At 69.3% G+C, this 54164-nt stretch carries 56 protein-coding genes and 2 pseudogenes (1 of these 58 running past the window's edge); 24 read left to right on the top strand and 34 right to left on the bottom strand.

The features are described from left to right. Positions 1-115: pseudogene (locus ACK4JY_RS11395) on the top strand (IS5/IS1182 family transposase); the annotation flags it as partial. Here the strand turns inward: ACK4JY_RS11395 and ACK4JY_RS11400 are convergent. Beyond that, positions 112-1119: a sensor histidine kinase gene (locus ACK4JY_RS11400; RefSeq protein ID WP_409605917.1), complete on the bottom strand. Its 1008-nt coding sequence runs from the start codon at positions 1117-1119 to the stop codon at positions 112-114. The pseudogene ACK4JY_RS11395 and the gene ACK4JY_RS11400 sit on opposite strands and share 4 nt — an antisense overlap. Positions 1120-1189: 70 nt before the next feature. Between ACK4JY_RS11400 and ACK4JY_RS11405 the strand changes: the two genes are divergently transcribed. Then, positions 1190-2275: a YeiH family protein gene (locus ACK4JY_RS11405; RefSeq protein ID WP_409605764.1), complete on the top strand. Its 1086-nt coding sequence runs from the start codon at positions 1190-1192 to the stop codon at positions 2273-2275. A 301-nt stretch (positions 2276-2576) separates the two neighbouring features. Here the strand turns inward: ACK4JY_RS11405 and ACK4JY_RS11410 are convergent, their stop codons facing one another. After that, positions 2577-4076 (bottom strand): phosphomannomutase/phosphoglucomutase, encoded by a 1500-nt coding sequence (locus tag ACK4JY_RS11410; RefSeq protein ID WP_409605766.1) that lies wholly within the window; start codon positions 4074-4076, stop codon positions 2577-2579. A gap of 159 nt (positions 4077-4235) precedes the next feature. Here ACK4JY_RS11410 and gpmA point away from each other — a divergent pair, with 159 nt between their 5' ends. The 3 genes from gpmA to ACK4JY_RS11425 are packed head-to-tail and all read left to right on the top strand — an operon-like array spanning position 4236 to position 6917. After that, positions 4236-4955: a 2,3-diphosphoglycerate-dependent phosphoglycerate mutase gene (gene gpmA / locus ACK4JY_RS11415; RefSeq protein ID WP_409605768.1), complete on the top strand. Its 720-nt coding sequence runs from the start codon at positions 4236-4238 to the stop codon at positions 4953-4955. Between the two features lie 3 nt (positions 4956-4958). After that, positions 4959-5597 (top strand): bifunctional diaminohydroxyphosphoribosylaminopyrimidine deaminase/5-amino-6-(5-phosphoribosylamino)uracil reductase RibD, encoded by a 639-nt coding sequence (gene ribD / locus ACK4JY_RS11420; protein WP_409605770.1) that lies wholly within the window; start codon positions 4959-4961, stop codon positions 5595-5597. Between the two features lie 51 nt (positions 5598-5648). Next, positions 5649-6917: a pentapeptide repeat-containing protein gene (locus ACK4JY_RS11425; RefSeq protein WP_409605772.1), complete on the top strand. Its 1269-nt coding sequence runs from the start codon at positions 5649-5651 to the stop codon at positions 6915-6917. A gap of 59 nt (positions 6918-6976) precedes the next feature. Here the strand turns inward: ACK4JY_RS11425 and ACK4JY_RS11430 are convergent, their stop codons facing one another. Next, on the bottom strand, positions 6977-7441 hold the full coding sequence (locus ACK4JY_RS11430) for an Hsp20 family protein (RefSeq protein WP_409605774.1): 465 nt from the start codon (positions 7439-7441) through the stop codon (positions 6977-6979). Positions 7442-7746: 305 nt separating this feature from the next. Here ACK4JY_RS11430 and ACK4JY_RS11435 point away from each other — a divergent pair, with 305 nt between their 5' ends. From ACK4JY_RS11435 to ACK4JY_RS11445, 3 genes are all read left to right on the top strand, one after another. Further along, complete coding sequence (locus ACK4JY_RS11435; protein ID WP_409605919.1) at positions 7747-8553, top strand: class I SAM-dependent methyltransferase; 807 nt, start codon at positions 7747-7749, stop codon at positions 8551-8553. Between the two features lie 104 nt (positions 8554-8657). Next, entirely contained in the window at positions 8658-9560 is a 903-nt protein-coding gene (locus ACK4JY_RS11440; protein WP_409605776.1) for a class I SAM-dependent methyltransferase, read from the top strand. Next, complete coding sequence (locus ACK4JY_RS11445) at positions 9557-10594, top strand: alpha/beta fold hydrolase (protein ID WP_409605778.1); 1038 nt, start codon at positions 9557-9559, stop codon at positions 10592-10594. The genes ACK4JY_RS11440 and ACK4JY_RS11445 overlap by 4 nt, the downstream gene beginning before the upstream one ends. Here the strand turns inward: ACK4JY_RS11445 and hisN are convergent. Next, positions 10591-11376: a histidinol-phosphatase gene (hisN, locus tag ACK4JY_RS11450; RefSeq protein WP_409605780.1), complete on the bottom strand. Its 786-nt coding sequence runs from the start codon at positions 11374-11376 to the stop codon at positions 10591-10593. The two genes, ACK4JY_RS11445 and hisN, sit on opposite strands and share 4 nt — an antisense overlap. A gap of 55 nt (positions 11377-11431) precedes the next feature. Continuing rightward, entirely contained in the window at positions 11432-11809 is a 378-nt protein-coding gene (locus ACK4JY_RS11455; protein WP_409605782.1) for a helix-turn-helix domain-containing protein, read from the bottom strand. 185 nt (positions 11810-11994) lie between these two features. Between ACK4JY_RS11455 and ACK4JY_RS11460 the strand changes: the two genes are divergently transcribed. Then, positions 11995-12243, top strand: a complete 249-nt coding sequence (locus tag ACK4JY_RS11460; RefSeq protein ID WP_409605784.1) for a GlsB/YeaQ/YmgE family stress response membrane protein — start codon at positions 11995-11997, stop codon at positions 12241-12243. Between the two features lie 64 nt (positions 12244-12307). Here ACK4JY_RS11460 and ACK4JY_RS11465 read toward each other — a convergent pair whose 3' ends face one another. From ACK4JY_RS11465 to ACK4JY_RS11475, 3 genes are all read right to left on the bottom strand, one after another. Next, positions 12308-12892: a hypothetical protein gene (locus ACK4JY_RS11465; RefSeq protein ID WP_409605786.1), complete on the bottom strand. Its 585-nt coding sequence runs from the start codon at positions 12890-12892 to the stop codon at positions 12308-12310. A 137-nt stretch (positions 12893-13029) separates the two neighbouring features. Continuing rightward, positions 13030-14859: a translational GTPase TypA gene (gene typA, locus ACK4JY_RS11470; protein ID WP_409605788.1), complete on the bottom strand. Its 1830-nt coding sequence runs from the start codon at positions 14857-14859 to the stop codon at positions 13030-13032. A 181-nt stretch (positions 14860-15040) separates the two neighbouring features. Further along, positions 15041-17098, bottom strand: coding sequence for an OPT family oligopeptide transporter (locus tag ACK4JY_RS11475; protein WP_409605790.1), 2058 nt, complete (start codon positions 17096-17098; stop codon positions 15041-15043). A gap of 100 nt (positions 17099-17198) precedes the next feature. Between ACK4JY_RS11475 and mutM the strand changes: the two genes are divergently transcribed. The 4 genes from mutM to ACK4JY_RS11495 are packed head-to-tail and all read left to right on the top strand — an operon-like array spanning position 17199 to position 19908. Further along, positions 17199-18062 carry a bifunctional DNA-formamidopyrimidine glycosylase/DNA-(apurinic or apyrimidinic site) lyase gene (gene mutM / locus ACK4JY_RS11480; protein ID WP_409605792.1) on the top strand — a complete coding sequence of 288 codons (864 nt, stop codon included), beginning with the start codon at positions 17199-17201 and terminating at the stop codon, positions 18060-18062. Positions 18063-18066: 4 nt separating this feature from the next. Further along, positions 18067-18606, top strand: coding sequence for a DUF1697 domain-containing protein (locus ACK4JY_RS11485; RefSeq protein WP_409605794.1), 540 nt, complete (start codon positions 18067-18069; stop codon positions 18604-18606). A 10-nt stretch (positions 18607-18616) separates the two neighbouring features. Beyond that, positions 18617-19066, top strand: a complete 450-nt coding sequence (locus ACK4JY_RS11490) for a hypothetical protein (protein ID WP_409605796.1) — start codon at positions 18617-18619, stop codon at positions 19064-19066. 53 nt (positions 19067-19119) lie between these two features. Beyond that, complete coding sequence (locus tag ACK4JY_RS11495) at positions 19120-19908, top strand: enoyl-CoA hydratase-related protein (RefSeq protein WP_409605798.1); 789 nt, start codon at positions 19120-19122, stop codon at positions 19906-19908. Positions 19909-19913: 5 nt separating this feature from the next. Here the strand turns inward: ACK4JY_RS11495 and ACK4JY_RS11500 are convergent, their stop codons facing one another. Genes ACK4JY_RS11500 through ACK4JY_RS11510 form a run of 3 tightly spaced genes read right to left on the bottom strand, consistent with a single transcriptional unit; the run spans position 19914 to position 21926 of the window. After that, positions 19914-20126: a hypothetical protein gene (locus ACK4JY_RS11500; protein ID WP_409605800.1), complete on the bottom strand. Its 213-nt coding sequence runs from the start codon at positions 20124-20126 to the stop codon at positions 19914-19916. Positions 20127-20162: 36 nt separating this feature from the next. Beyond that, positions 20163-21332 (bottom strand): zinc-dependent alcohol dehydrogenase, encoded by a 1170-nt coding sequence (locus ACK4JY_RS11505; RefSeq protein WP_409605802.1) that lies wholly within the window; start codon positions 21330-21332, stop codon positions 20163-20165. 27 nt (positions 21333-21359) lie between these two features. Then, the gene (locus ACK4JY_RS11510; protein ID WP_409605804.1) at positions 21360-21926 is read right to left on the bottom strand and encodes an SRPBCC family protein; all 567 of its coding nucleotides are present in this window, start codon (positions 21924-21926) and stop codon (positions 21360-21362) included. Between the two features lie 173 nt (positions 21927-22099). On the opposite strand from ACK4JY_RS11510, the gene rpsT reads away from it, so the two are divergent. From rpsT to dnaN, 3 genes are all read left to right on the top strand, one after another. Further along, positions 22100-22369 carry a 30S ribosomal protein S20 gene (gene rpsT, locus ACK4JY_RS11515; protein ID WP_168045790.1) on the top strand — a complete coding sequence of 90 codons (270 nt, stop codon included), beginning with the start codon at positions 22100-22102 and terminating at the stop codon, positions 22367-22369. A 437-nt stretch (positions 22370-22806) separates the two neighbouring features. Next, a complete protein-coding gene (gene dnaA, locus ACK4JY_RS11520) occupies positions 22807-24249 on the top strand; it encodes a chromosomal replication initiator protein DnaA (RefSeq protein WP_409605921.1) in 1443 nt (480 codons plus the stop codon). 195 nt (positions 24250-24444) lie between these two features. Then, complete coding sequence (gene dnaN, locus ACK4JY_RS11525; RefSeq protein WP_409605806.1) at positions 24445-25563, top strand: DNA polymerase III subunit beta; 1119 nt, start codon at positions 24445-24447, stop codon at positions 25561-25563. 9 nt (positions 25564-25572) lie between these two features. Here dnaN and ACK4JY_RS11530 read toward each other — a convergent pair whose 3' ends face one another. Then, positions 25573-26019 (bottom strand): hypothetical protein, encoded by a 447-nt coding sequence (locus ACK4JY_RS11530; protein ID WP_409605808.1) that lies wholly within the window; start codon positions 26017-26019, stop codon positions 25573-25575. 71 nt (positions 26020-26090) lie between these two features. Between ACK4JY_RS11530 and recF the strand changes: the two genes are divergently transcribed. Further along, positions 26091-27224: a DNA replication/repair protein RecF gene (gene recF / locus ACK4JY_RS11535; protein ID WP_409605810.1), complete on the top strand. Its 1134-nt coding sequence runs from the start codon at positions 26091-26093 to the stop codon at positions 27222-27224. 4 nt (positions 27225-27228) lie between these two features. Here the strand turns inward: recF and prfA are convergent, their stop codons facing one another. Further along, entirely contained in the window at positions 27229-28296 is a 1068-nt protein-coding gene (gene prfA / locus ACK4JY_RS11540) for a peptide chain release factor 1 (RefSeq protein ID WP_409605812.1), read from the bottom strand. Between the two features lie 136 nt (positions 28297-28432). On the opposite strand from prfA, the gene ACK4JY_RS11545 reads away from it, so the two are divergent. Then, positions 28433-29209 (top strand): sulfite exporter TauE/SafE family protein, encoded by a 777-nt coding sequence (locus ACK4JY_RS11545; RefSeq protein ID WP_409605814.1) that lies wholly within the window; start codon positions 28433-28435, stop codon positions 29207-29209. Here the strand turns inward: ACK4JY_RS11545 and ACK4JY_RS11550 are convergent. The 6 genes from ACK4JY_RS11550 to ACK4JY_RS11575 form a co-directional block, all read right to left on the bottom strand. Beyond that, on the bottom strand, positions 29206-29802 hold the full coding sequence (locus ACK4JY_RS11550) for a glutathione S-transferase family protein (RefSeq protein WP_409605816.1): 597 nt from the start codon (positions 29800-29802) through the stop codon (positions 29206-29208). The genes ACK4JY_RS11545 and ACK4JY_RS11550 overlap by 4 nt on opposite strands. Positions 29803-29804: 2 nt before the next feature. Next, a complete protein-coding gene (locus ACK4JY_RS11555; RefSeq protein ID WP_409605818.1) occupies positions 29805-30677 on the bottom strand; it encodes an alpha/beta hydrolase family protein in 873 nt (290 codons plus the stop codon). A gap of 67 nt (positions 30678-30744) precedes the next feature. After that, a complete protein-coding gene (gene ispG / locus ACK4JY_RS11560) occupies positions 30745-31884 on the bottom strand; it encodes a flavodoxin-dependent (E)-4-hydroxy-3-methylbut-2-enyl-diphosphate synthase (protein WP_409605820.1) in 1140 nt (379 codons plus the stop codon). 56 nt (positions 31885-31940) lie between these two features. Beyond that, a complete protein-coding gene (locus tag ACK4JY_RS11565) occupies positions 31941-32987 on the bottom strand; it encodes a helix-turn-helix domain-containing protein (RefSeq protein WP_409605822.1) in 1047 nt (348 codons plus the stop codon). Positions 32988-33238: 251 nt separating this feature from the next. Continuing rightward, complete coding sequence (ptsP, locus tag ACK4JY_RS11570; RefSeq protein WP_409605824.1) at positions 33239-35443, bottom strand: phosphoenolpyruvate--protein phosphotransferase; 2205 nt, start codon at positions 35441-35443, stop codon at positions 33239-33241. Positions 35444-35556: 113 nt separating this feature from the next. Further along, positions 35557-36831: an aspartate kinase gene (locus ACK4JY_RS11575; RefSeq protein ID WP_409605826.1), complete on the bottom strand. Its 1275-nt coding sequence runs from the start codon at positions 36829-36831 to the stop codon at positions 35557-35559. Between the two features lie 55 nt (positions 36832-36886). Between ACK4JY_RS11575 and ubiG the strand changes: the two genes are divergently transcribed. Beyond that, a complete protein-coding gene (ubiG, locus tag ACK4JY_RS11580) occupies positions 36887-37705 on the top strand; it encodes a bifunctional 2-polyprenyl-6-hydroxyphenol methylase/3-demethylubiquinol 3-O-methyltransferase UbiG (RefSeq protein ID WP_409605828.1) in 819 nt (272 codons plus the stop codon). Positions 37706-37723: 18 nt separating this feature from the next. On the opposite strand, the gene ACK4JY_RS11585 is transcribed toward ubiG, so the two are convergent. From ACK4JY_RS11585 to ACK4JY_RS11615, 7 genes are read right to left on the bottom strand one after another with little or no spacing between them, the layout of a single operon-like run. Then, positions 37724-38584, bottom strand: coding sequence for a GNAT family N-acetyltransferase (locus tag ACK4JY_RS11585; protein ID WP_409605830.1), 861 nt, complete (start codon positions 38582-38584; stop codon positions 37724-37726). Next, positions 38539-38997, bottom strand: coding sequence for a DUF6265 family protein (locus ACK4JY_RS11590; protein WP_409605831.1), 459 nt, complete (start codon positions 38995-38997; stop codon positions 38539-38541). The genes ACK4JY_RS11585 and ACK4JY_RS11590 overlap by 46 nt, the downstream gene beginning before the upstream one ends. 32 nt (positions 38998-39029) lie before the next feature. Next, a complete protein-coding gene (locus tag ACK4JY_RS11595) occupies positions 39030-39848 on the bottom strand; it encodes a DUF6597 domain-containing transcriptional factor (protein WP_409605833.1) in 819 nt (272 codons plus the stop codon). 6 nt (positions 39849-39854) lie between these two features. Then, positions 39855-40286: a DUF1178 family protein gene (locus ACK4JY_RS11600; RefSeq protein ID WP_409605835.1), complete on the bottom strand. Its 432-nt coding sequence runs from the start codon at positions 40284-40286 to the stop codon at positions 39855-39857. After that, entirely contained in the window at positions 40283-41122 is an 840-nt protein-coding gene (locus ACK4JY_RS11605) for a carbon-nitrogen hydrolase family protein (protein WP_409605837.1), read from the bottom strand. The genes ACK4JY_RS11600 and ACK4JY_RS11605 overlap by 4 nt, the downstream gene beginning before the upstream one ends. Beyond that, complete coding sequence (gene grxC / locus ACK4JY_RS11610) at positions 41119-41376, bottom strand: glutaredoxin 3 (RefSeq protein ID WP_409605839.1); 258 nt, start codon at positions 41374-41376, stop codon at positions 41119-41121. The genes ACK4JY_RS11605 and grxC overlap by 4 nt, the downstream gene beginning before the upstream one ends. Positions 41377-41400: 24 nt before the next feature. Next, positions 41401-42207 carry a phosphoribosyltransferase family protein gene (locus ACK4JY_RS11615; protein WP_409605841.1) on the bottom strand — a complete coding sequence of 269 codons (807 nt, stop codon included), beginning with the start codon at positions 42205-42207 and terminating at the stop codon, positions 41401-41403. On the opposite strand from ACK4JY_RS11615, the gene ACK4JY_RS11620 reads away from it, so the two are divergent. Continuing rightward, positions 42206-43084: a methyltransferase domain-containing protein gene (locus ACK4JY_RS11620; protein ID WP_409605843.1), complete on the top strand. Its 879-nt coding sequence runs from the start codon at positions 42206-42208 to the stop codon at positions 43082-43084. The genes ACK4JY_RS11615 and ACK4JY_RS11620 overlap by 2 nt on opposite strands. A gap of 6 nt (positions 43085-43090) precedes the next feature. Here ACK4JY_RS11620 and ACK4JY_RS11625 read toward each other — a convergent pair whose 3' ends face one another. From ACK4JY_RS11625 to ACK4JY_RS11650, 6 genes are read right to left on the bottom strand one after another with little or no spacing between them, the layout of a single operon-like run. Further along, positions 43091-43273, bottom strand: coding sequence for a Flp family type IVb pilin (locus tag ACK4JY_RS11625; protein ID WP_409605845.1), 183 nt, complete (start codon positions 43271-43273; stop codon positions 43091-43093). Between the two features lie 18 nt (positions 43274-43291). After that, the gene (locus tag ACK4JY_RS11630) at positions 43292-43696 is read right to left on the bottom strand and encodes a (deoxy)nucleoside triphosphate pyrophosphohydrolase (RefSeq protein ID WP_409605847.1); all 405 of its coding nucleotides are present in this window, start codon (positions 43694-43696) and stop codon (positions 43292-43294) included. Continuing rightward, complete coding sequence (locus ACK4JY_RS11635) at positions 43693-44010, bottom strand: type II toxin-antitoxin system RelE/ParE family toxin (RefSeq protein WP_409605849.1); 318 nt, start codon at positions 44008-44010, stop codon at positions 43693-43695. Before ACK4JY_RS11635 ends, ACK4JY_RS11630 begins: the two co-directional genes overlap by 4 nt. Continuing rightward, positions 43991-44197 carry a hypothetical protein gene (locus ACK4JY_RS11640; protein ID WP_409605851.1) on the bottom strand — a complete coding sequence of 69 codons (207 nt, stop codon included), beginning with the start codon at positions 44195-44197 and terminating at the stop codon, positions 43991-43993. The genes ACK4JY_RS11635 and ACK4JY_RS11640 overlap by 20 nt, the downstream gene beginning before the upstream one ends. 18 nt (positions 44198-44215) lie before the next feature. Further along, entirely contained in the window at positions 44216-45601 is a 1386-nt protein-coding gene (argJ, locus tag ACK4JY_RS11645; protein ID WP_409605853.1) for a bifunctional glutamate N-acetyltransferase/amino-acid acetyltransferase ArgJ, read from the bottom strand. Continuing rightward, positions 45598-46557, bottom strand: a complete 960-nt coding sequence (locus ACK4JY_RS11650; RefSeq protein ID WP_409605854.1) for a peptidyl-prolyl cis-trans isomerase — start codon at positions 46555-46557, stop codon at positions 45598-45600. The genes argJ and ACK4JY_RS11650 overlap by 4 nt, the downstream gene beginning before the upstream one ends. Positions 46558-46798: 241 nt before the next feature. Here ACK4JY_RS11650 and secA point away from each other — a divergent pair, with 241 nt between their 5' ends. From secA to ACK4JY_RS11670, 4 genes and pseudogenes are all read left to right on the top strand, one after another. Beyond that, complete coding sequence (gene secA / locus ACK4JY_RS11655; RefSeq protein WP_409605856.1) at positions 46799-49693, top strand: preprotein translocase subunit SecA; 2895 nt, start codon at positions 46799-46801, stop codon at positions 49691-49693. A 40-nt stretch (positions 49694-49733) separates the two neighbouring features. After that, positions 49734-49964 (top strand): hypothetical protein, encoded by a 231-nt coding sequence (locus ACK4JY_RS11660; RefSeq protein WP_409605858.1) that lies wholly within the window; start codon positions 49734-49736, stop codon positions 49962-49964. Between the two features lie 12 nt (positions 49965-49976). After that, a pseudogene (locus tag ACK4JY_RS11665) lies at positions 49977-50579 on the top strand (class I SAM-dependent methyltransferase); the annotation flags it as partial. Between the two features lie 41 nt (positions 50580-50620). Further along, a complete protein-coding gene (locus ACK4JY_RS11670; protein ID WP_409605860.1) occupies positions 50621-51784 on the top strand; it encodes a class V aminotransferase in 1164 nt (387 codons plus the stop codon). A gap of 15 nt (positions 51785-51799) precedes the next feature. On the opposite strand, the gene ACK4JY_RS11675 is transcribed toward ACK4JY_RS11670, so the two are convergent. Continuing rightward, the gene (locus tag ACK4JY_RS11675) at positions 51800-52693 is read right to left on the bottom strand and encodes a hypothetical protein (RefSeq protein ID WP_409605862.1); all 894 of its coding nucleotides are present in this window, start codon (positions 52691-52693) and stop codon (positions 51800-51802) included. 84 nt (positions 52694-52777) lie between these two features. Continuing rightward, positions 52778-54164: the 3' portion of a CoA-acylating methylmalonate-semialdehyde dehydrogenase gene (locus ACK4JY_RS11680; protein WP_409605864.1), read on the bottom strand. It continues 116 nt past the right edge of the window; only the last 1387 of its 1503 coding nucleotides appear in the window; the start codon falls outside the window, past its right edge; the stop codon is at positions 52778-52780.

Raw genomic sequence — 54164 nt, forward strand, 5'->3', positions numbered from 1 at the left:
CAAGCACTTCCGCCGCATCGCCACCCGCTTCGACAAGCTGGCCCGCAACTTCCTCGCCGCCGTCCTGCTCGCCTCAACACGCCTCTGGCTCAGGGCTTATGAGTCCAGAACCTAGAGCGCCGGCCCCTCCCCCACAGCCATCGGGATGGCGGGCGTCTCGTCGAGCAGGCGGAGGGAGAAGACGGCTCTCACGCCGTCCGGTTCGAAATGGACCACAGCCTTGCCGCTCTGCTGGCTGAAGGCGCTGGCCAGCAGGCGCGTCCCGAAGCCCTTTCGCGTGGGCGGGGTCACTGCAGGGCCTCCACGCTCCTGCCACAGCAGGGTGAGGAAGCGGACCCCCGCCGAGTCGTGGGCCAGGTTCCAGTCGATGTCGACGCGCCCGTCCATGACCGACAGGGCGCCATACTTGACCGCGTTCGTCACCAGTTCGTGCAGCACAAGCGACAGGGTGACGGCTTGCGAAGGATGCAGTTGGACCCTGGCTCCCTCAAGGTGGAACCGGGGCGACGGCCTCTCGTGGGCGCGGATCACGTCGCGGATGATGACTTCAAGGTCGGCGCCGGCCCAGTTCTGGTCCACCAGCACATTGTGCGCCCTCGACAGCGCCAGGATGCGGTTGACCAGTTCGTTGCGCACCGAGGCGTCGACGCCCGCGGACCGCAGGGTCTGCTCGACCACCGACTGCACCGTGGCCAGCGAATTCTTGACGCGGTGGTTCAGCTCATTGAGCAGCAGGATGCGCTGATCGTCCGCCTCCTTCAGCGGGGTCTCGTCGCGGAAGACCTTCATGACCGCCGCCTCGCCATCCAGGAGGGGCAGGGTCAGGCCGTTGGCCCAGAAGCGGCTGCCGTCCTTGCGCAGATGCCAACGCGAGTCCTCGTACCGTCCGGTCTCCAGCGCCTGCCGGATTTCAACGAGATGCGCTCCTGCAGCCCGATCCGCCTCGGTAAACAGGGCCGCAATATTCATGCCCTCGGCCTCCCGACGGCTGAAACCCGTGATGGTCTCTGCGTCCGCCAGCCAGGTGGTGACGACCCCATCTTCCGTCAGCGAGGCGATGGCGTAGCCGCGCATGTGCTCGATGATGCTGGCGGCGAAGGCAGGCGGGATACGGGACATCGTCAAACAACGCGAACAGGCCGTTTCCGTGCCACACCGACGACAGGCCCATGGCCGCTGAAATTGGGGCATGGAACCCGGCGCCGGTCCGGCGCAGTCTGACCCGATGATTCTCGCCCGACCGTCCGGCGTCCTGTCCCTGATCCCCGGCCTTCTCGCCTGCGTCGCCGTCGCCGTGGCGGCCGTCGCCGTGCAGGCGCTTGAGCTGCGGCTGTTGGGGCGCGGCTGGGTCGACGCCGTCGTGCTGGCCATATTAATCGGCGCCGTGGTCCGTTCGCTTTGGACGCCCCCGGCCGCTCTCCGCCCGGGGATCGAGTTCAGCGCCCGCACCCTGCTGGAGGTCGCCGTCGTCCTGCTCGGCGCCTCGGTCAGCGCCGCCACCGTAATCGCCATCGGGCCGGGACTGCTGCTGGGCACGGCGGTGGTCGTCACCCTTGCCATCGGCGTCAGCTACGGCATCGGCCGACTGCTGCGCCTGCCGCGTCGCATGGCGGTGCTGATCGCTTGCGGCAACGCCATCTGCGGCAACTCGGCCATCGCCGCCGTGGCTCCGGTGATCGACGCCGACGCCGAGGATGTCTCGGCGGCGATCGCCTTCACCGCCGTTCTGGGGATCGTCGTCGTCCTGACCCTGCCGCTGCTCGGCGACGCCCTGGCGATGAGCGAGGTGCAGTACGGCACCCTCGCCGGCCTGACGGTCTACGCCGTGCCCCAGGTTCTGGCCGCGACCGTGCCCGTCGGCGCCGTGGCCAACCAGGCCGGGACCCTGATCAAGCTGGTCCGGGTGCTGATGCTGGGCCCGGTCTGCCTCGCCCTCGCCGTCATCGTCGCCCTGCGCGGGCGGTCACAGGCGGGCGCAAGCGCCGGGGCCCCGCCGCGCCGCCTGCCGCTCGGCCATCTGCTGCCGTGGTTCATCGTCGGCTTCCTGCTGATGATGGGTGCGCGCTCTCTCGGACTGATCCCGGCCGACGTTCTGCCGGTCCTCCGCTGGATCACCACCGCCCTGACGGTGCTGGCCATGGCCGCGCTGGGCCTCAGCACCGACGCCCGCGCCGTGGTCCGCTCGGGCCCGCGCATCGCCGCCGTCGTCACCCTGTCGCTGCTGGCCCTGATCGGCCTGGCCCTCGGCCTGATCGGACTGCTCGCGGTGGCGTGATCGCCGGGATCGAACCCGATCCTCCGCTACCCTGCCATTCCGGTCAAACCCGGTCAGACCCTGTCATCCCGGGCGCCCGGCGCCAGCGGCCTCTCCGGGATGCGTCCGCATCTGACGTATCGCCGTGCTTGAATGCCCTCGTCTCCACGGGGAGGGTCTTTGACAGTCAGTCGCCGCCGTTTCCGCGTCAGGAACCGGCTCCGTTCCGTCTTCATGCGGGCCAGGCGCCCGATCGCCGGGCCGTCTCAGAGTGTCGGGATGGCAGGGTTTGGCCATTTTTCGCCGACCCTGTCACAGGGTCTCAGATTTCCTGGTTGTAGGCGCCGATCTCGGGGTATTTCGCCAGCCGCGGCTTCACCTCGTCGCGGAACAGGGCCCGCATGTCGTCTTCCGACCGCATGCTCTCGACCACCACGACCAGCTCCGGCTTGTTCGACGAGGCCCGCACCAGCACCCACGATCCGTCCTCCAGATGCACGCGCACCCCGTTGACGGTGATCGCCTCGACGATCCGACGCCCAAGGATCGAGCCGCCCGCATCGGCCAGCGCCTGATACTCGGCGACGATCCGCTCCAGCACCTCGTATTTGAGCTCGTCGTCGCAGTGCGGCGACATCGTCAGGCTGGTCCAGGCGTCCGGCAGGGCCGCCTTCAGCTCGCTCAGCGTCTTGCCCGGATTGCGGTCCAGCATCGCCAGCACCGCTCCGGCCGCGACGATGCCGTCGTCATAACCGTGCCCCAGCGGGGCATTGAAGAAGAAATGGCCCGACTTCTCGAACCCGGCCAGCGCGCCCAGCTCGGCCGTCTTGCGCTTGATATAGCTGTGGCCGGTCTTCCAGTAGACGGTGGTCGCGCCATTGGCCTTCAGCACCGCGTCGGTCTTGTACAGGCCGGTCGATTTCACATCGACGACGAAGGTCGCGTTGGGGTGCAGGGCCGACAGATCGCGGCCCAGCATCAGGCCGATCTTGTCGGCGAAGATCTCCTCGCCCGTATCGTCGACCACGCCGCAGCGGTCGCCGTCGCCGTCGAAGCCCAGCGCCAGATCGGCCCCCGTCTCGCGCACCCTGGCCGCCATCTGCATCAGCATGGCGTGGTCTTCGGGGTTCGGGTTGTATTTGGGGAAGGTGTAGTCCAGCTCGGTGTCCATCTCGATCACCTCGGCGCCCATGCGGCGCAGGGCCTCGGGGGCGAAGGCGCCGGCCGTGCCGTTGCCGCAGGCCGCCACCACCTTGATCTTGCGGGTCAGTTTCGTCTTCGAGACGATGTCGGCGATATAGCGCTCGCGGAAGTCCTCGACCCGGATCAGCCGGCCGCCGTCGCGGCTCACGCCCTCGCCGTTCAGCACGATGGCCTTCAGCCGGCCGATCTCGTCCGGGCCGAAGGTCAGCGGCGGCTGCGCCCCCATCTTGACCCCGGTCCAGCCGTTCTCGTTGTGGCTGGCGGTGACCATGGCGACGCACGGACAGTCCAGCTCGAACTGGGCGAAATAGGCCATCGGCGACAGGGCCAGGCCGATGTCGACCACCTCCATCCCGCCCTCCAGCAAGCCCAGGGTCAGCGCCTGCTTCACCGACAGCGAATAGGCCCGGTAGTCGTGGCCGACGACGATGCGCGGGCGCTGGCCGACCTCGTGGACATAGGTCGCCAGCCCCAGTCCCAGGGCCTGCAGGCCCAGCAGGTTGATCTCCGTCTCGAGGATCCAGCGCGCGTCGTACTCGCGGAAGCCCGTCGGCTTCACCAGCGGCACGGTCTCATACTCGGCCGTGTTGGGGCGAAGATCCTGGCGGGGCTTGGTCATGACGGGGTCCTTGCTGACGGGCGCCCGGTATAGACAGGCGACCGGGCCGTCACAACAAACGGGAACGGCGGTATGGGCGCGGCGTTGCCGACAAACCTTCCAACCTTGACCGGTTACAGCCCCGGGCCTACCCCCGGACGACGCCCGACGGAGACCTGAATGCCCCGCCTGATCCTGCTGCGCCACGGCCAGAGCCAGTGGAACCTCGAGAACCGCTTCACCGGCTGGGTCGACGTCGACCTGACCGAACAGGGCGAGGCCGAGGCGCGGCGCGGCGGCGAACTGATCGCCGATGCCGGCTTCATCCCCGACGCCATGTTCACCTCGGTCCTGAAGCGCGCCAGACGCACCGGCGCCCTGGCCCTCGCCTCGGCCGATCTGAAGGATGTGCCGGTGGTCGAGGACTGGCGCCTCAACGAGCGCCACTACGGCGGCCTGACCGGGCTGAACAAGGCCGAGACCGCCGCGAAGCACGGCGAGGACCAGGTCAGGATCTGGCGTCGCAGCTATGACGTGCCGCCGCCGCCGCTGGCCCCCGGCGGCGAGTACGACTTCACCGCCGACCCCCGCTACGCCGGCCAAGCCATCCCCGACACCGAGAGCCTGAAGACCACGCTCGAGCGGGTCGGCCCCTATTGGGACGCCGAGATCGCCCCGCGCCTCAGGGCCGGCGAGGACCTGCTGATCGCCGCGCACGGCAACTCCCTCCGGGCCATCGTCAAACTGCTGTTCGCCGTGCCGGACGACCGGATCGTCGGCGTCGAAATCCCCACCGGCAACCCGCTGGAGATCGAGCTCGACGCCGACCTCAAGCCGACCGCCGCCCGCTACCTCGACGCGGACCGGGCGACCGACCTGCCGCCCCTGCCGGGAGCCTGAGCCATGAGCGACGCCCGGGCCGCCTCCGACGACATCCGCTTCATGGGCCGGGCCATCGCCCTGGCCCGGGGACAAATGGGCCAGACCTGGCCGAATCCCGCGGTCGGCTGCGTCATCGTCAGAGACGGCGAGGTCGTCGCCGAGGCGGCGACCGCCCCCGGCGGCCGGCCCCACGCCGAGGAACAGGCCGTCCCCGCCGCCGGCGACCGGGCGAAGGGCGCCACCGCCTATGTCACCATGGAGCCCTGCGGCGCCCGCTCGTCGGGCCGCACCTCCTGCTCGCACTTCCTGATGGAGTCGGGCGTCGCGCGCGTCGTCGTCGCCGCCGTCGACCCCTCGCCCTTCGCCTCGGGCCGCGGCGTCGAACGGCTGCGCAAGGCGGGGCTGGAGGTCGAGACCGGCCTGCTCGCCCAGGACGCCGCCGTGCTCTACGAAGGCTATCTGCACCGTGTCGAGACCGGCCGCCCGATGGTCCGGGTGAGCGACGACGGCGAAGGCTTCGACGCCCGCTTCGCCGCCTCGCCCAAGGCCGATCTGACCACCGAACTGAAGCGGCTCGGCGAGGCCGGCTACACCCGCGTCTGGGTCGGTCCGGGCGAACTGGCCGACGCCCTCGCCGACCAGGGTCTGTTGACGCCCTGACCCCGGTAACCATTTCAGTCTTCCTTAAGCGGCGCGTGCCATAGCGGGACAATGTCAGCAGCCGCCGCGCCAGTTGTCCGGAGACGGATCGATCAGAAGGAACTGGACGCGATCTGCGCCCGGCACGACCGCCTCTGGCAGGCCAAGCCCGGGGGCGCCCGCGCCGTCTTCGCCTGGCTCGACCTGTCGGGCCTGTCGCTGGCCGGCCGCAACCTCGCCGACGCCGACTTCGCCGCCGCCTGCCTGATCGGCGCCGACCTGACAGGCTCACGCCTCGACAACGCCACCTTCTTTGGCGCGGACATGCAGGATGCGACCTTCGTTGACGCCAGCCTGCGGCGCGCCGACCTGCGCGGCGCCTGTCTGCGCGGCGCCAACCTGACCGGGGCCGACCTGTTCGAGGCCGACCTGCGCGAAGGCACCATCGCCGCCGCCGACTCCCGTCTCGGCTTTCGCGTCATCGAGGCCCGTCACCGCAGCGACACCCAGGCGACAGGAGCCTGTCTGGCCGGCGCCAATCTCCAGCGCTCCAAGCTGACCGGCATCGTCGCCGTCGCCGCCGACTTCTCCGACGCCATCATGAAGGACTGCAAGCTGGTCCGGGCCAATCTGAAGCAGGCCAGCTTCCGCGGCGCGGACCTCGCCGGCGCCGACCTGTCCGGGGCCGATCTGACCGGGGCGGACCTGCGCGACGCCGTGCTGGTCGGCGCACGGACCGCCATGTGGCGCACAGACGGCGCGGACATGGCCGGAGCCCTGACCGACAACCGCTCCGCCGGCAGCCCGGTCGACAAGATGCCCGCCGCCGACATGCTGGCCGAACACGCCCTCTGGTGCGAGACCGGCGGGGGCGCGGGTCAGCCCTCGGTGTTCGACGGCGTTGACCTGCGGGCCCTGCGGTCGATCACCGGCTACAATCTGACCGCCCTGTCGGCCAAGGGCGCGGTCTTCTACGGCCTCGACATGGAGGGCGTCCAGCTTCAGGGCGCCCATCTGGAGGGGGCCGACCTGCGGTCGGTCAATCTCAGGGGGGCCGATCTGCGCGGCGCCCGCCTGGCCGGGGCGCGGCTCAACGGGGCGGACCTGCGTCAGGCCCAGCTCGGCCCGCTGATGATCGCCGCCGATCGCCTGCTGCCCGCCGACCTGACCGGCGCCTGTCTGAAGGGAACCGACCTGTCCGGCGCCGATCTGAAACAGGCCAATCTGACCGACGCCGACCTGAGCCGCGCCATCCTGCGCGGGGCCTGTCTGCGCCAGGCCGATCTGACCGGGGCCATCGTCGCCGGGGCGCAGGGCATGGACATCGACGCTGTCGCCTGATGCGGAAAAGGGGGCGGCGCGGACGCCACCCCCTTCGCGGTGTTCAAGAACTTCGCCGCCTAGGCGGCCTTGCCCTTCTTGCCTTCGATCAGCGTCTGACCCGAGCCGATCTCGATGCGGCGGGGCTTCAGCGCTTCCGGCAGCTCGCGCTCCAGTTCGATCGACAGCAGGCCGTTGACCAGATCGGCGGTCTTGACGATGACATAGTCGGCCAGCTGGAAGCGGCGCTCGAAATCGCGCTCGGCGAGGCCGCGGTGCAGGAAGTTCCGCCCCTCGCCGTCGTCATTGGCGGTCTTGCGGCCGGTGACGGTGAGCAGGTTTTCCTTCACCTCCAGCGTCAGTTCGTCGGGCCGGAAGCCGGCGACGGCGATCTCGATGCGATAGGCGTTCTCGCCCGTGGTCTCGATGTTGTAGGGCGGCCAGCCGTTCTCCTGGCTGGTGCGCGCGGCGCTTTCCAGCAGGCCGGCCAGACGGTCGAAGCCGACGGCGGAACGGTACAGCGGGGTGAAATCATAGGTACGCATGGGTCATCCTCCTGGGGATCAGCAAGGTTGAACCGGTCCCGCGGTTTGATGCCCGGACCGGTGGTGGGAGATCAGCCCCGGCGGCCCGAGGTCGGCCCCGCCGGTCTGGAGGACCCGATATCGGCGTCCTCGGGAGCAGATGTGGGATGGCTGGAACGGCCGTCAAGAGGTCGAGGCCGGGGATTATTCCCGCTTCAATCTGTCGCCTGCCCGGCATCGTGACTTGCGGCCCCGGGCCGAACCCCGCAGGGTTTGCCGGCTCGCCCAATCCATGGAGACGCCCCTTGCGCCTGCTCGTTCTCGCCATGACCGCCGCCCTGGCCCTGCCGGCCATGGCCGCCGCCCAGACCTTCCCCGCCCTGCCCGCGCTGGATGAGACCCCCGGACAACGCACCGCCCGCCGGGCCGCGATGACGCCGCCCGTACCGCAGGAGGATGTCGCCCTCCAGACCGCCGTCGCCTCCCCCGCCCGGCCGGCCGCCGATGTGGCGCGCGACGTCTATCGCCATCCATTCGAGACCCTGACCTTCTGGGGCCTGACCCCCGGATCTACGGTGGTCGAGATCGAACCGGGCCGCGCAGGCTGGTGGCGCAACATCCTCGAGCCCTATGCCGCCGCGACCGGCGGAACCTATGTTCCTGTCAATCGCCCGCTCGAAGGCATGGGCGTCGCCGACGGCACAGCCGACATGGTCGTCGTCGCTCGCGCCTTCCACAACTGGCATCGCGCCGGACGGACGGGGCCCTATCTCGCCGCCTTCTTCAAGGCGCTGAAGCCGGGCGGCGTCCTGACGGTGGAACAGCATCGCAGCGGCGAGGGGCTGAACCCGGACCAGACCGCGCCGACCGGCTATGTGCCGGAGAGCCACGTCATTCGCGCCGCCGTCGCTGCGGGCTTTGTGCTCGACGCCCGCAGCGAGCTGAACGCCAACCCCGCGGATGATCACGAGCATCCGTTTGGGGTCTGGACGCTGCCGCCGACCCGGGTCAGCGCGCCGCGCGAGGGCAATACCATCGACCGGCCGACGCCGCTGACAGAAGACGAGCGCGCCGCCTTCGACGCGATCGGCGAAAGCGACCGGATGACCCTGCGTTTCCGCAAGCCGGCCTGATGCCGGCTGAGGCCGCAACCGCTTTGACCGCATACCGGAACAAGGTTAAGCCCGTCGAGAACGGGGACGAACCGTACGGCGCCGACGCGCCGCGGGGGACGTGAATGGCTGAACGAACCGAGGTCTGGCGACCGCTAGCGTCGCGCCGGAGCGTGCTTTTCGGCGCGACCGCCCTGCTGGCCCTCTCGGGCTGCGGCCGCGAGAAGACGGCCGAGCCCCCGCCCCAGCCCGACGGTCCGCCCAAGGGGTCGCTGGAATGGGCCGTCGCGGGTCCGTGGCGCGCCCAGGATCGACTCCGCGACCCATGGCGCCATCCGATGGAGACCTTGCGCTTCTTCGGCCTTCAGCCCCGCATGTCGGTGCTCGAATTCTGGCCTGGAAGCGGCTGGTGGACCGAGATCCTGGCCCCCTATCTCGCCGAAGGCAAAGGCCGCTACATCGCCGCCGGCTTCCAGACCGGCCCGGGCGCCGACCCGGCCCAGAGCCAGCTGACCGGCGCCTTCCAGAAGCGATTCACCAATGATCGTCGACTGTACGGCGAGATCGAATTGTCGGAATTCGGTCCCACCTCCGGCCCGGTCGCCGAGGCCGGGACGGTCGATCTGGTCCTGTTCATGCGCAACATCCACGCCTGGATGGCGGCCGGGATCGCCGAAAAGGCCTTCGCTGACGCCTATGCCGCCCTGCGGCCCGGCGGCGCTCTCGGCGTCGAACAGCATCGGCTCGGCCCCGACAAGGACCAGGACCCGACCGCCGCCAACGGCTATGTCCAGGAAGCCTTCGTCAAACAGCTCGCGGCCGAGGCCGGCTTTGCCTTCGTCGCGGCCTCGGAAATCAACGCGAATGAAAGGGATACCAAGGATCATCCGTTCGGCGTTGAGACCCTGCCGCCCATGGGTCTGACCGCGCCGCGCGGATCGCCGCCGGACCCGAGCTTCGACCGGACGAAGTACGACGAGATCGGCGAGAGTGACCGCATGACCTTGAGATTCAGGAAGCCCGAGTGAGCCGAGCCGCCGCCTACGCCGCCAACGCCCCGCTGATGGGGGTCCCGGGCGCCGCCGCGCCTCCGGGCGGGACCGGCGAGTGGTTCCGCGGGGCCGGCGGCCTGCGCCTGCGCGCCGCCTTCTGGGCTCCCTCGACCCTCGTCACCCGCAAGCCGCGCGGAACCGTCATCCTCAGCCCCGGTCGCACCGAGCCGATCGAGAAATATTTCGAGGTCATCGGCAATTTCCTCGCCCGCGGCTGGTGCGTTCTGGCGCACGATTGGCGCGGTCAGGGCCTGTCGGCCCGCCTCCTGCCCGATCGATTGAAGGGCCACGCCCGCGCGGTCGAGGAGTTTCTCGACGATTACGCCCGCCTGCTGGACGCCTGGGAGGCCCGCGCGCCCAAACCTTGGGTGATGGTTGGGCACTCGATGGGCGGGGTGCTGAACCTGATGACCTTGCAGGCCGGAGAGGACCGATTCTCCGGCGCCCTGCTGACCAGCCCCATGCTGCGCATCCGGACCGGCAAGCGTTCGATGTGGTCGGTCAAACTGGCGGTGCGCTGGAACCTGCGCCACGGCAAGGCCGGCGACTATGTCCTCGACAATCCGGACGACCCGTTCGACCACACCTTCGAGAAGGACGCCCTGACCACGGACGAGAGCCGCTACGAACAGTGGCGGCAGCAGCTCTACGCCTGCCCCCATCTGGCGGTCGGCGGCCCGACCTGGGGCTGGCTCGCCTTCGCCCTCGACGCGGGCGAGCGGGCGTTGAAGCCCAAGGCCCTGAAATCCGTGCGCGTGCCCGTGGCCATCGTCCAGGCCAGCGAGGACGACCGGGTCTGGAAACAGTCCGGCAAATGGGCCGCCCGCCGATTGGGACGCGGTCGCTATGTCGAAATCCCGGGGGCCAAACACGAGGTCATCATGGAGACCGACGAGCTGCGCGGGGTCTTCCTCGAGGAGTTCGACGCCATGGGCGCCTATGTCTCCCCGATTGAGGACCTGTCGCCGATCCCCGGACCGCCGACGACCGAACCGATCGCGGCGACCTAGAGGGCCGCCCGCCGGAAGGCGACCAAGGCCTGATCCTTCAGCCGGGCGTCGCCCACCGCCAGGATCTGGCCGGTCCCGTCCGGGGCCCCGCCGCGCCAATTGCTGACATGCCCCCCCGCGGCCTCGATCACGGGGACCAGGGCGGACCAGTCCCAGACCTTCAGCGCGCTCTCGGCCACCAGATCGATCCGCCCGGCCGCCACCATGGCGTAGGCATAGGCGTCGCAACCCAGCCGGGCCAGACGGGCGGCCGCGCGCACCTGGGTCCAGGCCCCCAGCTCAGCGCCGGTGAACAGGTCGGGGTCGGTGGTGGCGATAACGGCCTCATTGAGATGGGCGCACTCGCGGACCGCGAGGGGAGTCTCATGACCACCCTTCAGCAGGCGGGCGCCGGACGGCCCGCCCAGAAACACCTCATCCAGACAGGGCTGGCCGATCACCCCCACGGCCGGACGACCCTCCGACCGCAGCGCGATCAGATTGGTCCACAGCGGCAGGCCGGCGATGAAGGCGCGGGTGCCGTCGATCGGGTCGAGGATCCAGACCTGCTCTGCGTCGGGGCGGTCCTCGCCATATTCCTCGCCGATGACCCCGTGATCGGGATAGCGCCCGGCGATCAGCCGTCGGATCGCAGCCTCGGCCTCCCGATCCGCCTGTGTGACAGGATCGAAGCCGCCGGCTCCGCCCTTGTCCATCTGCTCATACGCCCCGCGAAAATACGGCAGCGACACGCGGGCGGCCTCGCGGGCCAGTTCGATGGCGAACAGTTCATACTCGGTCATGCAGGCGGGATACTCACGCCCCGCCCTCATGTCACCGTGCCATTTGCAGTCAGGCTCAGGCGACCTGGCCGTCGGTGTGCAGTGACTTGGCGAGATCCAGCAGCCGGCGGCGCGGCTTTTCATCCAGCTGATAATAGGCCTGTATCAGGTCGAGCGTTTCCTTGCGGGAAAACATCTCGCCGCCCTGGTTGGCGGCCTCGCGGCGCTCGATGGCTTCTTCGAGCCCGTCGTAGAAATAGCTGACCGGCGACTCCAGCGCCTCGGACAGCTGCCACAGGCGGGCGGCCGAGATCCGGTTCGCGCCGCACTCGTATTTCTGGATCTGCTGAAAGCGGATGCCGACCTGGGTGGCCAGCTGCTGCTGGGTCAGGCCCAGCAGGCGGCGACGGCGACGCAGGCGGCGTCCGAGATGAAGGTCGATGTCGGTGGCCATGGCCCCAGTTCCCCTTGTTCCCGGCCTGTCCCGATGCGGGACGGCTCGCCCTCCACGCGGCAAACACCATGCCGGGCTCGCGTGACGGGGGAGAGTCATCGACCGATGTTCTGCGCCAAGCTTAGCAACCGTTCCCGCCGCTACGCATTACCCCGCCAGAGCAATGGGCTTGGAAGGAGAACCACATGGGTATCATTGGCTGGATCGTAATCGGCATCGTCGCCGGCTGGCTGGCTGAACAGGTCATGGGCCGCAATCACGGCCTGCTGACCAATTTGATCGTCGGCGTCGTCGGCGCCCTGCTCGGCGGCTTCATCGCCGGCAGCCTTCTGGGCATCGACGTGGGCGGCTTCAACCTGATCACCCTGCTGGTCGCCTTCCTCGGCGCCTGCCTCCTGCTGTTCCTGGTGGGACTGGTGAAGCGTCGCGGCTGATCGACTGATCAAACGCTAGAAGGAAGGGCGGCTCCGCGAGGAGCCGCCCTTTTTTCGTATGCGATCAGCCCAACGGGTCGGTGGGGTCGTCCTCACCTTCGCCGGGAGCCGGCGTGGCCGTATCCTCGGGCGGCAGGGTCGGCGGAGTCGGGGCCGGCGGTGTGACCGTCGGGTCCGGAACCGGGGCGGTCATCGGTTCGCCGGCCTCAGCCGGCGGTGTGACCGCATCGGGGGCCGCCTCGGGCTCGGCCGTCGTGTCGGCCGCCGGATCCGCGGGGGCGGCCGCGGGGGTCACGGCCTCGGCGGTGGCATACTGTTCGACGGTGAAATCGACCACCACGTCCTCGCCGTCCTGACGGATGCCATCGATGGGGACGGCGCGCACGCTGCCGTCAGCGCCCTGGACTGTCAGCTGCTGGGCGCCAGCGTGCGTTCGCGCGCCCACCAGAACCCCCAGTTCGCCGTCCGCGCCGCGCACGGTCATGCCGGGCTGGAGGGAGAGGGTCGGGGCTTCAGCCGCGGGAGCCTCGGTCGCCGCCGTCGGCGGGGCGGCAGGCGGCGTCTGCGGGGCGGCGCCGTCTTGGGCGAACGCCGGAGCAGACAGAAGGAACAGGCCGGCGACACCGGTGAGAAGCGCGGTCTTTCGCATGGGAAACTGCCTTGATCTACGCGGGCGTGGGGCCCGCACCGATCTGGCAACCGGTGGAGAGGGGCGACGTTCCACCCGCCCCCAAATCACCCCGTCCCGGCCAGAATTGGCCGTTTTTGGCTCGCGGAAGGCCGCGATTACTCCTCGCGCACACGTTTTTTGCGGAACGACGGGTTCAGCACCTGTTTGCGCAGGCGGATCGATTTCGGCGTCACCTCGACCAGCTCGTCCTCCTCGATATAGGCGATAGCCTGTTCGAGCGACGGGCGACGCGGGGGTGTCAGGCGAACGGCCTCGTCCTTGCCGGAGGCGCGGATATTGTTCAGCTGCTTGGCCTTCATCGGGTTGACGTCGAGGTCGTCCCAGCGGGCGTTCTCGCCGATGATCATGCCCTGGTAGGTCTTTTCGCCGGCGCCGACGAACATCACGCCGCGCTCCTCGAGGTTCCACAGGGCGAAGGCGGCGGTCTCGCCGTCGCCGTTCGAGACCAGCACGCCCTTCAGGCGGCCCTCGATGGCGCCCTTGTGCGGCTCATAGTGGCTGAACACGCGGTTCAGCACGCCCGAACCGCGCGTGTCGGTCAGGAATTCGCCCTGGTAGCCGATCAGCGAGCGCGACGGCGACTTCAGCGTCAGACGCGTCTTGCCGGCGCCCGACGGGCCCATGTCCTTCAGCTCGGCCTTGCGGGCCGACAGCTTCTCGATGACCACGCCGGTGTATTCGTCGTCGACGTCGATGACGACGTCCTCGATCGGCTCCAGCCGCTCGCCGTTTTCGCCGGTCTGATAGACCACGCGCGGACGCGAAATGGACAGTTCGAAGCCTTCGCGGCGCATGTTCTCGATCAGCACGCCCAGTTGCAGTTCGCCGCGACCGGCCACTTCGAAGGCGTCCTTGCCGCCCGTCTCGGTGACGCGGATGGCGACGTTGGCCTCGGCCTCTTTCAGCAGGCGGTCGCGGATCACGCGCGACTGGACCTTGTCGCCTTCGCGGCCGGCCAGCGGGCTGTCGTTGACCGAGACGGTCATGGAGATGGTCGGCGGATCGATCGGCTGGGCCGGCAGGGCCTCGGTGACTTCCAGGGCGCACAGGGTATCGGCCACGGTGGCCTTGGACATGCCGGCGATGGCGACGATGTCGCCTGCTTCCGACTCGTCCACAGGCTGGCGCTTCAGGCCGCGGAAGGCCAGCACCTTGGTGATCCGGCCCTGCTCGATGATCTTGCCTTCGCGGTCAAGCGCCTTGATGGCCATGCCGGGAACGGCCTTGCCGCTCTCGATCCGGCCGGTCAGCAGACGGCCGAGGAAGGGATCGCTCTCGATCAGCACGTTCAGGATCTGGAACGGCTTGTCCTTGTTGGCGACGACCTTGGGCTCCGGCACATGCTTGACGATCAGGTCGAACAGCGGGGCGAGGTTGTCGTTGGGGACGTTCAGATCCATCGTCGCCCAGCCAGCGCGGCCCGAGGCGTAGATGTGCGGAAAGTCCAGCTGCTCGTCGGTCGCGCCGATGGCCGCGAACAGGTCGAAGGCGGCGTTGTGGACGCGGTCCGGGTCGGCGTGGGCGCGGTCGACCTTGTTGATGCACAGGATCGGCTTCAGGCCCATCTTCAGCGCCTTGGTCAGCACGAATTTGGTCTGGGGCATGACGCCCTCTTCGGCGTCGACGAGCAGGACGCAGCCGTCCACCATGCCGAGGATGCGCTCCACCTCGCCGCCGAAGTCGGCGTGGCCGGGGGTGTCGATGATGTTGATGCGGGTCTCGCCCGCCTCGCCATTCCACAACACGCTGGTGCATTTGGCCAGGATGGTGATGCCGCGCTCGCGCTCCTGGTCGTTGGAGTCCATGGCGCGCTCGGTGGTCGCCTCATTGGCTCGGAAGACGCCCGACTGGGCCAGAAGTTGGTCCACCAGGGTGGTCTTGCCGTGGTCGACGTGGGCGATGATGGCGACGTTGCGGAGATTCATTTCGGACTCGGGCGGACTGTGTTCGGTCGCGGAAGGTCCGCGCCGCTGCAGGGAGAGGCGTGATTGCGGGAAGGCGCGCGCCTCATACAGGGGCGAACGACGAAACGCCAGTGCGCGACGAACACGCACCGGCGTAACGATCGGCCTTGTCGCTGATGAAAGCGGCGAGCAGAGGGCGGGATCAGACCCTGGCCGAGCGGCTCCGCACCCAGCCGTAGAGGATGACGGTCAGGCCCACGAAGACCACGAGCCCCGCCAACATGGCTGGCCAGGTTGAGCCTTCAGGCAGCATGGCGAAGGGCGCCTCATTGTTGGTTGAGACGATGACGCCCGCGGTCATAACGAGGAACAGACTCTCGCCGACGATCAGGCCCGAGGCCAGCAGCACTCCCATGCGGCGGCCCACGTCGGCGAACCGGGTGGTCTTGATCGCCTTGTCGTAGATCCAGCCGCAGACCGCTCCGATCACCAGCATGGTGGTCACCGCGGCCGGCAGGTAGAAGCCGATACCGACGGCCAGCGGCGGCAGTTTCATCCTGCCCTTGGTGGCGCCGCTCAGCACGGCGTCCAGCACAATGATGACCACCCCGATCGCCGCGCCCAGGCCGATCAGGTCCCAGCGCAGATCGCCGCCGATGACGCCGCGGGCGAGGGCCGAGATCAGTGTCGCCTGGGGCGCCGCCAGCGGCTCGTCGGCGATGCCGGCCGGCCCGCCGGCGAAGCCGAAGGCCTTGTTCAGCAGGTTGAGGATCAGCGGAATGACCAGGGCGCCGGCGACGACGCCGACGATCAGGGCGGTCTGTTGCCGCCAGGGCGTCGCCTCGACCAGCTGGCCGGTCTTCAGGTCCTGCAGATTGTCGTTGGCTATGACCGCCACGGCGAACACCACCGCCGTGACGATCAGGGCGAAGGCGATCACGGACGGGTCGGCCGGCAGGCCGGCCAGCGCCAGCACGCCCAGCATCAGCACCGAGGCGATGACGATGGCCAGAATGCCGACGCCCGAAACCGGGCTGTTCGACGAGCCGATCAACCCGGCCATATAGCCGCAGATCGCCGCCACGGCGAAGCCGATGAAGATCACATAGATCAGGCCGCCGCCGACCAGCAGGGCGGTCGAGCCCGCCAGCGTCGGATTGCCCTGGGCGAACCAGGCCAGCAGGCCGCCAATGCCGACCAGACAGGCGACCGACAGGCCGGCGACGATATTGATCGGAATGTCCTGTTCGGTCCGGTCCAGCACCTCGCCGCCCTGACGGCGACGGTTGGCGGCGAGGGCCGAGGTCAGACCACCGATCAGAGGGCCGGCCAGTTTGATCAGGGTCCAGATGGCGGCCACGCCGATCACGCCGGCCCCCATCAGCCGCACCTCGCGGCCCCAGACCGTTCCGGCCAGCTCCTCGGCCGGCGCGCCGGGCGCCAGGGTCGCGGCGATCGACGGAATGCCGTTGGCGGTCATCCAGGCGATGGTGTCCGGCGCCGTCAGGATCGGCACCGCGATGCCCCAGGCGAGGATCAGGCCAAACAACTGGGCCAGGCCGACGGCGAGGCCGATCAGATGGCCGGCTCCCAGCAGGGCGAACTGCATGCTGAAGCCGATGCCCGTGGCCCCGCCGCCGAGCGAGGCCGGCAGATTGATGAACCGCGCCGCCTCCGCCGCGAACACCCGTCCGGCGACCAGCAGGGCGTAGCCGGCCGAGACCACCGCCCCGGTGATCACCACCCACAGTCCGGAGGCGTTCTCACGCACGGCGGCTTCGGTCTGTTCCGCGCCACGCGACCCGACGGTCAAAACCTCGGCCGCGGCCACGCCCTCGGGGTAGGGCAGGTTCGCCTCGACCACGAGCGCGCGGCGCAGCGGGATGGAGAAGGTCACCCCCAGCACGCCGCCGAAGACGCAGATGAGCACCGACTCCCAGAACGGGAACTCCAGCCACCAGCCGACCATGACGAGACCGGGCAGGACGAAGACGATCGAACTCATCGCCCCGCCGACCGAGGCGACGGTCTGGACCGTCATGTTCTCCCAGATGGTCGAGTCCTTGAACATCCGCAGGATGGCCATTGAGATGACCGCCGCCGGAATGGCCGAGGCGAAGGTCAGCCCGACTCTCAGGCCCATATAGGTGTTGGCCGCGGTGAACACGACCGCCAGCAGACAGCCCAGCACCAGCGCCCGCAGCGTCAGTTCGAAACGCTTGACCACACCCATCGGCGCCTTTGCAGTCGTGTCCGTCATCGTCCCTCTCCCCGTTGCGACGAGGTAAGCCGGAAACGGCCTCAGTGGCTAGAGGGAGCCGCCCCTCGCCACCTGCGGTCCGCCGCTCTAAACCTGTCCCATGCCCGAACTCCCTGAGGTGGAAACCGTCCGTCGCGGCCTTGAGCCCGTCCTGACCGGCGCGCGCCTGACCCGCGTGCGCCAGAACCGCCCCGACCTGCGCTTCCCGTTCCCCGACCGCTTCCCCGAAAGGCTGGACGGCGCCGTCGTCGAGCGCATCGACCGCCGCGCCAAATATCTGCTGATGCCGCTGTCGACCGGCGAGACCTGGGTAACCCATCTGGGGATGACCGGCCGCTTCACCCTCGACGGCGACGCGGTCGGCGAGTTCGAGGAGGCGGCCCCGCTCGCCGGCAAGCATGAGCACCTCAGCCTGTGTGCGGTGAAAGGAAAAACCACCACCCGCATCGGCTTCGCCGACTCCCGCCGCTTCGGCTTCATGGGCCTGATCGCCACGGAGGCGGTCGAGGCCCACCCGTGGTTCTCCGGCCTCGGTCCCGAGCCGCTCGGCAACGCCTTTTCCGGCTCCCATCTGGCCGAGGCCTTCGCCGGCAAGAAGCAGAACATCAAGGTCAGCCTGCTGGACCAGCGCATCGTCGCCGGCCTCGGCAATATCTACGTCTCCGAGGCCCTGTTCCGCGCCCGCATCTCGCCCCTCGCCCTGGCCGGCAAGGTGTCCAAGCCGCGCCTCGAAACCCTCGCCGCCAAGGTCCGCGACGTACTCAATGACGCCATCGCCGCCGGCGGTTCGACCCTGCGCGACTTCGCCAACGCGGAGGGCGGCCAGGGCTATTTCCAGCATCGCTTCGACGTCTATGGCCGCGAGGGGAAGCCCTGCGCCGGAGACGGCTGCCACGGCGTGGTCAAACGCATCGTCCAGGGCGGGCGCTCGACCTTCTACTGTCCCGCCTGCCAGAAGCGGTGATCCCATGAGCCATCGCATCATCCTGTTTCGTGGCATGAACACCGGCGGCGTGCGCGCCCCGGTCAGCGAGCAGCGCGAAATGGCCGAAGCCATGGGGCTGAAGAACCCGCGCACCCTCGCCGCCAGCGGCAATCTGGTGGTCGAGAGCGACAGGGCCGCCGCGACTCTCGAACAGGACATCGAAGCCGCCATGGAGCGGCGCTTCGACCTCAAGGTCGCGGCCATGGTCCGTACGCCCGAGCAGTGGGCGGCCCTGATCGCCGCCAACCCGTTTCCGGAAGAGACCGCCGCCCACCCTTCCAGGGTGCTGGCCATGGTCATGAAGGCCGGTGTCAAGGACGGCGCGCTGGCGGCCTGCCGCGCCCTCGCCGAGGGCGGGGAGCGGGTCGAGGCGATCGAAGACGTGCTCTATTTCTGGTTCCCCAACGGCCAGGGCGAATCCGCCATCTTCAAAAAGGCCACGCCCCGCCTGCTGGGCATGGGAACCGGCCGCAACTGGAACACGGTGCTGAAGCTGACGGACATGGTCGGGCTGACACGGTAGAGGAGCGGCCATGACCCATCGCCGGACCCATCTCTGGATCAGCCTCCTCGTCGGCCTCGCCGTCTGGGGCGCCTATTTCGTCCATTTCCTGCAGCAGATGCGGCGCGGCGAGACCGGCGGTCTGGTCCTGTGGTTCCTCGGCGCCCTGGTCGTCATCGTCCTGGCCGAGACCGTGGCGACCAGCCTGATCGCCTGGCTGTTCCGCCGCCGCGCCCGCGCGCTGGACGAAGGCCCGACCCTGCAGGCGGCGCTCAAGGCCAGCCATGTCGCCCTGATGCTGCTGATCGTCCTCGCCCTCGCCGCCGCCGTGGCCCTCGCCCTCGCCTCCCGGTTCGGCTGGAGCCTCGACCTGTCGGGCGCGCGGGGTCAGGTCATCGCCGCCAACGCCCTGCTGGCCATGGTGGTGGCGGCCGAGCTGCTCCGGGCCGGTCTGACGTTGGCCCTGCTGCCGCGCCGCTGAGCTTCCGCCGCCCGCCGTCGCCCGCTAGAAGGCGACCAGACACGGAGTTTCCCATGGCCGACACCTATTCCACCCTGCTCATCGAGCGCCACGCCAACGGCTATGCGGTGGTGACCCTGAACCGGCCCGAGGCGCTGAACGCGCTCAACTCGGCGCTGTTCAGGGACCTGTCCGACTTCCTCGACGCGGTCGAGCATGACGACAGCGTCCGCTGCCTGATCCTGACCGGCGCGGGCGACAAGGCCTTCGCCGCCGGCGCCGACATCAAGGAGATGTCCGACCAGTCCTACGCCGACATGTACAAGGCCAATTTCTTCTCGCTCGGCCACGACCGCATCACCCGCTTCCGCAAGCCGATCATCGCCGCGGTCAACGGCTTCGCCCTCGGCGGCGGTTGCGAGCTGGCCATGCTGTGCGATTTCATCGTCGCCAGCGACAAGGCGAAGTTCGGCCAGCCGGAGATCAACCTCGGCGTCGCCCCCGGCATCGGCGGTTCGCAGCGCCTGACCCGTCTGGTGGGCAAGGCCAAGGCCATGGACATGGTGCTGACCGCCCGCATGATGGACGCCGCCGAAGCCGAACGCGCCGGCCTCGCCTCCCGCGTCGTCCCGCACGACACCCTGCTGGACGAGGTCCGCAAGATCGCCGCGAAGATCGCCTCGCAGAGCCCCCTGGCCGTCATGGCCAACAAGGAGATGGTCAACGCTGCCCTCGAGACGACCCTGACCCAAGGCGTCCAGTTCGAACGCCGCCTGTTCCACTCCCTGTTCGCCTTCGAGGACCAGAAGGAAGGCATGGCCGCTTTCGTCGAGAAGCGGAAGCCGCACTTCACCGGTTGCTGAGGTCTTCAGACAATCCGGTCGGGATGGGTCTGGGTGCCGGCGGGCAGGGCATCGACCTCCTGATACGGATCGTCGGTCTCCTCGAGGGAGAGGATCGACTCGGTCTCGGCCATCTGCGTCACGGCCGCGTCGCCGGCCTGCACATCGGTCTTCGACGGTACCTTCAGCACCCGGGTCGGCCCGCCTTCGACGCCCACGGTGACGCGATAAACCCGCATATCTCAGTCTCCTTGTCCTTGATCGAGGCGACCCGCTCAGGGCTTGAGCACGACCTTGGTCCACTCGTTCGGATTGTCGTGAAAATTCTTGTAGCCCTCCGCCGCCTGTTCCAGCGGCAGCCGGTGGCTGATCAGGTCGGTGGTGTCGATCCGGCCCTCCATGATCAGCTCCAGCAGCTGCGGCAGGTATTTCTGCACATGCGTCTGGCCGGTCTTGATGGTCAGCCCCTTCTGCATGAAGGCGCCGATCGGCAGCTTGTCGCCGATGCCGCCATAGACGCCCGGCACTGACACCCGACCGCCCTTGCGGCAGGCCATGATGGTCTCGCGCAGCACATGCTGGCGGTCGGTGCCCAGCCGGGTCTCCTGCTTGACCGCGTCGATGATGTTGTCGGGCGAGAAGCCGTGCGCCTCCATGCCGACCGCGTCGATACAGGCGTCCGGGCCGATGCCGGCGGTCATCTCCATCAGCGCCTCGCGCACCTTGACCTCGTGGTAGTTCAGCACCTCGGCTCCGTTGGCTTTCGCCAGCGCCAGCCGTTGCGGCAGGTGATCGATGGCGATGACCCGCCCGGCGCCCATCAGGATCGCGCTCTTGATGGCGAACAGGCCGACCGGGCCGCAGCCCCAGATGGCCACCGTATCGCCGGGCTCGATCTGGGCGTTCTCGGCCGCCATCCAGCCGGTCGGGAAGATGTCCGACAGGAACAGGACCCGCTCGTCCTCCAGTCCGTCGGGGATCACGATCGGCCCGGTGTCGGAATAGGGCAGCCGCGCATACTCGGCCTGGCCGCCGGCGTAGCCGCCGGTCAGGTGCGAATAGCCGTACAGGCCGGCGACCGGATAGCCGTAGGCGATCTCAGAGGCGTCCGACTTGTCCGCCGGATTGGAATTGTCGCAGGCCGAGAACTGCTGCTTGCCGCAGTGGAAGCAGTTGCCGCAGGCGATGGTGAAGGGCACCACCACCCTCTGTCCGATCTCCAGCGTCGAGCGGGGGCCCACCTCCTCGACCACGCCCATGAACTCATGGCCGAGGATGTCGCCGTTGGACATGCCGGGGATCACGCTGTCGTAGAGATGCAGGTCCGAGCCGCAGATGGCGGTGGCGGTGATCTTGATGATGGCGTCGCGGGGATTGACGATCTGCGGGTCGGGGACGGTGTCCACCTGCACATTGTGTTTTCCGTGCCAGGTCAGGGCGCGCATGTAGTTCTCTTTCGCTTTGAGGTCGGATCAGAAATGGCGGTCAGCGCGCGGGGCGGCGTCGGGCACCTTCGAGGTCGGGATCTCGCCCGTCTCCATCAGCTGTTTGAAGCGCCGCAGTTCGCGGCGGGCCTGGACCCGCGGCTCGCGCTGCATCACCTTGGCGACGACCTTGCCGACGGTCCCGGCCGGCGGGTCGTAGCTGATGAAGACCCGCACCTCGGTGCCGCGGCCGAAGGCATTGTCGCGGAACTCGACCCAGCCCTCGTGGTCGATGTCGCTCTCTTCCAGCGACCGCCAGGCGATGTATTCTCCCGGCCGGTCCTCGGTGATCTCGCTGACCAGCTCGATCTCGACGCCGGCGGGACCGGCGATGAGCCAGCTCGAGGCCTCGCCGGTGATCTCGACCGACTTCACATTTTCCATGAAGGCCGGGAGGTTGGTGAAGTCGCGCCAGAAGTCGTACAGCTCCTGACGCGGGCGGTTGATCATCACGGCCCGCACGCTGGCGGCCTCGTGCTCGCCCTCGACGCGATCCTTGTCGGTGAAGGCGGTGGACTCGACCTCGGCGTCGGTCGACATCGGGTGATCTGACATGGCGGCTCCCTTTCCGGTCGCCAACCGGCCCCGCCCCCGGTTCGTTCCCCGGATCGAGAAGCCCGCCGGGAGCGCTTGAACCCCCCGTCTCTTTCCGCTATAGCCGCGCGCTCTTGAGATTTCCGCGCCGTGGACGTGTGCTCCGCGGCGTTTTCCGTTCGAAGGTTTGACTGATGGCCAACAATGCCGGCGCCAAGAAAGCGATCCGCAAGATCGCTGCCCGCACCGAAGTGAACAAAGCGCGCCGCACGCGTGTCCGCACCTTCCTGCGCAAGTTCCAGGAAGCCGTGACGGGCGGCGACGCCGGCGCCGCGAAGACCGCTTTCGTCGAGGCGCAATCCGAGCTGATGCGCGCCGTGACCAAGGGCGTGGTTCACAAGAACACGGGCTCGCGCAAGGTGTCCCGTCTGGCCGCCCAACTGAAGAAAATGTCCGCCGCGTGACATAGCGCGGCCCTGACGGCCTTTCACAGGTCTGTCATGGTTAAGATCAACGAATTCAACGGCGAGGGCGCAACCGCTCCCTCGCCGTTTGCACGTGCGGCGCTAAGCGGCCGACGAGGAATTCGTACTCGCCCCGGTGACGAAATCGAGGATTCCGCTGGCGTTGTTTGGCTTTAGCGGAGTCAAACAATTTAACTGCAAATCGCGATTCGAATCAGCGTTGACGCACCCCGCTCCCGGCGTAAGTTTGGGCCTCTAACGCACTTCCATCCCCACACGGATGAACACGGCGCGGGACCTGTTTCGCGTCGGCGTGAGATGTCTGATCGAGAGAACGACCCCAGCCCGGGCGGCCACCAGCCGCACGGGACAGGAGAAGTCGTCCCGGATCCAGGCCGCTCGAAGGGCGTCAGGTGATGGATTTCCAGTACGGGTGGCTGACTATGGCAGGGGGCGCGCAAATGGCGGGGATGACCGATCCGGATCGTATCTGGACCGAGGCGGCGGGTCGACTGCGCAGCGAGATCGGCGAGGGCGCGTTCAGCTCCTATATCGCCCCCTCGGCGGTGCGGGCCGACAGCGCCGGCCAGCTCATCCTCGTCACCCCGACCGCCTATGCCCGTGACTGGGTGCGCAAGAACGCCCTGCGGCGGATGAACGAACTGTGGCTGGGCCTCGACGGCCTGGCGCGCCATCTCGAGGTTCGTTGCCGCGCCGAGATGGGTTCGGTCGCCCCGGCCTCCCAGGTCGCCGCCGGCCGCGCCGAGGCCCCGGTCGCGACCAATGTCGTGCCCATGGCGACCGTCGGTCCCGTCGCCGACGGCGCCCGCGCCGTGCGCGCCGCCGGACTGCAGGAACGCCTCAACTTCGACAGCTTCGTCGAAGGCCAGGGCAACGCCTTCGCCCTCGCCATCGCCCGCCAGGCCGCCTGCTGGGCCGACGGTCATTTCAACCCGATCTTCTTCTGCGGCCCCTATGGCTACGGCAAGACCCATCTGCTCAACGCCATCGCCTGGGAGGCCCAGCGCCTGCGTCCGGACGCCAAGGTCGTCTACCTGACGGCCGAACGCTTCCTGTCGACCTTCGTGCGCGCCATGCAGGACCGTTCGACCGCGGCCTTCAAGGAAAGCCTGCGCGGCGCCGACATGCTGCTGATCGACGACGTCCAGTTCGTCGGCGGCAAGGCCTCGACCCAGGAAGAGCTGCTGTCGACCCTGACCGCCCTGATCGAGGACGGCAAACGCATTATCCTGTCGGCCGACCGCCCGCCCATGGCCCTGACCGAGGTCGAGCCGCGCCTGCGCAGCCATCTGGCCTCGGGCCTGACCTGCCCTGTCGAGCCGGCCGATCGCGCCCTCAAACTGGCCGTCGCGCGCAGCCGCATCGCCGCCCTCGCCAATCTCGGCGTCGTCTCCGGCGAGGCCCGTCCGGACGTGCTGGAGCACCTCGTCGACCGCACCCCCGGCTCGATGCGCGAGCTGGAAGGGGCGGTGAACACCCTCGCCGCCGTCGCCGGCGCCCGGCTGTCGGCCCTGACCGTCGACGAGACCCAGACCCTGCTCGGCTCGGCCCTGCGCGGCGGGCCCGAGCGCCGCATCACCGTCGACGAAATCCAGAAGACCGTCGCCGAGCATTTCACCCTCAAACAGGCCGACCTGCTGAGCGAGCGCCGCACCCGCGCCGTGGCCCGCCCGCGCCAGATCGCCATGTGGCTCTGCAAACAGCACACCACCCGCTCCTATCCCGACATCGGTCGCCGTTTCGGCGGACGCGATCACACCACGGTGCTGCACGGAGTGCGCAAGATCGAGGAGCTGATGGCGCTCGACGACCAGATCGCCCGGGACGTCGAGGCTCTGACGCGGAAGCTCAGAGGTTAGGGATGCGGGATTAGGGACAAGGGATTGGGCGGAGATTCGGTCGCCGGGGATTATCCACACATCGATGTGGCGGCATCCCTAATCCCCCATCCCTCATCCCCAGTCCCTTCCTTGCCCCGCCCGGCCAATCCGCTAGTGTCGGTAGCCCTAACTCTTTGCGACGGCTTGTGAGTCGTCGCTGGCGGGCGAGACCACATGCAGCTGACCATCGAACGATCCGCGCTCCTCAAGGCCCTCGGGCATGTGCAGAGCGTCGTCGAGCGCCGCAACACCATTCCGATCCTGTCGAACGTCCTGCTCAGCGCCGGCCGCGACAAGCTGTCGTTCGCCGCCACCGACCTCGACATGGAGATGGTCGACGAGGCCGAGGCCCAGGTGAATGTCGAGGGCCAGATCACCGCCCCGGCCCACACCCTGTACGAGATCGTCCGCAAACTGCCCGAGGGGGCCGAGGTCTCGCTCAGCTACAATGGCGACGACCCCCGGCTGGTGGTCCAGGCCGGGCGTTCTAAATTCAACCTGCCGGTGCTGCCGGCCGGCGACTTCCCGGTCATGTCGACCGACACCTCGGGCACGCGCTTCGCCCTGCCCAAGGAAGACCTGGCGCGGCTGATCGACAAGACACGGTTCGCGGTCTCGACCGAGGAGACGCGCTACTATCTGAACGGCCTGTATCTGCACACCGTGGCCGAGGCCGGCATTCCGCTGCTGCGCGCCGTGGCCACCGACGGCCACCGCCTCGCCCTCGCCGAGACGCCGGCGCCTGAGGGCGCCGCCGGCGGTCCCGGCGTCATCGTCCCGCGCAAGACCATCGACCAGGTCCGCCGCCTGCTCGATGACGGCTCCGGCCCGGTCGAGGTCATGGTCAGCCCGCAGAAGATCCGCTTCGAGTTCGGCCAGGCCAGCCTGACCTCCAAGGTCATCGACGGCGCCTTCCCCGACTATATGCGTGTCATCCCCAAGGGGAACGACAAGCAGGCCGACATCGACAACGCCGTCTTCGCCTCGGCCGTCGACCGCGTCGCCACCATCTCGGCCGAGAAGAGCCGCAGCGTCAAACTGGCCTTCGACCTCGACCGCGTTACCCTGACGGTGCGCAACATGGAGGCCGGCCAGGGCGTCGAGGAGGTCGAGATCGGCTATTCCGAAGAGCCGTTCGAGATCGGCTTCAACGCCCGCTATCTGCTGGACGTCGCCGGCCAGATCACCGGCGAGACAGCGCACTTCAAGTTCGCCGACCCGGCCAGCCCGACCCTGGTGCTCGATCCGGGCGATCCCGGCGTGCAGTATGTGCTGATGCCGCTGCGGGTTTAAGCCCGCCGGTCAATCGTTCGGCTCGCCGGCCTTGAGGATCGCGGTTTCGCAAGCCGCCATAACTACGGGTCCTGCCCCGGGATAGACCCGTCCGATGGTTTGGTCGGGCGTGAATACCTCAGGCTCAAATATCCGGCCGCGCCGGCCCGACCGGGCAAGGACAGCCACAGGCTTGCGCACGCCGTCGAACACCGCGGTTCCGCACATCAGGTGGTGCCGGCCCAGCCGCGAAGGCGTGTCGGGAAACTGATACAGGGAGTTGAAGACCTTGACGGCCCGATACTGGCCCTGCGGCCCCGTCACGCTTTCCACGATCTCTTCCGCCTGCGATCGAGGCTGAAGGACGAGGCCGTGATAAAGTCCGGCAGGCACGATCATCACGACCGCCGCCAACATCAACGCCACCTTCTGTTTCCAGTGTAGTGTTCCGTCGGCTTGACGGCCGAACCAGCGCATCCGTGTCATCCCGACACGATGACACCGGACTCTTACCAATCGGCGCCCTTGCCTCTATGCCTCGGACGCCGATGATCACCTCCCTGACCCTCACCGACTTCCGCTCCTATGCGGCCGCCACCCTGCCCGTCGCGGCGGGGACGGTGGTGCTGCATGGGCCGAACGGGGCGGGGAAGACCAATCTGCTGGAGGCGCTGAGCCTGTTCACCCCCGGCCGGGGGCTGCGCGGGGCCACCGCGCCCGAAATGGGGCGGCGCGAGCCGGGCGAGGCCGGCGGCCGGGCCTGGGCGGTCGCGGCGGTGCTGACCGACGGAGACGACGAGACGAAGCTCGGCACCGGAGTCCAGTCGCCCGGCGCCGCCCGCCGCATCGTCCGCATCGACGGCGAGACGGCCCAGCCGGGCCGGCTGCTGGACCATCTGCGCCCGGTCTGGGCCACGCCCGAGCAGGACCGGCTGTTCTCCGACGCGCGGGCAGAACGGCTGAAATTCTTCGACCGGCTGGTGTTCGCGGCCAATCCGGACCACGCCGCCTCGGTCTCGGCCTATGACAAGGCCCTGCGCGAGCGACTGCGGCTGCTGACCGACGGGGCCGAGGGCCGGCCCGCAGATCCCCTGTGGCTGGATGCGCTGGAGATCCGGCTCGGCGACGCCGGCGCGGCCGCCGCCATGGCCCGCGCCGAGGCCCTGAAAACCCTCCAGTCGGCCATCGACGCGCGCGGCGACCGCCCCTTCCCCCAGGCCGATCTGGGCCTGTCCGGAGAGGCGGAGAATTTGGCGACGGCCGGGGCGGATAAGGCGACGATTTCGGCGACGCTGCGCGAGGGGTTTGCGGGAATTCGACTACGCGACGCCGCCGCCGGGCGCTCGCTGTACGGCCCGCACCGTTCCGACCTGACCGCCCTGCACCGCGAGAAGAACCGCCCCGCCGCCGAGGGCTCGTCGGGCGAGCAGAAGGCGCTGGTGCTGAACCTGATCCTGGCCCAGATCGCCCGGCTGGCCGATCAACCCGCCGCGCCGATCCTGCTGCTGGACGAGGCCCCGGCCCACCTCGACACGCGCCGCCGCGCCGCCCTGTTCGACGAGATCCACGCCCTGGGCCTGCAGGCCTTCATGACCGGCACCGAGGCCGAGCTGTTCGAGCCAATGCGCAGGCGGGCGCAGTTCGTCCGGGTCGAGGGCGGAACGCTGACCGTCGAGGGCTGACGGCTCAGCCGAACTCCGCTTCCAGATCGGACAGGCGCGCGGCCTGGTCCTCGGCGATCAGGGCGTTGAGCAGCGGGTCGATGTCGCCCTCGAGGATCTGCGGCAGGCTGTGCAGGGTCAGGCCGATGCGGTGGTCGGTGACGCGGCCCTGCGGGAAGTTGTAGGTGCGGATGCGCTCGGAGCGGTCGCCCGAGCCGACCTGCGACTTGCGCGCGTCGGAGCGGGCGAGATCCTTCTCCTGCCGCTGCATGTCGTACAGCCGGACCCGCAGGTTTCTCATCGCCTTGTCGCGGTTCACATGCTGCGACTTCTCCGACGAGGTCACCACGATCCCCGACGGGAAGTGAGTGATACGCACCGCCGAGTCGGTCTTGTTGACGTGCTGGCCGCCCGAGCCGGAGGCGCGGAAGGTGTCGATGCGGATGTCCTTGTCGTGGATCTCGATCTCGACGTCCTCGACCTCGGGCAGGACGGCGACCGTGGCGGCCGAGGTGTGGATGCGGCCGCCGGCCTCGGTGGTCGGCACGCGCTGGACCCGGTGCACGCCGCTCTCGAACTTCAGCCGGCCGAACACGCCGTCGCCGCTGACCGTGGCGATGATCTCCTTGTAGCCGCCGGCGTCGCCCTCGGTGGCGCTGTCGACCTCGACCTTCCAGCCGCGCGTCGAGGCGTAGCGCGAGTACATGCGGAACAGGTCGCCGGCGAACAGGGCGGCCTCGTCACCACCCGTGCCGGCTCGCACTTCCAGCACGGCCGAGGCGTTCTCGTCGGCGTCGCGCGGAGCCAGCAGCAGGGCGACGTCGCGTTCCATGTCCGGCAGGGTCTCGCGCAGCGTCTGCAGCTCGTCGGCGGCCATCTCGGCCATTTCCGGATCGCTGGCCATGGCCTCGAGGTCGGCCATCTCGGCCCGGGTCTTCGCCAGCGCCATGACGGCGTCGGCGACGGGCTTCATCTCGGCGTGTTCCTTGGACAGGCGCACGATCTCCTGACCGTCGCTGGCCGCGCCCATCCGCGCCTCCACCTGGTGGAAGCGGTCGAGCACCTGATCGAGCCGGGCCTGGGGCAGTCGCAAGAGAAGGATGTCCTCGGATGGAAAGGAGGGGAGCCTTAGCGCGAGGGCCGGTGATCTGTCGATGGAGGCGGCCGCAACCAATTGCACGGCCTCGCCTTTCATCGGAGAAGCAGGCTTCGGCAACGCCTGGAGGCGCATGGACACCTTTCTGCTCTTCCTGCTGGTCGGACTGCTGGCCCAGATCGTCGACGGGGCGATGGGCATGGCCTATGGCGTCATCGCCAACACCGTGCTGCTGGCCTTCGGGGTGCCGCCGGCGACGGCCTCCGCCAGCGTCCATGTAGCCAAAATTTTCACCGGCGGGGCTTCCGCCGTCTCCCACGTCATGCACCGGAATATCGTTTGGCGGCTGTTCTGGCCCCTCGCGGCCGGCGGGGTCGTCGGCGGGGTGGTCGGCGCCTATGTGCTGACCGGCGTACCGGGCGAGACAATCAAACCCTTCATCCTCGCCTATCTGCTGCTGATCGGCGTCTGGGTGCTGTGGCGCGCCCGTCACGACCGGGCGACGCGGGACTTCCCGCCGCGCTATTGCGGCCCGCTGGGTCTCGTCGGCGGTTTCCTCGACTCCATCGGCGGCGGGGGCTGGGGGCCGACCGTGACCTCGACCCTCGTCGGCGCGGGCGCCGAGCCCCGCTGCGCCATCGGCACCGTCAATACGGCCGAACTGCTGGTCACCAGCGCGATATCCGGGGCCTTCCTGATCGCCCTGATGACCGGCCGGTGGGACGGCGGGGCGCTGGAACAGCACGGCTGGGCGGTCGCCGGCCTGATCGTCGGCGGTCTGATCGCCGCGCCGTTCGCCGGCTGGATCACCAAACGGGTGCCGGCGCGGGTTCTGACCTATGGGGTGGGCGGCCTGATCATTCTTCTGGCCGGGTATCAGGCGCTGCAGCTGGCCGGGGTCGCCCCCTAGGTCGGGGCCGTGTCCCGGAAGCTGGGTCGCGTCTCCAGCGCCGCCTGCAGCGCGACCAGCCCCGGCCGTCCGGTCCGCCAGTCGACGTCCGGATGGCGGAAGCCGATCCAGCTGACGGCCACCCCGGCGGTGATCACCCCCATGTCGAGGCGGGCGGCGTCAGGTCCGGCGGCGTCCAGCCCGTCGAGCGCCCGACCCATATTGGTCGTCCAGCGCGCGATCCATGACGGTGAGCGTTCGTGTTCCGGCCGGCGCTTCTCCAGCACCAGTTTGACGCCCATCTCCAGCGCGCCATTGGCGAGGGTCTCCAGCCGCCGCACCCGCAACCGCTCCGGCCCGCCCTCGGGCAGCAGCCGCGGCCCGGACCCGATTGCGTCGAGGTATTCACAGATCACCGGGCTATCGTTCAGCGGCAGGCCATCCTCGGCGATCAGGGTCGGAACCTGAACCAGCGGATTGGAGGCCAGCAGTTCGGGCGCATTGGCGTAGGGGTCGACGGGGATTTCCTCGATCCGGTCGGCCAGCCCCTTCTCGCGAGCGACGATCCGGCATTTGCGGGCGAAGGGCGAGGGCCCGGTGATGTACAGCTTCATGCTCAGCGCCTTTCGATGGTCACGCCCTCGGGCGCGGTCAGGGCCTCAAGCGCCCGGGGCTCGCCGAGCACATGGGCCTCGATGAACGCTACCGAGGCGCGGGCGATCAGATCGAAATCGGCCGCGTCGGCGTTGCGGATCAGGCTGTGGTCGCCGCCTTCGAAGACCAGCAGCATCTTGCCGCCCGCGGGGCTGCGGTCGAACCCGCTGCGGTGGGCGCGCCAGTCGTCGACGTATTGCGGCACGAGGTCTTCGTCGCCCGTGATCATCAACGTCGGGGTGGTCAGGCCGGCGTAGCTTTCCGGCGTGACCACGCCCTTGAGGTCGCCCGCCGAGGACAGGGCGACGACCGCCTTGACTGCCGGATCGCCCTGCGGCCCGGCCAGGGTGACGGCCCCGCCGGCGATCATCGACATCAGCGAGCCGAAGGAATGGCCGGCGGCGACGATCGGCTGGCCCGCATGCTCCGCGGTGACGAAGGCGCGCACCGTCGCCAGGTCGATGATCCGGGTCATGAAAGCCGAGGGACCGTCCGCCTGGGCGTTGAGCGGATGACGCAGGGAGTCGATGTGGAGCGGGGCGACGACGGTGAAGCCGGCCTCGACCCACGCGGCGATGATGCCGTCATAGGCGGCGGGATGGCCGTTGAAACCATGGCTGAAGACGATCACGGCCCGCTCGTCAGCCGCCTTCCACACGCTGACGTCGATGGCGCGGCGGTCGGGCGCCGAGAGGGCGACCTGCGTCGGCGCCGCCGCAGTCTGGACGGCCGGAGTCTGGACGGCGGACCGGGCCAGAACGGGCCCCGCGGGCGCCATGGCCAGGGACAGGACGAGCGAAAGGGCGAGGCGTCGAAGGATCGATAGACGGGTCATGGCGCGCATCCGGCGGCGAGGGAGACCCTTCGTAACCCGGAGCCGGCCGCGCCGACAAACCCTGATGCTATTCCGCGGCTTCGAGGGCGGCGATGCGGGCGGCGGTCAGTTCGGCGGCCTTGGCCTCGACGAGGGCGACGATGTGGTCGACCATCCCGTCATTGGCCAGTTTGTGCGCCATCTTGCCGTTCAGATAGACCATGCCGGCCCCCTTGCCGCCGCCGGTGAAGCCGACGTCGGTGTACAGCGCCTCTCCCGGGCCGTTGACGACGCAGCCGATGATCGACAGCGACATCGGCGTGGTCACATGGGCCAGCTTCTCTTCCAGCACGCCGACGGTCTCGATGACGTTGAAGCCCTGCCGCGCGCACGATGGGCAGGCGATGATGTTGACGCCGCGATGGCGCAGGCCCAGCGACTTGAGGATGTCGAACCCGACCTTGATCTCTTCCACCGGATCGGCGGCGAGGGAGACGCGGATGGTGTCGCCGATGCCGGCCCAGAGCATATTGCCCATGCCGATAGCGGATTTGATCGTGCCCGAGCGCAGCGGCCCCGCCTCGGTGACGCCCAGATGCAGCGGGCAGTCGATGGCCTCGGCCAGTTGCTGATAGGCGGCGACGGTCAGGAAGGGGTCGGACGCCTTCACCGAAATCTTGAATTCGTGGAAGTCGTGGTCCTGCAGGATGCGGGCGTGGTTGAGGGCGCTCTCGACCATGGCCTCGGGGCAGGGCTCGCCGTATTTCTCGAGCAGCTCGCGCTCCAGCGAGCCGGCGTTGACGCCGATGCGCATCGAGCAGCCGTGGTCCCTGGCCGCCTGGACCACTTCGCGGACCCGGTCGGGCGAGCCGATGTTGCCGGGATTGATGCGCAGGCAGGCGGCCCCCGCTTGGGCCGCCTCGATGCCGCGCTTGTAGTGGAAATGGATGTCGGCCACGAGCGGTACGCGGGCCTCGCGCGCGATCTGGCGGAAGGCGGCGGTCGACTCCTCGTCGGGGCAGGAGACGCGGACGATATCGGCCCCGGCCTCTTCCAGCTGGCGGATCTGGTCGATCGTCGCCGCCGCGTCCGAAGTCGGCGTATTGGTCATCGACTGGACGCTGATCGGCGCGTCCCCGCCGACGGGCACGGCGCCGACCATGATCTGGCGGCTCTTGCGGCGCTCGATATGGCGCCACGGACGGACGTGGGTGTGATCAAGGCTCATGTCAGGGACAACATAGGCTCGCGATTGCGGCATGGCCACGACGCAGGCGTCGCGGCTCAGCCTCCGGTCGCGCCGGCGACGGCGGTCTGCACCGGGGTCGTGGTCTGAAGCTGGGCCTCGGCCTGGGCCCGGACGGCGGCGGTGCGCGCCGCCTCCGTGCGTGCCGTGGCCGCCGCGGCGGCCTGCCGGCCCAGCGTCTGCGCCCGGGCGTTCAGCCGTTCCAGCGGCGTCTGGGCCGCTTCCAGCGCGCCGCCGTGTTCGCCGTTCAGATAGACGTCGAAGGCCGAGACGTCCTGCACCTCGACCGTGGCCGCGACGCCCATCGGTGCGCGCCAGGCGTCGCCGGCGGCCAGTTGCCGGGCGAACAGCACCCGCCCGTCGCCCATGCGGACGATCAGATAGGCGGACTTGCGCGCCTGCAGCACCACGTCCGAGGCGCTCGCCGCCGCGCCGTGGATGGCGCCGCGCGGATTGAACGCCTTCTGCACCGGCGGCGCGCTGGCGGCCGCCGCGGCGATGCCTTCCGGCGAGGCCGGGTCGAGACCGGTCAGCTCGGCCTCGAGGCCCGGCGTGATGTAGAGGGCCGGCACCGTCTGGTCGGGCGGGGCCGGATGCGGCGCGGTCAGGCGCATGGCCTGGGCCTGTCCCGGCACGGCGCCGAGGGTCCAGCTTTCCGGCACGGTGGCGATATCGGACGGCTCTGGCGCGCGCATCAGGCTGACGCGCTGGAACACGTTCCAGCCGACCACCGCCAGAACCAGCGCCAGTCCGGCGGCGATCAGACGCGGCGAATACCGTTTCACCTCCTCGAAGGCGACGCCGACCGGCGGCTGCAGCGGCACCGAGGGATCGGGGCTCTCGCGCTTGAACCGCTCGACCGCCAGCTGTTCGTCGAGGCCGAGGGCGGCGGCGTAGGCGCGGACATAGCCGATCGAAAAGACGCGATTGGGCAGCACCGAGAAATCGTTCTGCTCCAGCGCGGTCAGATAGCGCGACGGCACCCGGGTGACGCTGGACAACTCGGCCAGCGAGCGGCCGGAATGGGTGCGGGCGAGGCGCAGGCCGTCGCCGAGAGTCGGCGCATCCGTGACGGAAGGAACCACGTCCTTCCAGTCGGGATGGTCCCGAAGCTCCTTCGGGGTGCTCCCCGTGTCCCGCGCCATTTGGCCTGACCCCATACTCGGCGCGCCCGGAAGTTCCATGCGCGCCGTACTCGAACCAGCGGCCTGTACCATATCGGGATGACAGTTCGCGGCTGCGCCCCAGGACCACCCGGCTCCGGCTTGTGGATAACTCATTAGAGTTGACCGATCAACGATTTGTTAGCCATCCGGCCGTTTCCGGCCGTGAGGTTTCAGATCGCGACGTTCAATTTCCGGGCCAGGGATTCCAGCTCGCCCCGGATCGAGCCGGACGAGGATCCCAACAGGTTGGCCATGCCGCGCCGCGCGGCGGGCAGGTCGGTCGACAGGATCATCCGCTTGACCGGTCCGACCCCCCCGGCCGGGGCCGACAGGCGGGTGTAGCCCAGCGTCAGCAGGGCGAAGGCCTCCAGCGGCCGGCCCGCCAGCTCGCCGCAGACCGAGACCGGCGTGCCGGTGTCGACGCATTTCTTCTGGATCTCGGCCAGAGCCCTGAGCAGGGGCGGCGACAGCGGATCATAGCGATCCGAGACCAGCGGATTGGTCCGGTCGGCGGCGAACATATACTGGAACAGGTCGTTGGTGCCGACGGAGACGAAGTCCGTCAGCGGCAGCAGGGCGTCGAGGTGCCACAACAGCGACGGGCATTCGATCATCGCCCCGACCCGCAGCAGGGCCGGCAGGGCCCGCCCCCGCCGCCGCGCCCAGTCGCATTCGACATCGACCAGCTCGCGCGCGGCGCGGAACTCGTCGACCGTGGCGATCATCGGAAACATGACGCGCAGCTCGCGCCCGGCCGCGGCCGCCAGCAGGGCGCGCAGCTGCAGCCGCAGCAGGCCCGGCCGATCGAGACCGAGGCGGATGGCGCGGCGTCCGAGGGCGGGATTCTCCTCCCGCTCGGTCTCCAGATAGGGCAGCACCTTGTCGCCGCCGATATCGAGGGTGCGGAAGGTGACGGGGCGGTCGCCCGCCGTGTCCAGCACCAGCTTGTACAGGGCCGTCTGGGCGTCGAGCCGCGGCAGCTCCTCCGACACCATAAACTGGAACTCTGTGCGGAACAGGCCAATGCCCTCGGCCCCGGTGGCGTCCAGATTCTCGAGGTCGACGGCGAGGCCGGCGTTGGTCAGCAGGGTGATCCGCGCGCCATCGCGGGTGACCGCGGCGACGTCGCGCAGACGGGTGAACTCAGCCTGGCGCTCGCTGCGCACCTCCATCCGCGACTGGACCGCCGCCAGCATGTCGGGGCGGGGACGCAGATAGGTCTCGCCGCTCTCGCCGTCGACGATGACCAGGTCGCCTTCTGACAGGCGGTCGCGCAGGCCCATGATGCGGCCGACGCAGGGGATCTGCAGCGCCCGGGCGACGATGGCGGCATGGCTGGCGGCCGAGCCCTCCTCGAGCAACAGGCCGCGGATCTTGTGCCGGGGATATTCCAGCAGGTCGGCCGGGCCGAGGTTGCGCGCCACGAGGATGGCGTCGTCGGGCAGGTCGCGCTCGCCGGGCCGGTCGCCGGCCAGCACCCGGAGCAGCCGGTTGGCCAGATCCTCGAAGTCGTGCAGCCGCTCGCGGATATAGGGATCCCGCGCCGTGGCGAAGCGGGCGCGGTGCTCGTTGCGGACCCGGTCGACGGCGGCCTCGGCGGTAAGGCCGGTCCGCACCGCCTCTTCCAGCGACCGGTTCCAGCCCCGGTCGTCGGCGAACATGCGGTAGGTCTCCAGCACCTCGAACGACTGGCCGGCCAGCTTGCCGGGGCCGCCTTCCAGCATGGAGTCGATATTGGCCTTCAGCCCGATCAGCGCCTCGCGCAGACGGATTTCCTCGACCTGCTGGTTCTCGGCCAGCAGATTCTCCGGCGGCACCGGCGCCTCGTGCAGGACGACATGGCCATAGGCCAACCCTTCCGCGAATCTCTGGCCCTTGAGCCGCTCGGGTCGGTGCGGCGCCACCTCGATGTCGCGCAGCTCGTCCTGGGCCAGCAGCTCGCCCGAGGCCACGGTCTCGGCCAGGACCATGGCGATGGTCTGGATGTCCTCGACTTCCTCGTCGTCATAGCGCCGCTCGGAGCGGTTCTGGACGACCAGCACGCCGATGGCCCGGCCGCCGCGCAGCAGCGGCGCGCCGAGGAAGGCGTGGTAGGGATCCTCGCCCGTTTCGGGGCGGTAGGCGAAGCTCGGATGCGACGGGGCGTCGGACAGGCTGATCGGCTCGGCCGTCCGCGCCACCTCGCCGACCAGGCCCTCGCCGGGCCGCAGGCGGGTGGTGTGGACCGCTTCCGGCTTCAGGCCCTGGGTGGCGAACAGCTCCAGCTCGCCCGAGGCGCGGCGCAGATAGATCGAACAGACCTCGGCCACCATCGACTGGGCGATGATGCGGACGACCTCGTCGAGGCGTTGCTGAGCCGGCGCCGCCCCCGCCATAGCCTCGCGGATCTGGCGAAGGAGGTTCCGCGGACCCCTCGTCGTCAATCCGCCAACCGGCATGGCCCCTCCAACTGATCAGCGCCCCAGATGGGCGCCGTCACGCTTGTATTCTAGACCGCTTCCAGCCCGTAGGCCGAATGAAGCGCGCGGACGGCCAGTTCCGCATAGGCCGCGTCGATCAATACGCTGATCTTGATCTCCGACGTCGAGATGGCCTGGAACTTGACCCCCTTGTCGGCGAGGGCGCGGAACATGGTCTGGGCCACGCCGGCATGGCTGCGCATGCCGACGCCGACGACCGAGACCTTGGCCACGTCCTCGTCGACGCGCAGCTCCTCGAAGCCGATCTCGCCCTGCGCCGCGCGCATCAGCTCGGCCGCCCGCTGGGCGTCGCGCCGGCCGGTGGTGAAGGTCAGGTTGACAGCCCCCTCGCTGCGCGCCTGGCTCTGCACGATCATGTCGACATTGACGTTCGCCTCGGCCAGTCGGGTGAAGACGTCGGCGGGCGCCTCGACCCGGTCGGACAGGCCCAGCAGGGTGATGCGGGCCTCGTCACGGCTCATGGTGACCCCGGATACGATGCGTTTTTCCACGATTTCCTCCTCGTCGCAGATCAGGGTGCCGGCGCCGGCGGGCAGACGCCCGTGTTCATCGGGTTCGATGAAGCTGGACAGGACCCGCACCGGGACCCGTTTCGCCATGGCCAGTTCCACCGAGCGCGTCTGCAGCACCTTGGCGCCCAGCGAGGCCATCTCCAACATCTCCTCATAGGAGACCTTTTCGAGGCGGCGGGCGCGGGATTCGATGCGCGGGTCGGTGGTATAGACCCCGTCCACGTCGGTATAGATGTCGCACGGGCAGTCCAGCGCGGCGGCCACCGCCACCGCCGAGGTGTCCGAGCCGCCCCGGCCCAGCGTCGTGATGCGCCCATCGCGGGTCACGCCCTGGAAGCCCGGCACCACGGCGATCTCGCCCTTGTCGAGCGCGGCGCCCAGAACGTCACCCGGGACATCCTCGATACGCGCGCGGCCGTGGGCGTCGTCGGTCAGAATCGGAATTTGCCAGCCCATCCAGCTGCGCGCGTTCAGCCCCATGTTGCGCAGGGTCAGGGCCAGCAGACCCGACGTCACCTGCTCGCCCGAGGCCACGACGACGTCGTATTCGTCGTCCGACAGGGCCATCCCCGGAGCGGGCCGCCCGGCGCCGTCGGTCCAGGCCACCAGCTCATTGGTCTTGCCGGCCATGGCCGAGACCACCACGGCGATCGTCTTGCCCGTCGCAGCCTCGGCGGCGACGATGCGGGCGGCGCGGCGGATGCGCTCGAGGTCGCCCATCGAGGTGCCGCCGAACTTCATCACCAGTCGCGTGGTAGCAGGCCGCGTCATCGTGGCGTTTCGCCCCATCTTGCGTGGAAGGCCGCGCGGGTTCATCCCTCGGCCCATGGTCGCTTCTAACGACACGGTATCAGCGCGCAAACCCCAAAGCGCGGGGCCCCAAAGCGGCGGCGACTCCGGCGAGCGCGCCGCGGGTCCGTCGATCGATCCCGCCGACGTGGCGCGTTTCTCGGCCCAGGCCGCGGAGTGGTGGGACGCGCGCGGCCCGTTCGCCCCCCTGCACCGTTTCAATCCGGCCCGCCTCGCCTTCGTCCGCGACCGGGTCGCCGAACGCTTCGGTCGCGACGCCCGGGGCCGCGAGCCCTTCGCGGGCCTCAGCCTGCTGGACGTCGGCTGCGGCGGCGGCCTGATCGCCGAACCGATGCGGCGCATGGGTTTCGCCGTCACCGCCCTCGACGCCTCGGCCGAGAACATCGGCACGGCGCGGGTTCACGCCGACCAGATGGGCCTCGACATCGCCTACCGCGCCGTCACCGTGGAACAGCTCGAAGCCGAGGGCGCCGGGCCCTTCGACGTCGTCCTCACCATGGAGGTGATCGAGCACGTCGCCGATCCCGAAGCCTTCGTGCGCACCTGCGCCCGGCTGGTGAAGCCCGGCGGGATGATGATCGTCGCCACCCTGAACCGGACCCTCAAATCCCTCGCCCTCGGCAAGGTCGCGGCCGAATATGTGCTGCGCTGGGTGCCGGCCGGCACCCACGACTGGCGCCAGTTCCTCAAGCCCGACGAGATCCGGCTGATGCTGTCCGCCGAGCCCGTTGCCGTCAGCGGCCCTTACGGCCTGGTCTACAACCCGCTGACCGACCGCTGGAGCGAGAGCGACGACGCGGGCATCAACTATATGATGGTCGCCACGCGCGACTGAACGCGGTTCACCGGGCGTTCATCGACCTGACGTCGAAGTAACGGGACAGCCAAGCTTGAGGGTGAGATGAGGGGGCGTCCTCCACCTCCACTCCTCGGGAGCTGTTCCATGAAACGTCTCATCATTCTCGCCGCCGTCGCCGCCAGCCTGATGGCCTCGGCCTGCGTCACCGTCATCGACGCCGACAGCGACGACCTGTCCTGGCACGGCGAAAACGCCCAGCCGTTCGACGCCGCCCGCGACGCCTGCCGCGCCTCCACCGGCAAGGGCCAGCACAGCGACGCCTTCCGCGACTGCATGGCCGGTAAGGGCTGGACCCGCAGCTAGGCCGTCACAGCCGGCGGACCATGTAGCGGGCGGGGCCGGCCCATAGCCGGCCAGCTTCGTCGCCATCTCCGCCGTTTTCACCACGGTGAAGCCGCGCTTTTCCCAGAAGGGCGCGGCGTCGTTCACGGCGACGAGCGCGATCGCGGGCCAGCCGGCCGCCTTCGCCGATCGCGCCAGCTGCTCGATGATCGGTCCCGTCCAGCCCCCGCCGCGCGCGTCGGGGTGCAGGGCGAGATCGTGCAGGTAGAGGACGTCGGCGTCGGCCGGGATCGCCTCGATCAGGGTATCCAGCGCCGGCGCGTCCTGCGCCCGCCACGGATAGGCGACGAGGTAGCCCTTCACGGCTCCGTCGGCCCCGGCCAGCACGAAACAACCGTCGGGGCTCAGCGCCAGTCGGTTCTCGAAACAGTCCCGCCCCTCGAAATGGTCGGGGAAGCCGAGGCCGGCGATCTCCACAACGGCGTCGAGATCGCCAGCCAGCATCGGCCGCCAGCTCAGGCGATTGCTCAGAGGGGGCAGCGGGTGTTCAGCGGGGCGGCCGCGAAATTCCATTCCATGCTCCGGGCCCGCCCGTCGATCTCGCCCTCGATCCGGGCCGTCAGGGCGTCGCCGTCGCGTTCATAGATGACCCGCGTCGGAAAGTCGTTTTCCGGATTGGCGAAGACGGCCCGGCGCGGACCGCTTTCGACCAGCAGAAAAGCGGTCGGCGGCGCCCCGCCCGGCTGGGCGACATAGGCGAAGCCGCCCGGCGTCGGGCCGATGTGCGAGACCTCGAACGAGACCTCGCCGCCGGACACGGTCACGGCATGGCCGACGCTGAGACCGGCGCGCGGATCGCTCCACGCTTCGGAGGCCTCGCGCCCCCGGGAACAGTCCAGCCAGTAGCCGGCCATCCACGAAAGGTCGGGCGCGGGCGCGGGCGCGGTCTGCATTAGCATGGCGGCGAAGATGACGGCGGTCGGCATCGGTCAATTCCCCTCGGGTTGATGACCGGACCCTAGGCCTGCGACAGCGGCCCCGGCTTGTAGGATTGCGACGCGATCGCCCGCGCCAGCCCGACCTGCTCCCGCGCCCATTCGGTGGCGGTGCAGCCGAGAAAGCGGCGGAAGTCCCGCGCCATCTGCGGCTGATCGAAGAAGCCCGCCTCAAGCCCGGCCTCCAGCCACCCGAGGGCTTCCGGGCCGCTGGTATGGTCGAACACCCGGCGAAAACGGACGATGGATCGCAGCAGGCGCGGCGGGACGCCGACCCGGTCGCGGAACCGGCGCTGCAGGGCGCGGTGTTCGGCGGGAGAACGGACGGGCGAGGGCCTGTCCCGTTCCACGGCCTCGACCTCGGCCCGGACCGCCGGATCGATGCGCCACGCCCCGGCCCGCCGTTGCGCCTCCAGCCAGCGCGTCAGGAGCTCGACCTGCGCCACCGGATCGCCCGCCGGAGGCTGGAGTCCGGACAGGCGTTCGACCATGTCCAGCCGCCGGTCGGTCGCCTGCGCCAGCGGCTGACCCAGCCAGTCGCGGGCGCCGTCCGGCTCGAAGCGCACGGCCACGAGCTCGACGGCGCCGACCGGCCGCATCGCAAGGGGCTTCGTCATCTGGCCGGCGAACAGGGCGCGCGGCTGGAGTCGAAAGACCCCGTCCGGACCATGCTCCTCGTAGGGGGCCCCGATATCGACGACCAGTTCGGGGCAGCCGTCGGGCGCGATCCGCTGCACCGTCGGTTCGGGCGAGGGGGCCGCATAGGTCCAAAGGGTGCGCACGAACGGGCGCAGCGACGCCGGCGGTTCGAACTCCTCGTAGCGCTCCCCCTGCCCCGGCATCGGCGCTCAGTTCAGCTTGGCGGGATCGGGCGGCAGCGGCGGCAGGGCCGCGCAGGGCACGCCGTCGTCCTTCAGCTTGCGCACCTCGGCCGGCGTCGCCTCGCCATAGATCTCGCGCTTCTCGGACCGGCCCTCATGGATGTCGCGGGCCTCGCGGGCGAAGGCGTCGCCGACATAGTCGAAATTCCGCTCGACATGGCTGCGCACCTCGCGGGCCGCCTGCATGACCATGGTCTGCATCCGGGCGAGGTCCGGGGCGGCATCGGCCTTGCGCGTCCCCGCCACGGCCGGAGCCATGATCTGCTTGCTGACGGCGTGCGAGCCGCACACCGGGCATTCGACCAGCCCCCGCGCGGCCTGGTCGTCATAGTCGGCCGAGGCCCCGAACCACGCTTCGAATCCGTGGCCGTCGTCGCACTGCAGGGCGTAGCGGATCATGCCGGGGCCGCGAAATCGCGGTCGTGGGTCAGTTGCGGCACGGCCGCCCGCGCCTTCGCCACCGCCTCGAGATCGAGCGTGGCGAACAGCACGCCGGGCTCGTCGTCATCCAGCCGGGCCAGCACCTCGCCCCACGGGGCCACGACCATCGAACGGCCCCAGGTGCGGCGGCCGTCCTCGTGCTCGCCGGCCTGGGCCGGGGCCAGCACATAGCAGCCGGTTTCGATGGCCCGGGCGCGCAGCAAGGTCTCCCAATGCGCCTCCCCGGTCGGCACGGTGAAGGCGGCGGGCACGGCGATCATCACCGCCCCGGTCTTGGCCAGGGCGCGATACAGCTGCGGAAAGCGGATGTCGTAGCAGATGGTCAGGCCCAGCCGGCCCCACGGCGTGTCGGCGATAACCGCGCTGTCGCCCGGGCGGATCGCGGCGCTCTCGCGCCAGCGCTCGCCGGTCGGCAGGTCGACGTCATAGACGTGCAGCTTGTCATAGGTTGCAACCACGCCGCCCTGGTCGTCGACCAGGAGCGACCGGTTGGCCGCCCGGTCGTCGCCGTCGTGCCCCGATTTGACGATGGCCGAGCCGATCAGCAGCCAGACGCCCAGCTCGCGGGCGAGGTCGCGCAGCTTGCCGATGACCGCGTCGCCATCCTGGGTCTCCAGAACGGCGTCCCGACGCCCCCGATCCTTGATCAGAAAATTGGTCGCCTCGGGCGTCAGGACCAGTTTCGCCCCGCCGGCGGCGGCCTCGCGGATCATCGGCTCGACATGGGCGAAGGCCGCCGCCGGCCCCGCCGGCGTCCGGGTCTGGATCAGGGCGATCGGGACGCTCGTCGTCATGCCGCCAGCAATGGATCCAGCTCGCCCTTGCGGTCAAGCGCGTGCAGCTCGTCGGAACCGCCGACGTGCTTTTCGTCGATGAAGATCTGCGGGAAGGTCATGCGGCCGCCAGAGCGCTGGATCATCTCCTGCTTCTTCTGCGGGTCGTTCGAGGCGACGATCTCGGTGAATTCGGCGCCCTTCTTGTCCAGCAGTGACTTGGCGGCGGAGCAGTAGGGGCAACCGGGTTTGGTGTAGATGACGATGTCGGCCAAGGGGAACTCCAGTTTCTGTAACCGTTATGTAGGCATTTCGCGCGCCGTCCGCACCCGGGCGATGACGGCCAGGTCGACGGCGCGGGCACCGGCCTCTGTCAGCGCGCGGGCGCAGGCCTCGGCGGTGGCGCCCGTGGTCAACACATCGTCCACCAGAAGGATGCGGCGCCCCTTGATCCGGCGTCGCCCGTCCTCACTGACGGCGAAGGCCTTTTTGACATTGAGCCGCCGCCCCCGCGCCGACTTGCCGCCCTGGGTCGTCGTATGGGTCTGCCGGATCAGGGCGTCCGGCAGATAGTCCAACCCCGCCCCGCGCGCCAACGGCCGGGCGATCTCGGCGGCCTGGTTGAACCGCCGCGAAAGCAGCCGGAACCGGTGCAGCGGCACGGGCGCGACGGCGTCGGCCGTCTCCAGCAAGGGCGCGGCTGAGCGGCTCAGCCAGCGCGCGAACAGCGGCGCAAACGGCTGGTGGTCGCCATGCTTGAACTTGAGGATCAGGCCCCGCGAGGCCTCGTCATAGACGCAGGCCGCCCGCGCCCGCTCGAAGGCGTAGGGCTGCGCCAGACAGGCCGCGCACCGGACCGCGGCGAAAGCGCCCCCGTCCATCTCGAACCCCGCCCCACAGCCGTCGCAGACGGGATCCTCGAGGAAGATCACCCGGCTCCAGGCGTCCGCCGTCAGCCCGGCCGAGGCCGTCGCCTCCGGGCTGTCATGGGCCAGCGGCGGCATCAGCAGGTCAGCGGCGCCGCGGCCCAGTCCGCGCAGGCCCAGCTCGATCCGCGATCGCCCCGCTTCCAATCGGTCGCGCCAGCCCCCATCCTGATGCGTCATGAACGCCTCCCCCGGTCCGCCCGAAATCTTCGACAGCCGACGCCGCGCGGCGAAGCTGGCGCGGAGCGAGTCCTCCTTCGCCGCCGCCGACTTCCTTCACGTCCGGGCCGCCGAGAATGCGGTGCACAGCCTCGAGGTCATCCTGCGCGACTTTCCGGAGGTCGTCGACCTGTCGGCCCGCCCGGGGCCGTTCGCGCGCCTGCTGGCCGACAGCGCGACGGCCGGGCGGGTCGGCGCGGTGCAGGTTGTCAGCGACGGAGCGGACCCGGGGGCAGCCCCCCTCGAACTACCGGACCAGTCCCGCGACCTGATCGTCTCGCTGATGAGTCTGCACTGGGCCAACGACCTGCCCGGCGCCCTGGCCCAGATCCGCCGCGCCCTGCGGCCCGACGGCCTGTTCCTCGGCACGCTGCTGGGCGCCGGGACGCTGAAGGAGCTGCGCGGGGTCCTGACCCAGGCCGAGCTCGAGGTGCGCGGCGGGGCCCAGGCGCGGGTCTCGCCCTTCGCCGACGGCTTCGACGGCGCCGCCCTGCTGCAGCGGGCCGGCTTCGCCCTGCCGGTGGCCGACGTGGACCGGCTGACCGTTCGCTACCCCGACCTGTACGCCCTCGTGCGCGACCTGCGCGCCATGGGCGAGACCAACGCCCTGGCCGGCCCCGTCCGGCCTATGACCCGCGGCATGCTGGCGCGGGCGGCCGAGATCTACGCCGAACGCCATGGCGAGGCTGACGGGCGCATTCCGGCCACCTTCGAGATCATCCATCTGGCCGGCTGGGCCCCGCACGAAAGTCAGCAGAAGCCGTTGCCCCGCGGCTCGGCCAAGGTCCGCCTGGCCGACGCCCTGGGCGTCAAGGAATGGACCGGCGAAGAGGACTGAGCCGGCTCAGCGGCCGCGCATTGCCGCCGTGAGCCCGTTCATCGCCGCATTGAACGTGCCGCTTCCGGTGTCGGCGAAGGCGGTGATGGCCCCGAGGGCGACCAGAAAGACCAGAGCGGCGATCAGGCCGTACTCGAGCGAGGTCGCGCCGCGCTGATCGGCGAGAAAGCGGGGGATGAAACCTCGCATGGCCCCCTCCCTTGGCGGCTAGAGCAGGTCGCGCAGCCAGGCGACCAGGGGTTCGTCGGCCGGCGGCATCGGATAGTCGGCCAGCTGGTTCGGCCGCACCCATTTCAGCGCCGCGTGCTCGCGGTTCTGAACGGCGCCCGACCAGCGTCGGCACAGATACAGTGGCATCAACAGGTGAAAGGATTCGTAAGCGTGGCTGGCGAAAACGAACGGCGCCAGGCAGGCCTCGTTCACATCGATGTCCAGCTCTTCCTTCAGTTCGCGGATCAGCGCCCCCTCCGGCCGCTCGCCCGGCTCCACCTTGCCGCCCGGAAACTCCCACAGCCCGGCCAGTTGCTTGCCTTCGGGCCGCTGCGCGATCAGCACCCGGCCGCCCGCATCGATCAGGGCCACGGCGACGACGAGGACGGTGGGTGTGGTCAAGGCTCTCGTCCGGCGAAGAAGGTTGCAAGGTCCCTTCCCCAGTAGCTGATTCCGAGGATGTGCACGGCGCCGTCGTGGACGAAGAATTTGATTGCCGCGCGACGCCGCACCGTCAGAACCCGCACCCGGTCGTCGTCGGGATCGAGGCTGCGTCCGATCATCGGGAACCAGCGCAGGCCTTCGCACGCCCGCTTGATCTCCAGCAGGAAGCGCTCCGCGGCGAGCGGCCGGTCGGCGGCGATGTAGTCGAACAGGTCGTCGAGATCCCGGATCGCCTCGCGCCGGTAGATCAGGTCAAGCGGCGCGGGCGGCACGCTTCATGCGCTGTTCGAGGCGCGACCAGACGACGTCGTGACTGACGCCGTCCGCCGGATCGTCCAGAACGGCCTGAACCTGGGCCCGCAAGCGATCCAGCGCGTCGTTCCCCAGCTCGCCGCGCGACAGGGCTTCGAACTCGGCGTCGCTCAGACAAACATCAGGTCGGGCAGGATCTTGAGACATGGCGCGAAACTATCACAATCAGCTGCGATATTCTCCGTTGATCTCGACGTAGCGCTTGGTCAGATCGCAGGTCCAGACCGTCGCCGAGGCCCGGCCCGCGCCGACGTCGACGGTGATGTCGATCTCGGCGTTCTTCATATAGGCGCTCATCTTCGCCTCGTCGTAGTGCGGCGAGGGAGCCCCCTCGATCGCCGCGACATGGGGGCCGAAGCGGATCGCCAGACGGTCGCGGTCGACCGGCTCCTCGGTCTTGCCGACGGCCATCACCACCCGGCCCCAGTTGGCGTCCTCGCCGGCCAGCGCCGTCTTGACCAGCGGGCTGTCGGCGATCGACTTGGCCAGCTTGCGCGCCGAGGCGGGGCTGGCCGCGCCGTCGACGGTGATCTTGACGAATTTGGTCGCCCCCTCGCCGTCGCGCACCAGCTGGTGGGCGAGATCCAGCATCACCCGGTCGAGGGCGCGCGAGAAGTCCTTCAGCCGACGGTCGCCAACCCGGCCGATGCGCGGCGCGCCCGACGCCCCGGTGGCGAACAGCAGGCAGGTGTCATTGGTCGAGGTGTCGCCGTCGACGGTGACGCTGTTGAAGGTGGTCCGCACGTGCAGGCCCAGCATGGCGCGCAGCACGTTCGGATGGATGTCGGCGTCGGTGACGATGAAGGCCAGCATCGTTGCCATGTCCGGCGCGATCATGCCCGACCCCTTGGCGATGCCGGCGATGCGCACCTTGTGGCCGTCGATCTCGCACTCGGCGAAAGACCCCTTGGGGAAGGTGTCGGTGGTCATGATCCCCAGACCGGCCTTCAGCCAAGCGTCCGGGTCCAGCCGCGCCTCGATGTCGTTCAGCCGGGCGGCGATCTTGCGGTCGTCCAGCACCACCCCGATCACCCCGGTCGAGGCCAGCATGACGTCGCGCTGACGACAGCCGAAGCGCTTGGCCACCTCGGAGGCGGTGCGCCGGGCCGCGTCGGCCCCGGCCTTGCCGGTGAAGGCGTTGGCGCAGCCGGCGTTGACCACCAGCGCCCGCACCTCCGAACCGCCGTCGGGCGCGTCCAGATGGCGACGGCACCAGTCCACCGGGGCCGAGCCGACCTTGTGCCGGGTGAACACCCCGGCGCAGCTGGTGCCGCGGGCGAAGCTGAACACCACCAGGTCGTCGCGCTCATGCTTGTAGAAGCCGGCCCGGGCGGTGGCGATCTCGACCCCCGCGATCGGCGGAATGACCGGAAAGGGCACGGCCAGTGGAGAAATCTCCAGACCCGGCTTGCCGGGCGCGGCCGGGGCGGCGGGGCGCGTCGGGGTCGTGGCGCGTTTCAGCGCCGTGGCCAGCGGGTCCAGCGCCTTTTCCAGCGCCTGTTCGATCTTCTGGCCGGCCGAACCGCGGCCGGCCTCGGGCCCGCGGCTCATGAGGCCTTCGCCGGCGCGGCGGCGGCGGGCGCCGGCGCGGCGGGGCGGGCGGCGGGCGCCTTCTGCGGGGCCGAGGCCGGCTCCGGCGACGCCGTGGCGCCGTTCAGCAACACCTCGACCTCGGCCTTGCCGCGCAACTGCTCCAGCAACTGGCGCACGCCCTCATAGGTCAGATAGCGGACGATCTGCGGCCGCGCCTGCTCCAGCGTCGGCGGCGTCTCCTTGCGGCGGTCCTCGACCCGCAGCACGGCCCAGCCGCCCTCGGTCTGGAACGGGCCGACCGTCGAGCCGGCCGGCCGGTCGCGCAGGGCGTCGGCGTAGGTCTGGGGCAGGACGTCCAGCGTCGCATAGCCGAGGTCGCCGCCCGAGAAGCGCGTCGCCTCGTCGATCGACCGCTGCTGCGCCACTGCCTCGAACGCCGCGCCCTGGGCCAGCAGGCCGATGACCGCGTCGGCCTCCTCGCGAGTGCGCGACAGGATCAGGCGGCTGCGAATTTCTTCCGAGGTCTCGGCCAGCCGGACCTGTTCGCGATAGATCGTCTCCACCGCCTTGTCGTCGATGGTGCCGTTGACGACCGTCTCGACCAGCATGTCGCCGAGAATGCGCTCGCGCGTCGCCGCCAGCCGCCGCTGCGCCAGCGCCGAATTGTCGAGCCCGCGCCGTTCGGCCTCGCGCGCCAGCAGCTTCTGGTCGATGACCTCGTCCAGCACCCGCCGGAACAGGTCCGAGGTCACGTCCAGCGGCTCGCCCTCGCCCACCAGGCCCTGGGCCACGGCCTCGCGTTTGACGTCGGAGGCCCAGATGGTCTCGCTCTCGACCTCGGCCACCGCGCGGTCGCCCGGCTCCGGGGCCCGGTCAGAGCCGCCGCCCCGGCCGCAGGCGGACACGGCGAGCACGACAGCAAGCACCGCCGGGAACAGGGCTCGGGCCAGAATCCGGGGCTGGGTCAGGCGCATTTCGGGGCAAGCTCCGTCACGGGCGGCAAAGGCCCTCGCGTTGACAGGGATAAGGCCGGTGCTTAAGTCCCGCCTGCGCCCAAGTCGAGGGATTTTCGAACGTTCGCGCGACCCTTGCGCGCGCCTGAGACAGGGCGCCGGGTCGCCGCCGCCGGGGCCTCGCCCGGTGCAACATCGCCCCCGCTCCTTCGGGACCGTTCTATACCAGAGCCCCAGCCGCTCGCCCGCCTTCGGATCATTCATGCTCGGCATTGCCAAGAAGTTTTTCGGCTCCTCCAATGACCGCAAGGTCAAGGACTTCATGAGCCGGGTTCAGAAGATCAACGACCTGGAGGGCAAGTTCGCCGCCCTGTCGGACGACGAGCTGCGGATGATGACCGACGCCTTCCGCGACCGGATCGCCGGCGGGGAGACGCTGGACAAGATCCTGAACGAGGCCTTCGCCGTCGCCCGGGAGGCCTCCAAGCGGGTGCTCGGCCAGCGCCAGTATGACGTCCAGCTGACCGGCGGCATGATCCTGCACGACGGCGGCATCGCCGAGATGCGCACCGGCGAGGGCAAGACCCTGGTCGCCGTGGCCCCGGTCTATCTGAACGCCCTCGCCGGCAAGGGCGTGCACGTCATCACCGTCAACGACTATCTGGCCCGGCGCGACGCCGAGTGGATGGGCCGCGTCTACCGCTTCCTCGGCATGGACGTGGGCGTGATCGTCAACGGCCTGTCCTCGGGCCAGCGTCAGGCCGCCTACGCGGCCGACATCACCTACGGCACCAACAACGAGTTCGGCTTCGACTATCTGCGCGACAACCTGGTCTATGACCGGCGCGAGATGGTCCAGCGTCCGCACCATTTCGCCATCGTCGACGAGGTCGACTCGATCCTGATCGACGAGGCGCGCACGCCGCTGATCATCTCGGGCCCGACCGAGGACCGGTCGGACCTGTATCTGACCGTCGACGAGATCATCAAGGACCTGATCCAGGACAAGTCGACCTACGACCTCGACGAAAAGCAGCGCCAGGCCCTGCTGACCGAGGAAGGCTCCGAGAAGATCGAGGAGGTCATGGAGGCTCGCGGCCTGTTCGCCGCCGACACGACCGGCCTGTACGACGCCGCCAACATCAGCCTGGTCCACCACATCAACCAGGCCCTGCGCGCCAACACCCTGTATCAGAAGGACAAGGACTACATCATCAAGGCCGGCGAAGTGATGCTCATCGATGAGTTCACCGGCCGGATGATGCAGGGCCGCCGCCTGTCCGAGGGTCTGCACCAGGCCATCGAGGCCAAGGAGGGCGTGAAGATCATGCCCGAGAACCAGACCCTGGCCTCGGTCACCATCCAGAACTATTTCCGCCTCTACGAAAAACTGTCCGGCATGACCGGCACTGCCGCCACCGAGGCCCAGGAATTCCTCGACATCTACAAGATGGACGTCCTCGAGGTGCCGACCAACCGCCCCGTCAAACGTATCGACCACGACGACGAGATCTTCCGCACCAACGCCGAGAAGAACCAGGCGATCGCCGCCCTGATCGCCGAATGCCATGTGCGGGGTCAGCCGATCCTCGTCGGCACCGTCTCGATCGAAAAGTCCGAGACCCTGTCCGAAGTGCTCAAGACCTTCGCCTACGAGGTCCCGGTCAAGACGCTGAAGCCGCAGCACCAGCATCTGCTCGAACAGGTCGCCAGCGACGACGAAAAGGTCCGCCGCGACGCCCGGAAGGCCTATGCCGCGCTGAAGGACGAAGATTTCGACATCGAGATCAAGACCGGCAAGGGCATTCCGCACAGCGTGCTGAACGCCCGCCAGCACGAGCAGGAAGCCTTCATCGTCGCCGACGCCGGCCTGCCCGGCGCGGTGACCATCGCCACCAACATGGCCGGCCGCGGCACCGACATCCAGCTGGGCGGCAACCTGGAAATGCGTCTCCAGAAATGGCGCCAGGAGCTGCGCAACATGGCGCAGGAGATCACGCCCGAGCTCGAGGCGGCCGAAGAGGCGCGCCTCAAGGCCGACATCGCCGTGCAGAAGCAGAAGTCTCTGGCCGCCGGCGGTCTGTTCGTGCTCGGCACCGAGCGCCATGAGAGCCGCCGGATCGACAACCAGCTGCGCGGCCGCACCGGCCGTCAGGGCGACCCCGGCACCTCGAAATTCTTCCTCTCGTGCGAGGACGACCTGCTGCGGATCTTCGCCGGCGATCGTCTGGACGGCATCATGCGCAGCTTCGGCGTGGCCGAGGGCGAGGCCATCAGCCACCCGTGGCTGAACCGCGCCGTCGAGACCGCCCAGAAGCGCGTCGAGACGCGCAACTACGACATCCGCAAGAATCTGTTGAAATACGACGACGTCGTGAACGACCAGCGCAAGGCGGTGTTCGAGCAGCGTCAGGAGTTCATGGACGCCACGGACCTGTCGGAACTGGTAGCCGAGTTCCGTAACGACGTGATCAGCGACCTGATCGAACGCCACATGCCGCCCAAGGCCTATGCCGAGCAGTGGGACATCGACGGCCTCGACGAGAAGGTGAAGTCGACCCTCGGCCTCGACCTGCCGCTGCACGACTGGGCCGCCGAGGAAGGCGTCTCCAACGAGGAGATCGAGGAGCGGCTGGTGTCCGCCGCCGACGCCCGCGCCGCTGAACGGCTGGAGATGATCGGCGCCGACCAGACCCGCGGTCTCGAGAAGCAGTTCATGCTGCAGATGATCGACATGAACTGGCGCGAGCACCTGGTTCACCTCGACCACCTGCGCGGCGTCATCGGCCTGCGCGGCTATGGCCAGCGCGATCCGCTGAACGAGTACAAGACCGAGGCCTTCAACCTGTTCGAGACGCTGCTCTATGAGCTGCGCCACAACGTCACCCGCTGGCTGATGACGGTCGAGTTCCGCTTCGAGGCTCCGCCGCCCATGGAGCTGCCCGAGTTCCAGGAAATCCACCTGAACCCGGGCACCGGCGAGAACGAAATGGCCAATCCCTCGGCCCAGAACCCGGAAGGCCAGCTGACCGGCGATGATCGCGCCCGCCTGCCGGTCGACACCCTGCCGGCTCAATGGGAACGGACGCCGCGCAACGCCGACTGCCCGTGCGGCTCGGGGCGCAAGTTCAAACACTGCCACGGCAGCCTGATCTAGGGGCGCCGTCGCTGAGCGCCCCGATCCCACGGAGCCCGACATGACACCGACCGCCGCTCCGGGCGTCCTTACCGAGGCCTACTGGAACGACGCCGGGGGCAACGCCTGGGTCGAGCATCAGGGCCTGCTGGACCGGATCAACCAGCCGGTCGGCGACAGCGTCGCCGACCGCGCTGACCCGGGCTCGGGAGCGAGGGTGCTGGATATCGGATGCGGCGCCGGGGCGACCACGCTCGACATGGCGCGACGCGTCGGCCCGGACGGTCTGTGAGTCGGCGTCGACGTCTCGGAGGCCCTGCTGGCGCTGGCTCGCGAGCGGGCGCGCGCCGAAGCGGTCGGCAATATCGATTTCGTCCGGGCCGACTCCGCGACCCATGCGTTCGGCGCGCCGGCCTTCGACGCCGCCATCTCCCGCTACGGCGTCATGTTCTTCGACGACCCCGACGCCGCCTTCGCCAACCTGCGCCGCGCTGTCCGGTCCGGCGGCGGCCTCACCTTCGCCTGCTGGCGCAGCCCGGCCGAAAACCCTCTATCGCTCGCGCCGCTCGAGGCCGCCGCGCCTTTCCTGCCCGAGCCGCCGCGGATGTCGACCGACGGCCCGGGGCGGTTCGCCTTCGCCGATCCGGACCGGGTCCGGGGCATTCTCGATCGCTGCGGCTGGCAGGGCGTGGAGATCGAGCCGCTCGACGTCGCCACGCCCGTGTCGTTCGACGAACTGATGGTCCTGAGCCTGCGGCTGGGCCTGCTCGGAACCGTCCTGCCCCGCCACGACGAGGCCGTGCGAAAGCGCGTCGCCGAAGCCGTCGCGGCCCGGCTCGACCGCTATGTCGAGAACGGACGCGTGCCGATGATCGCCGCCTGCTGGCTGGTCACGGCGACCGCCTGAGGCGACTGGCGGCGCCGGGTCAGCCGTGCGACATCGGGCGCATGACCCACAAGAGCCTGTTCTCCCGCGCCGTGTCGCTCGACCCCGAGCGTCTGCATTTCGCCGCCCACAGCCACCACCTGTGGCCGGACGCCTCGTTCGACGGCCAGGTGCGGGCCTGGGTCGAAGCCAACAAATTCGCCGACCGCAAATGGGATCTGGTGTTCGGCGACGTCGTGCCCGAGGCCCAGGGCCATGTCGCGCGCGAGCTGAACCTGCCCTCGCCCGACACGGTGGTGTTCGCCCCCAGCACCCACGACTTCCTGCTGCGCATCTTCTCGGGCTTCGAGTCAAAGCCGGTCCGCATCCTGTCGACCGACGGCGAATTCCATTCGTTCCGTCGTCAGGGCGAGCGCTGGGAGGAGGCCGGCGAGGCCGTGGTCACCCGCATCCCGCTGCATCCGTTCGAGACCTTCGACGACCGCTTCGTCGAGGCGGCGCGGACCGGCGGCTTCGACTGGATCGTGGTCAGCCAGGTCTTCTTCAAGACCGGCCAGGTGTTCGGCCGGATGGCCGATCTGGCGGCCCTCGCCGACCCGGCCGGGCCGTGGGTGCTGATCGACGGCTACCACGGCTTCATGGCCACGCCGACCGACCTGTCAGGCGTGGCCGACCGGATCTTCTACGTCTCCGGCGGCTATAAATACGCCATGTCGGGCGAGGGGGCGGGCCTTCTGCATGCCCCCGATGGCTTCTGCCCCCGGCCCGTCGCCACCGGCTGGTTCGCCGAATTCGGCGAGCTGATGGGCCGGCCCGAGGACGTCCAGTACCGCGCCGACGCCGGCCGCTTCTGGGGGGCCACCTTCGACGCCACCCCGCTGTACCGGTTTAACGGCGTGCGCCGCATGCTGGACGAGGCGGGCCTGATCACCGCCGGGGTCGCCGACCACGCGCGCGGCCTGATGCGCCGCTTCCAGAACGCGGTCGCGGCCGGTGAGGCCGGGCGGCTGGACAAGGCCGAACTGATCAATCCCGTCGACGGCGAGACCGCGCGGGCCCGCTTCCTCGCCTTCCGCCACCCCGACGCCCAGGCGTGGCGGGCGAGGCTGATCGACGCCAATGTGGTCACCGACGTGCGCGAGGACACCCTGCGCTTCGGCTTCGGCCTGTATCAGGACGAGGCCGACGTCGAACGGCTGATCGAGGTCTGCAAACGGGCGCTCTGACCCGCCGGCCCGGCGTCAGAAGAAGGTGGTGTCGTCCGACTGCTTGGGTTCCGGGGCCTTGCGGGGCGCCGGCGGGGCCGCCGGTCGCGCCGGAGCGGTCGGAGCAGTGGGGGCCGGCGTCGCGCCCGGAGCGGGCAAGGGCGCGCCCTCGACCGGCGGAACCGGCCCGAGGGTCGGATAGGGCAGGCTCTCGGGGCTGCCATCGCCGGGAACCGCCGCCGGAGGCGCAACGCCCTCGGCCGGGGGCGCCGTCGCGCCGATCCGGTCGGGTGCGTCCAGATCGTCGCGCACAAAGGCCCACGACCGGCTGTCGGAACAGGCGCAGGCCTTCATATAGCCTTGGGCGTCGCGCCAGATGACCAGCGGATAGCCGACGCCCAGCCCCTCGCCGGCCAATGCCCCGGTCAGCTGTTCGGCGAAGTCCCGACCGGCCTCGACCACCGCGCCCCGCGCCAGATTACCGTCGGCGGCCGGGATGCCCGCCGCAGTCCAGTTGTTCGACGGCGTGGCGGTCCAGCGCTGGTACAGGGTCCAGTCGCGCGTCAGCCACAGCTCGGCCACCGTCGCCCGCTCGGCCGCGGTCGACTGGGTCAGCCCCTCGCGATCGGGCCGCACGAAGACGATGAATCGCACCTCGACCCCGGCGGCGCGCAGCTTGGGCGCCTCCTCGCGCTCATAGCGCTGCATCGCCGCCGAGTCGCGATAGCCGACTATGTAAACCGGCTCCCCGCCGCCGCCGGCCGACAGCCAGGATGACTCGTCCAGCAGCCGCTGCACCTCGGCCTGGTTGCGGGTCACGGTGACCGGCTGGAACCGGGCATAGAAATGCTGATAGGCCCAGAACCCGCCGATCGCGAGGATCAGACCGATCAGGGCCGCGAGAGCCGACCAGACGAAAAAGCGACGCATGCGGGAGCGCTCCAGCTTCACTGTGGTTGGAGATTAACGCCTAGCACCGAATTGCGATGCGACGAACGTCGGAGAGGCGAACCCCTACCCCATCGTCGGAATGACGAAGCTGGAATCCGCGTGTTCCAGATCGCTGTCGGGCCAGCGGGCGGTGACGGTCTTGACCTTGGTCCAGAATTTCACCCCCTCCATGCCGTGCTGGTTCGTGTCGCCGAAGGCCGAGCGCTTCCAGCCGCCGAAGGTGTGATAGGCGACCGGCACCGGGATCGGGACGTTGATCCCGACCATGCCGACATTGACCCGGGCGGCGAAGTCGCGCGCCGCGCGGCCGTTCTGGGTGAAGATGGCGACGCCGTTGCCGTACTGGTGCCTCGACGGGAGGGAGAGCGCTTCTTCAAAGCTGTTCGCGCGGACGATCTGCAGCACCGGGCCGAAGATCTCCTCCTTGTAGGATTCCATCTCCGGGGTGACGTGGTCGAACAGCGACGGGCCGATGAAGTAGCCCTTCTCGTGCCCCTGAAGGCTGAAGCCGCGGCCGTCGACGACCAGTTCGGCCCCCTCCTGCACGCCCTTCTCGATCCAGCCCTCGACCCGCGCCTTGTGCTGGGCCGTCACGACCGGACCGTAGTGGGCCCCGCCGTCGGTCGAGACGCCGACCCGCATCTTCGGGATCTCGGCGACCATCCGCTCGCGCAGTTCGTCGGCGGTCTTCTGGCCCACCGGCACGACCACCGGCAGGGCCATGCAGCGTTCACCGGCCGAGCCGTAGGCCGCGCCCGACAGGTCCTTGATCACCTGGTCCATGTCGGCGTCGGGCAGGACGATGCCGTGGTTCTTGGCCCCGCCCATGGCCTGGACGCGTTTCCCGTGCGTCGCCCCGGTCTGGTAGACATAGTTGGCGATGTCGGACGAGCCGACGAAGCTGATCGCGTGCACCTGCGGGTGGGTCAGGATGGCGTCGACCGCCGCCTTGTCGCCGTGCACCACGTTCAGCACCCCGGCGGGGGCGCCCGCCTCCATCATCAGCTCGGCCAGCCGCACCGGCACCGACGGATCGCGCTCCGACGGCTTGAGGATGAAGGTGTTGCCGACGGCGATGGCGACGCCGAACATCCACATCGGGATCATGGCCGGGAAGTTGAACGGGGTGATGCCCGCGACCACGCCCAGCGGCTGACGCATCGAATAGACGTCGATGCCGGGACCCGCGCCCCAGGTGTATTCGCCCTTCAGCGCATGCGGGATGCCGCAGGCGAATTCGATCACCTCCAGCCCGCGCTGGATGTCGCCCTTCGAGTCGGCGACGACCTTGCCGTGTTCCGAGCTCAGCAGCTCGGCCAGCTCGTCCATATTGGCCTCAACGAGGCGTTTGAACTCGAACATCACCCGCGCCCGGCGCTGGGGATTGGTCGAGGACCAGCCGTCGAAGGCGTTCTGGGCCGCCTGGACGGCGCGATCCATCTCGGCCACC

It is taken from the genome of Brevundimonas sp. (genome assembly GCF_046295595.1).
Taxonomy (GTDB): Bacteria; Pseudomonadota; Alphaproteobacteria; order Caulobacterales; family Caulobacteraceae; genus Brevundimonas.

Bases quoted from the DNA above. Each gene is read 5' to 3' on its own strand.
- ACK4JY_RS11575 (WP_409605826.1), bottom strand. From the start codon at position 36,831: ATGACGCGGCCTGCTACCACGCGACTGGTGATGAAGTTCGGCGGCACC.
- ACK4JY_RS11410 (WP_409605766.1), bottom strand. From the start codon at position 4,076: ATGACCAAGCCCCGCCAGGATCTTCGCCCCAACACGGCCGAGTATGAG.
- ACK4JY_RS11670 (WP_409605860.1), top strand. From the start codon at position 50,621: ATGACCCACAAGAGCCTGTTCTCCCGCGCCGTGTCGCTCGACCCCGAG.
- recF (WP_409605810.1), top strand. From the start codon at position 26,091: ATGATCACCTCCCTGACCCTCACCGACTTCCGCTCCTATGCGGCCGCC.
- ACK4JY_RS11530 (WP_409605808.1), bottom strand. From the start codon at position 26,019: ATGCGCTGGTTCGGCCGTCAAGCCGACGGAACACTACACTGGAAACAG.
- ACK4JY_RS11500 (WP_409605800.1), bottom strand. From the start codon at position 20,126: ATGCGGGTTTATCGCGTCACCGTGGGCGTCGAAGGCGGGCCGACCCGG.
- ACK4JY_RS11485 (WP_409605794.1), top strand. From the start codon at position 18,067: ATGAGCCATCGCATCATCCTGTTTCGTGGCATGAACACCGGCGGCGTG.
- ACK4JY_RS11495 (WP_409605798.1), top strand. From the start codon at position 19,120: ATGGCCGACACCTATTCCACCCTGCTCATCGAGCGCCACGCCAACGGC.
- ACK4JY_RS11505 (WP_409605802.1), bottom strand. From the start codon at position 21,332: ATGCGCGCCCTGACCTGGCACGGAAAACACAATGTGCAGGTGGACACC.
- ACK4JY_RS11640 (WP_409605851.1), bottom strand. From the start codon at position 44,197: ATGTCTCAAGATCCTGCCCGACCTGATGTTTGTCTGAGCGACGCCGAG.
- ACK4JY_RS11615 (WP_409605841.1), bottom strand. From the start codon at position 42,207: ATGACGCATCAGGATGGGGGCTGGCGCGACCGATTGGAAGCGGGGCGA.
- ACK4JY_RS11595 (WP_409605833.1), bottom strand. From the start codon at position 39,848: ATGCCGGGGCAGGGGGAGCGCTACGAGGAGTTCGAACCGCCGGCGTCG.
- ACK4JY_RS11405 (WP_409605764.1), top strand. From the start codon at position 1,190: ATGGAACCCGGCGCCGGTCCGGCGCAGTCTGACCCGATGATTCTCGCC.
- ACK4JY_RS11600 (WP_409605835.1), bottom strand. From the start codon at position 40,286: ATGATCCGCTACGCCCTGCAGTGCGACGACGGCCACGGATTCGAAGCG.
- ACK4JY_RS11475 (WP_409605790.1), bottom strand. From the start codon at position 17,098: ATGACGGACACGACTGCAAAGGCGCCGATGGGTGTGGTCAAGCGTTTC.
- ACK4JY_RS11455 (WP_409605782.1), bottom strand. From the start codon at position 11,809: ATGGCCACCGACATCGACCTTCATCTCGGACGCCGCCTGCGTCGCCGT.
- mutM (WP_409605792.1), top strand. From the start codon at position 17,199: ATGCCCGAACTCCCTGAGGTGGAAACCGTCCGTCGCGGCCTTGAGCCC.
- ispG (WP_409605820.1), bottom strand. From the start codon at position 31,884: ATGAGCCTTGATCACACCCACGTCCGTCCGTGGCGCCATATCGAGCGC.
- gpmA (WP_409605768.1), top strand. From the start codon at position 4,236: ATGCCCCGCCTGATCCTGCTGCGCCACGGCCAGAGCCAGTGGAACCTC.
- ubiG (WP_409605828.1), top strand. From the start codon at position 36,887: ATGGTCGCTTCTAACGACACGGTATCAGCGCGCAAACCCCAAAGCGCG.
- ACK4JY_RS11435 (WP_409605919.1), top strand. From the start codon at position 7,747: ATGACCGCCGCCCTGGCCCTGCCGGCCATGGCCGCCGCCCAGACCTTC.
- ptsP (WP_409605824.1), bottom strand. From the start codon at position 35,443: ATGGCGGGGGCGGCGCCGGCTCAGCAACGCCTCGACGAGGTCGTCCGC.
- ACK4JY_RS11625 (WP_409605845.1), bottom strand. From the start codon at position 43,273: ATGCGAGGTTTCATCCCCCGCTTTCTCGCCGATCAGCGCGGCGCGACC.
- ribD (WP_409605770.1), top strand. From the start codon at position 4,959: ATGAGCGACGCCCGGGCCGCCTCCGACGACATCCGCTTCATGGGCCGG.
- typA (WP_409605788.1), bottom strand. From the start codon at position 14,859: ATGAATCTCCGCAACGTCGCCATCATCGCCCACGTCGACCACGGCAAG.
- ACK4JY_RS11620 (WP_409605843.1), top strand. From the start codon at position 42,206: ATGAACGCCTCCCCCGGTCCGCCCGAAATCTTCGACAGCCGACGCCGC.
- ACK4JY_RS11490 (WP_409605796.1), top strand. From the start codon at position 18,617: ATGACCCATCGCCGGACCCATCTCTGGATCAGCCTCCTCGTCGGCCTC.
- ACK4JY_RS11555 (WP_409605818.1), bottom strand. From the start codon at position 30,677: ATGACCCGTCTATCGATCCTTCGACGCCTCGCCCTTTCGCTCGTCCTG.
- ACK4JY_RS11465 (WP_409605786.1), bottom strand. From the start codon at position 12,892: ATGCGAAAGACCGCGCTTCTCACCGGTGTCGCCGGCCTGTTCCTTCTG.
- hisN (WP_409605780.1), bottom strand. From the start codon at position 11,376: ATGACCGAGTATGAACTGTTCGCCATCGAACTGGCCCGCGAGGCCGCC.
- secA (WP_409605856.1), top strand. From the start codon at position 46,799: ATGCTCGGCATTGCCAAGAAGTTTTTCGGCTCCTCCAATGACCGCAAG.
- ACK4JY_RS11585 (WP_409605830.1), bottom strand. From the start codon at position 38,584: ATGGAATTTCGCGGCCGCCCCGCTGAACACCCGCTGCCCCCTCTGAGC.
- ACK4JY_RS11550 (WP_409605816.1), bottom strand. From the start codon at position 29,802: ATGAAGCTGTACATCACCGGGCCCTCGCCCTTCGCCCGCAAATGCCGG.
- ACK4JY_RS11510 (WP_409605804.1), bottom strand. From the start codon at position 21,926: ATGTCAGATCACCCGATGTCGACCGACGCCGAGGTCGAGTCCACCGCC.
- ACK4JY_RS11400 (WP_409605917.1), bottom strand. From the start codon at position 1,119: ATGTCCCGTATCCCGCCTGCCTTCGCCGCCAGCATCATCGAGCACATG.
- ACK4JY_RS11440 (WP_409605776.1), top strand. From the start codon at position 8,658: ATGGCTGAACGAACCGAGGTCTGGCGACCGCTAGCGTCGCGCCGGAGC.
- ACK4JY_RS11430 (WP_409605774.1), bottom strand. From the start codon at position 7,441: ATGCGTACCTATGATTTCACCCCGCTGTACCGTTCCGCCGTCGGCTTC.
- ACK4JY_RS11660 (WP_409605858.1), top strand. From the start codon at position 49,734: ATGACACCGACCGCCGCTCCGGGCGTCCTTACCGAGGCCTACTGGAAC.
- ACK4JY_RS11545 (WP_409605814.1), top strand. From the start codon at position 28,433: ATGGACACCTTTCTGCTCTTCCTGCTGGTCGGACTGCTGGCCCAGATC.
- rpsT (WP_168045790.1), top strand. From the start codon at position 22,100: ATGGCCAACAATGCCGGCGCCAAGAAAGCGATCCGCAAGATCGCTGCC.
- ACK4JY_RS11650 (WP_409605854.1), bottom strand. From the start codon at position 46,557: ATGCGCCTGACCCAGCCCCGGATTCTGGCCCGAGCCCTGTTCCCGGCG.
- argJ (WP_409605853.1), bottom strand. From the start codon at position 45,601: ATGAGCCGCGGGCCCGAGGCCGGCCGCGGTTCGGCCGGCCAGAAGATC.
- dnaN (WP_409605806.1), top strand. From the start codon at position 24,445: ATGCAGCTGACCATCGAACGATCCGCGCTCCTCAAGGCCCTCGGGCAT.
- ACK4JY_RS11605 (WP_409605837.1), bottom strand. From the start codon at position 41,122: ATGACGACGAGCGTCCCGATCGCCCTGATCCAGACCCGGACGCCGGCG.
- ACK4JY_RS11590 (WP_409605831.1), bottom strand. From the start codon at position 38,997: ATGCCGACCGCCGTCATCTTCGCCGCCATGCTAATGCAGACCGCGCCC.
- ACK4JY_RS11460 (WP_409605784.1), top strand. From the start codon at position 11,995: ATGGGTATCATTGGCTGGATCGTAATCGGCATCGTCGCCGGCTGGCTG.
- ACK4JY_RS11675 (WP_409605862.1), bottom strand. From the start codon at position 52,693: ATGCGTCGCTTTTTCGTCTGGTCGGCTCTCGCGGCCCTGATCGGTCTG.
- ACK4JY_RS11425 (WP_409605772.1), top strand. From the start codon at position 5,649: ATGTCAGCAGCCGCCGCGCCAGTTGTCCGGAGACGGATCGATCAGAAG.